We start from the raw sequence: 57671 nt of genomic DNA, 5'->3' as shown, positions 1-57671 counted from the left end.
CTTCAGCAACGATTAGGCCCGCTTCAGCGCGTTGAGCATAGTAGGTCGCCATCATATCGTTAGCGATATTACCTGGTTGAGAAGCACGAGAGCGCGTCATCGGAGGCATAACGATACGGTTTTTTAATGAGAGAGAGCCAAGTTGAATGGGTTGAAATAATGCGTCTGTCATAGGAAACCTCGTTATTTTTGAGTTTGGATGAGTTCGATTTGGTAACCATCGGGATCTTTAATGAAGGCGATGTGAGTTTCTCCGCCTTTCATTGGACCTGGCTCGCGAGTAACGTTGCCACCAAGCGCTTTAATTTTTTCGCAAGCGGCGTAAATATCTTCAGACCCCAGTGCCATGTGTCCGAATGCGTTACCCAAGTCGTAACTGTCGGTATCCCAGTTATAAGTTAGCTCGATGGTCGCGCCATCTGGTTGATCAGTGTTACCAACAAACACCAGTGAGTAACGGTATTCTTGGTTTTCAAAACGATCCAAAACACTCATTCCCAGAACTTTTGTATAAAATTCGATAGATTTGTCTAGGTCAGCTACACGGATCATCGTGTGGAGAAACTTCATAAGTCGCCTTTTCATAACGTTGCGTAATCACTATGCAAACCATATCGCCACTCTAAATAAACTGGAAATTATCGTTAATTATTAAAATGATTATTTAGTGTTATGAAAAGCGAGGTTGCTGGCCCTGCAACATGCAAACAAAGATTACTCGCCGTTTCTTTTTAATTGTTGGCATATGCTAATTAATCTTTTGAGAAACCGAGTAACTATCATGTCCACAAACAGCTACTGTCATTACACTCACGAATCTCATCATCAATGTGCGGTTTGTTCTTCAATTAATGTGAATCCGAACTCTTTGGCCGTGAACTACCAATACCTAGCCGATGGTTCTGTTGTCGGAGAGTTTCACGTTTTACCGCGTCATCAAGGTTACACAGACCTGTTGCATGGTGGTATTGCCAGTTCGCTTCTCGATGGTGCAATGACGCATTGTTTGTTATCTAGAGACATTCAAGCCCTTACGGCGCAGTTGGATGTGCGCTACCATGCACCTATTCAGTTAGATGATCGAGTCACGATTACTGCACACTGTGAAGGTGAACGACGCGGTATATATCAACTGGTGGCTCAATTGCGGGTCGAAAGCGAAGTTAGAGTGACGGCTAAAGGGAAGTTTATTCGTCCTAAAAAGGCATAAATAAAAACGTGTTCTACGGAGAGGCAATGAAGAAATTTGATGAGCTGTATGCAATTGCGACGAGAAAATCTCAATATGACCAAACCAACACTTGGTTTAAAGGCGTAGAGACTTATCTGGAGGCCATTGGCAAAGAAGTTGATGAAGTCCGCGAAGAGATTCGTGAGGATCGCCTTTGTCATTTGGAAGACGAGTTAGGCGATGTGTTGTGGAACTATCTTAACGTATTAAAAGCGCTGGAAAGAGAAAAGGGCATAGATCCTGAGAAAGTACTCGAAAGAGCCTGCAACAAATACGATCAGCGTGTATCTGCGATTGAGTCGGGACGCAGTTGGGATGAGATAAAACAGCAGCAGAAACAAGCCTTGAACGCAGAGCACGAAGCCGCGCAGTTAGAAGATGTAAAGAGCCAATAACTGCGCTTGGTATTGAAAGGGTTGGTTAATAGGGAATACCTAGTCAGCCCTTGGAACTGTTGACCAACAGTAGGTCACAAGGTGGTTGATCAAGTAACGTGTCTACAGTGCTGCCAGACCAAAATTGAGATGACATGCTTCGTTTACATGCCCCCATAATCAAAATCGCTGCTTGTGATTGCTTAACTGCTTTTGGTAACGCCGTTTCAGGGTTTCCTTCCGGTAATAGTAATGGAACTCGCGTTAACTTTTGCGCACTAATAAAATCTGTAATGCCTGCTTTTTGATTGCTTAATATCTCTGCACGATAGCGAGAGAGGTATGGTGCGACGTATCGGCAGTAAACGAGCGTCATTTTCCCGCTTAAGGTTTGTTCTAATTTTGAGCCTCGCGAGACGATGGCTTTATCTACTATCGACTTTTCATCCCCTCGATGAAGTGGGTCGATTGCACAAAGCATGTTGGCGTGAGAAGGCCATGACCGCTCACTCAGTAGCAACAAGTCGCAATCTTGTTGTGCTAGTTCTGTGAGCATCGTTTGAATCTCGTGTTTGTTAAAGTGTCCCACGAGCAGTAAGTCAGTGTGGTCAACAAGTCGTTTCGCAACTTGCTCAACCCAATGGCTCCCTTTGAAATGCTCGTAAGAGAGCGTTGGTGTTTCAAGCTCTTCTTCTTCACAAAGTTCGACAATTAATGCGTTGAACTTTAAGGTCCAAGCTTCAAACTCAGCTTGTCTTTTTTTTATATGGTCAGAGTTGAAACTGAGAAAATGAGCGAATGCGTGATCTTCACTTCGGCGATGGTCTTCCACTAAAACCACAATAGGCTGAGCCAACGCTGTCGAAAATTGAATCACTTTACGAAGCACCTTACGACTTGGTAAGGCGGCCTGCTGAGTCAGAAAAAATACAGGTGCCATTGATTACTCCATTATCAAACAAGGCGAATGAGCCTGACACACATTCAAGTCTATACCATGAACTGATGCAGAGGCGTTTTGTTTCTGCGAGCGAAATATAAATTCCGCAATTAAGTCAACTATCGCCTAGAATTTTAACATCAAGAATTCATGCCTTCGGATAGCACATATCGTCAATGCGGCGAATGTGGTAGTGAAAGCTATAGGTAAAAGTAATGATAGATTCCAACCAATTGCAAATTAACCGCAAAGTGCCACATTTGCTTGCTGAGATCATTAAAGCGATAGAATCGACCGAAGACTTGAGCTTTTTGAAAGACTATCAAGAAGCACAGATTGCGAACATTTTGGAATCGGTCAACATTGCTTACCGTAAGCGTGTCATAGAAGCAGTGCCGCCTGAGAAGTATTGGACGGTATTAAATTTGCTCCGATACGACACCGCCAAGCACATTCATCAATCACTCAATAAAGACTTACAACATGAACGCTTGGCGTACATAACGGATTCAGAACTGATCATCTTTGCGGACTTTCTACCGACCGAATTTGTAGATGAATACCTTATTGATCAAAGTGAAGAGTCTGTCGCGCATATCCAACAAGCATTGTCGTATGAAGACAACAAAGTTGGACGTTATGCCGAGCCTCACTTTCTGGTCGCAAACCCTAAAAACAGCGTAGGAGGCATCAAAACCGAGCTGCTAAAACGTGGGCAAAGTCCAGTGCGGTTGATTATTGTGCGTGATGCGAGTGGTGTGATTGGTACGATAGAGCCGCAAACCCTGTTGATGCACGAAAATCATATCAAACTTACCGACTTGACCGTAGTTACGCCAATTCTAGAAGATATTCAAACGATTCAAAGCGTCAGCAAACAAGTCTCGATTGATGGTGGAGCACATTGGTTTCCTATCATGGCTGGTGGCAAAATTATGGGCGTCTTGTCGATGGCGACCATCGCGATTACGTTGCGCGAACTCAGCCTACAAGCTGTAGTGGCAGAAAACGTACGAAGCGAAGAAGATTTGTTCACACCATTAAGCGTGGCGACAAGGTTAAGAGCACTTTGGCTAGTGATTAACTTGCTGACCGCTTTCGTAGCCTCCGCCATCATTGGGCTTTTTGATAATGTGGTCGAGCAAGTCGTTGCGCTTGCGATCTTAATGCCTGTCGTGGCGAGCATGGGCGGCATCGCGGGTAGCCAAACCTTAGCGGTGGCCATTCGAGGTATCGCACTAAACCACTTGCACCAAAGTAACTTGAAGCTATTGGTGAATAAGGAATTAAAAATCGCCACCATTAATGGCTTGATCATGGGATTAGTCATCGCGGGTGTCGTCTACATGGTGTTTGACTCTTGGCGATTGGCGCTTATTATCTGTTGTGCAATTTTCCTCAATAGTTTGGCGGCCGCGGCATCGGGGACGTTGATACCATTCACGTTGAAGAAGTTTAACATTGACCCCGCCGTGGCTGGCTCGGTAGTATTGACGACCGTTACCGATGTCGTCGGTTTCTTTGCGTTCTTAGGCTTAGGTGCCATTTTCTTGATATAGATATCCAATTGACGCGTTAACCATCAGAACCAATCGCACCACTTCCCAACCCAGTATTTTGGGCGAGCTTGCTTCGCTCAGCATTCCTCCGTTTTCCATAACCGATGAACACGTCGTTTCGGTTCTTACTTTGTAAATCTCTTCACTGCTCAGTTCTATTCCCCCAAATTTCCCACTACCGATCTCGCTTAACGCTGGCGTGCCAAATTCCAATTTCAAACGCCAGATGATGCCCATTTTCTTGGCTGTACACGCATTACTTCACTCAAACAAAAAATAAGGAAACAATTTTGAATAAACTCATCGTATTCACTGGTGGTCCCGGTGCAGGGAAAACTTCGGTAATCGAACAGCTAAAAACACAAGGCTTTATCTGCGCGCCAGAAACCGGTCGTCACGTGATACAAACGCAGGTTGCCAATCACGGTTCAGCATTACCTTGGAATGACAAACAAGCTTTTCGAGACGAAATGATGAAGGCAGAAGTGAGCAATTACCGAGCTTTCAATGTCCACCAAGGGAATGTGTTTTTTGATCGCAGTATTGTGGACGTATATGGCTACAGTAAGTTGGAACAACTGCCAATCTCGCATGAGCTCATCACGCATTGCCAGACGCTTCGTTATCATTCTCAAGTGTTCATTTTTCCACCTTGGGCATCGATATTCAGTAACGATGAAGAGCGAAAACAAGATTTTTCTGAAGCGGTCGCCACGTATCAACAGATGGTCGATGCATACCACAAGTTCGGTTATCAATTGATCGAAGTGCCCAAAATGTCAGTCGAAGACAGAGTAGCGTTTATTCTCGGCTCAGTTATCGAACAAGGCTAAAAGATGATTGATGCAAACAAATGCGTAAGGCGATTGTGAGCACGACAACAATATGCGTAAAGGGAGTTATCTATACTGGATAAAATTCAATAACTTAATTGAGTGTTATGTCTTTTAAATATCTTACCTTATTGCTCGCAACGACGAGCATGAGCAGCTTTGCTGATGTAGGCCTGCCTTCGGGAGATGATTGGTTAAACCATGTGACGAATGGCCTAGCCCCATATTGGGTGATGGAAAGCGCGCATGGGCAACCTGCGGGGAATTTTCCGACTTTTCGTTGTGATAACGGTGTCATTCTCGACCCACAAAAGCCGTGTGAAGAATTAAACAAAGGGTGGATTAGCCCGCACTTCGATCGCGAATACACCCGCATGAAATCGCGCCAAACTTACGCTTATGGCGTGCTTTTTCATCTTACGGGTGACAAGCAAGCATTAGAGCTGGCAAAGAAAGGGGCTTATTACCTGATTGATCATCTACAAGATGAGAAAAACGGCGGCTTTGTGAGCTTTACGCGTAGTGGGAAACCGGGGATGGAGTGGCAACAACGAACTTCTCAAGACCAAGCATACGCCTTAGTGGGTTTGGCGATGTACTACTACTTGACTCAAGATCCAAAGGTCGAACAAGCGCTTATCGACCAGCAAGCGTTTATATTTAAACAATACCGACGAAGCGATGATCGCGGTCTGGCGTGGGTTTTGAAAGACGGTGATGGGGAAAGTGCGAAGCAGCAAGAGCTAGTCGCTCAACTTGACCAGATCAATGGCTATCTGTTGTTAACGGCGCCACTTTTACCACCGCCAGCGCAAGCCAAGTGGAAGCAAGATCTGCAATGGCTGACGCAAGTGATGATAGATAACTACCATTCCGTCAAAGAGCAGCGCTTTTATGGCGCGATACACCACAAAGCGGTAATGATGCCAGATGCGAAACACAATGATTTTGGACACACCATCAAGGCGTATTGGATGACGTATCTGACAGGTCAGTTGTTGGAAAATTCAAAGTGGACAGAGTTTGGTTTCAAAGGAATGAAACACACGCTTAAGCAAGCGCAATACCAGCAAAACTTTGAGCAAGTCAAAGCGCTTTTCTCACCAGAATGGCAGAGTAAATGGACGCAAGAGAGCATTCCTGCTTGGCAATCAAGACCATACAAGCACTATAGCTCGTCTTGGGAATGGGCAGAGCTCGATCAAGCGGCAATGACAGTTTCTCTTGTCGATGGTTCGATGAAAGAAACGCTTCAATACACGTTACCCACTTTTATGGACGTATGGGTGGATCATCAATATGGAGGAGTCGGTCTGAGTCCTAAATCAACCAAAGCGTTCCATTGGGGAAATGGTTACCACCAGTTTGAACATGCGTTGGTCGGGTATTTGTACGCGCAACAAATGGCAAAACAGCCCGCCAAGCTTTACTACGCGCGACTAGCCGAGAGTAAAATGCCACTTAATCCGTATTACTTTAGCGCAGACGTAAAATCGTTGTCGTCACAAAGTGATGGAGTCACCATCGCGACATTCACCAATATTCGACCTTAGGTTGGTCGATGGTGATGTGTTGGTTAAAGTCCGCGTAAAAGCCAATAAAATCCTCCGACAGCAAGTGCGACTATTAGCTATCTAGGTCTGTCACTAGATAAGCTTCAAGCAGTAATGGTGTAGGTATTGCCCATGGGGCGCTTACAAAAAGCCGTCAGAACCACTGGTTTTGACGGCTTTTTATTCTATGACAGGTAGAGACTTCAATTTTCAGCGCGATAGGTCCATGAAAACTTAAGTGAGATTCCAATCACGTCGCATAATCTCACTAGTGTCATTGGAAATAAATGAATTGTTTCTAATACATAGAACGTATTAACATGGTTGCACTTGGCCCATATGAGTAAATTCATTGAACATACAATTTGAGAGAGGGTTTAGTTGTAAAAATAATAGTTAGTTGGAATCTAGGTTAAATGAAAATAAAACTATTTAAAAAGCTATAAGTTGTATTTCTTGTGGTGTCAGCATCTTTAATGGTGGGGTGTTCGTCTATAGATGCGCATGCTGGTGGCGGATACGGAAAGCCGTTTTCAGGCACCGCGTTATCAGTCGCACGACAACCTTGCTATTTAAGAGCTGATATTACTTCTATCGCGTTATACCCACTATCATTGATTGACATTCCTTTGTCGTTAGCAACGGACGTTGTGTTTCTTCCTGTTGATTTAGTCATGGTAGTTACGCCAACAACGAGTTATGGCGGTGTTGTTTCTCTAGGTTGTCCAAGCGGAAGCATGATCTAAAACGCTTATTTTATTCAAATAAATGGAAAGAAATGAAAGTGGAATTAAAAAATAACTATTCAGAATCAGAAATAAATCAGCCACCATCGGTACTTCTTGTTACGTCTCTGTTGTGTCTGGCGTCCGTTTGTTGGGCTGCATTGCTGTTGGCCATTGAATATATTGTTGGGATAGAAATGAGTGGTACAGGCTTTCTTAGCACGTTAATCCCAGCCATGAGTGTTGGTTATTACTTCGGCTACAAGACTGGAGATGTAATGCCATCAAAAACAAGATGGTATGCTGTTTTACTGTGGACTTTAGCAAGTTTGGTAGTGTTCTCTCTTATCTTAATGTCGTTAGATATTTCTCCGTTTTATTTATTATCTGAGCTCGGTGGGGTAAGTATTTTTATTGCTATCATAATGCTAATAACGATTGGCATCGCCTACTTAATTTTAAAAAGTGGTGAGAAAATGGCGATTAGAGTATTACTCAAAGCCAAGGAAAGTCAGTAGATAAAATACAACAAACGATTCAATTAGGATCATGACAAGACGCCAGCCATAATGTGCTGGCGTTTTAGTTTCCTGTTTGTAGGATTTTTTGTCTAAAAGGCAAACCCATTGATTGTGTTGTAGTTTGAGTTAATGGTTTATGCCTTGTGCGCAAGATAGCTTAGCAGGTTTATGTATCGAGAAACGTGTGTATAATTCGCCACGAATTACGATTTATAGATATGAAAGGTAAGTATGGCAGTCCTCGAAATTCTCTCCATTCCAGACCCAAGGCTTAAAGTAAAAGCAGAAAAAGTCACTGATGTATCGACAGTACAAACGCTGATAGACGATATGCTAGAAACACTTTACGCAACGGGCAATGGTATCGGTTTAGCTTCAACCCAAGTAGGCAGAAAAGAGGCGGTTGTTGTCATCGATATCTCTGACGAACGCAATGACCCTTTAATCTTGGTTAACCCAGAAGTGGTGAGCGGAGAAAACAAAGCACTTGGTCAAGAGGGATGTCTCTCTGTTCCTGAGTACTACGCAGATGTAGAGCGTTACACGTCAGTTGTTGTGTCTGCACTAGACCGTGATGGCAACCCGATTACAATCGAGAGCGATGAGTTCTTGGCGATTGTGATGCAGCACGAAATTGACCACCTATCGGGTAACTTGTTCATTGATTACCTCTCACCGCTGAAGCAAAAAATGGCGATGAAAAAAGTGAAGAAGTACGTAAAAGCGAAAGCTAAGTAATATGAGAGGAAGTAACCCTCCATGTCGAGTTACTTCCTTTTAAATCAAGAATAGGAAGGTAGGGAGAGCGGTTCATCTCTGCTTTTGGGGGACATAACGCTTTACGACCTTCATAAGCTTCTGAAATGAAGAACAGTCCATATGTGACTCATGAGGGCAGGTGGCGACATGGTTGAGGCTGTCTCGCACCGCTTTCAAACGTTTTATTTGCTCATCAATCTCAAGTGCCTTTTTCGTTAGTAAGTCACGATCGATATATGGCTTTGAAACTTCTGATTGATTCAACATTTCTGCCATTTCGTTAAGCGATATTCCAGCGATACGCCCCAAACTAATTAAATTGAGTGTATTGAGTACCTCTGGTGAATATTGGCGTCTCAATCCATTCCTTCCTATCGAGCGAATTAACCCCAGCTGTTCGTAGTACCTGAGCGTTGAAGTCGGCAATCCTGATTTTCTAACCACTTCTGCAATATCCATATTATTCCCCATTGACTTCAAGTTGGCTTTAAGTTGTAGCATGCAACTAAGACCTTAACAAATCAAAAACATGAGGAGAGAAAAATGCTGCTTTTAATGGGATTGCAAGCGGTGCTAATAGGGATTGGTGCCACTTTGATAATGGATTTATGGGCATGGTTACAAAGGAGAGTGTTTGGTATTCCTTCATTAAACTATGCGTTGGTTGCGCGCTGGGTTTTGTACATGCCCCAAGGAAAGCTTATGCATGCGCCAATTATGGCGTCAGAGGCGATGCCGGGAGAAAAGTCACTTGGCTGGTTTTTGCATTATGCCATCGGAGTTACTTTCGCTTTGGCTCACGTTACTGTTTTTGGTCATCATTGGTTTGTAGAGCCCAGTCTAATGCCCAGCTTAATTACAGGCGTGGTAACGTTGATCTTCCCATTTTTGGTCATTCAACCTTGTCTAGGATTTGGTTTTGCTGCGAGTAAAACCCCAACACCTTGGAAAGCCCGTTTTCTTAGCACATTGGCGCATTTGGGTTATGGTTTGGGTTTATTCATAGCCGGGTTTGCAATCAAAGTTACGAGCCAGTATTTTGCATAGATAAAATGAGCATCATGCAAACGAGTGGTTTTTATCTATGATGCTCAACTCTTGGTTGTTTTTTGCGCTTTGATCATAGTTGACCGATATGTCTAAAGTCTGTTGCATTTATCCAAGACGTAAAGTTGGCGGACATTTAACATTGCCTTAACGTCAGAATGGCAAGCGGTTTACCAAGAAAAACTAAAATTATCTGGTTTGACATAAAGAATATTAAGGGTTTCAGATGGCTTCAAAAGTGGCAGGGATATCAATACTGAGTTTATTGGCAGCGCCAGTTGCGATGGGAGAAACAGCCAGTGCTTATGATTTATGTTTGCTAGACAAAATAAAGCAAAGCAAAGGTGAAGAAACCATAAAGAGCATTCGCGCGCAGTGTGAGCTTGACACAGTAACCAGCACAGTGCCCGCTGATCCAGAAATTGAAGAGCCTGAAGAACTTCAGGAAAGTTTGGTCGACAAGCGTTTGGAATCAGAACGAGAAAACGCGTTCGAACCGTTTAGTCTGGTCGCGCATCGCGTTAACTATATTCTTCCGTTTACGTACAGTGATCGAGTAAATAAACGCGCGTATGCTGACACCAAATACGGCGATGAACTGCGTAAGGAAGAGGCGGAGTTCCAAATCAGTTTTAAAGTACCAATGAACTATGATGACTTGTTATTTGATGGCGATGGTCTGTTTTTTGGAATGACTCTTAAATCATTTTGGCAGGTATACACGGGTGCAGCATCTCGTCCATTCCGTGAAACCAATTATCGTCCAGAGCTTTTTTACTACACCCCAACAGACTGGAAACCACTTGATGGTTCGACTTGGTTAGGTTTTGGTATTGAACATGAGTCTAACGGTCAGAGACAGGAGCTATCGCGCAGTTGGAACCGTGTCTATGCCAACGTAACCTTTGCAAAAGACAATTTTGCGGTTTCTATCCAGCCTTGGTGGCGTATACCTGAAGATGAAAAGACATCGCCTAATGATCCCAAAGGTGATGATAACCCGGATATCGAAGACTATATGGGACACTTTGAGCTATCGAGTGCTTACAAGTGGAATGGTTACGAGTTTACCTTTTTAGGTCGCCAGAACTTTCAAACACATAAGGGTTTTGCAGAACTGGGTGTGTCATTTCCGATTTGGGGCAAAGTTCAGGGGTACGCACAATACTCAGCGGGTTATGGTAAGAGCTTGATCGACTATGATCATAATCAGCAGCGGATTGGTGTTGGTATTGCAATCAACGGTGTTTTGTAGTTTTTCGTAGATGGATAGAAATTAACACTGGCAATTGAAATTTCAATATTTAGAATGCGAGGCTGAAATTGATTTCTAACCTAGAGTGATTTTATGCTTCGTGATTACACCTTCGATTGTCTTGTAACTATGCCTCGCCATGAGCTGGAAGAGTTTAGTGCTCGTATGATCAGTAAAATGGTGCCAGAAGACGTGATGAATGAGCTGTTCACTTTTGATCAAGAAGAAGTGGATAGTGAAGACCGCATGTTGTCTGCACGTCTTGATGCAATGCTACGCATGACAGCAATCGCACTGAGTGAAATTCAACAAGCGTTTGATGACTCAGACAACGCAAAGCAAAATAGCGAGCGAATGACGCGATTGGTGCTTTGGCATTTCTACGCGATCTCATTCCGTTTGGAAGAGGCCATCACGCTAGAAACACACTGTGCTCTAGTGGAAAAACTAATCGAAAATGCACCTTCGGATGTTTTTGCGTGGGTAAAAACATTGACGGAGCTGCTGCACACTTACGCTGAAATCAACGCGAAAGAGAATCCTCAAGACTAAACACCTGTCGTTTATCGTTCAGTAAATTAGAAACAAGGCGAGCCATTTGGTTCGCCTTGTTTTTTCGCGTCAGATAAACCTTCGGGTTTGAAATAACAAACAAGCCTAGACTCAGATTTGTTCGTTCACTAGCGAACGGCGTGATTCCTTCTTACACTAAATCAAGGTGTTTGTTGCTAAACAAGCAAATGCATGACTAAGTCGTGTATTGTTTTCCACTTAAATGCGGATAATTTATGTCGAAGAACCTTCTGGTTTTTAAATTGGAACCGACTATTGAGCGTGTACGCTTTCCAGCTGAGCTTCATCTATCTAAAGGAAGTGAACGATGGATCCGTTAACGCAAGGTTTATTGGGTGCAGCTTTGCCACTGGCGGTGAGCAACAAGCGAAACCTTGCAGTTGTTGGCGTGTTGGGCGTGGTCTCTGGGATGGCTCCGGATTTAGATGTGCTAATCCGTTCTTCAACTGATCCTTTGCTGTATTTGGAATACCATCGCCAATTTACTCACTCGCTCTTGTTTATCCCGTTTGGTAGTTTCATTTGTGCTTTGTTGTTGTATCCATTGTTCGCAAAAAAGCGAGGACTAAGCTTCCGGCAGAGTTGGTTTTACTGCGCGCTTGGTTATAGTACCCATGCGTTATTAGACGCATGCACCAGTTATGGAACACAGCTTCTATGGCCGATAAGCAACACGCGTTATGCTTGGAACACTATTTCGGTAATCGACCCCGCGTTCACACTCCCTATTTTAATATTGCTTTTGTTTGTTGCACTGAAGCGAAGCCCAAACTATGCCCGCATTGCATTTTTATGGTGCCTGGCTTACCTAAGTCTTGGAACGATACAACGAGATAGAGCAGAAGTAGCTGGTTGGGAAATCGTCAAAGAGCGACAACACAACGCTATACAATTAAAAGCCAAACCAAGTTTCAGCAATCTTTTGGTTTGGAAACTAATTTATGAAACGGAAGAGAGCTACTATGTAGATGCCGTAAGGGTGGGGCGTTCAATAAAAATTTACCCTGGCGAATCAACTCCAAAGTTAAATATAAAAGAGCAATTTCCGTGGCTAAACCCGCAATCGCAACAAGCAAGAGACATCGAACGTTTCCGTTGGTTTTCAAACGGTTTTGTAGCGACGGATCCGAATAATGAAATGCGAATTGTTGATATGCGTTATTCCATCGTACCAAACCAAATTAATGCGTTATGGGGCATCAATCTATCCCCAAAAGCCAGCGCAGACGCGCACGTTGAATACACTGCTCATCGAGGAAGTACTGCAGAAGATCGCCAAATTTTTTTCAACATGCTTACGGATTTTGAGTGATGGTTTTACTTTGGATGTCGATGCGGTTTCGTAATAACTATTACGCAGACTGAAAGTCCTTTACTAGGGTCGGCTTGCTAGCGAAGAAAATCTTGCCAAACAGGGACTTGTACTTCCAGCCAAGAGACAAAAGCCGTTTAGCTAAGTTCTTGTTTTCAATGATTGCAACCTCAACACCTTGGTAGTGGTAAGGATTGCTTTTGATGTAGTCGATAAATGCAGTAAGCACGCCTTGCCCGCGAACGGAGGGTGCAAAGTTGACTGCTACAATAGAAAAGCGTTGGCTACCTGCTGGGCAACGGACTAAACAGTGCCCAAGAGGATGAGTAATAGTCTCAGAAAATTCAGGAAAAGGGCGAGACTCAAGCTCTTGAGAAAGCGCATCGTATCGCTGACATAGATAAGAAAATAGTTGTTTCGCTTCGCTGTTCATATCGGTGCCGCTTTTGTGTTGCTTGGTTTAAAGGCATTGATGTCTCAAATATTGTAACCATAGATAGCAACACAAAACGCGGTAAACTTTTTCAGTAATGATTTCCTATTTTTGAAACCTGAATTATTACAAATGAAGCTGATTGGGTTTTATATGGTAGTTGTGAACGAGTGTTTCTAGTTGAAGGGAGAATACGCTGGTTACTGGAATTCCTTTGTTAAAAGACGAGCTGCTTGGTTTAATGCCGCTCGTTTAACTGCGAGTGGCATCTTTTGTATTTCGTCACCTTGTACAGCGACGATGGGACATGATGTGGGATCTTCTACCCTAGCTCTTCATGGTCTAAATTATCTCATTAACCACTCAGCGCACTGCTATCAGATCCCTAGTCTCGCCAGGGTTCACAGGACTGATACAAAAAAACATCGTTAAGCTATTGTTATTAAATTACTTTGTTCGCCTTTACTTACTTTTGAACGCTTAACTAGGCGTTACTCCAAGTGCTTAAATTGCAATGCCACAAGTCGCTGATACAACTCACAGCTTTGCATTAATGATTGGTGGTTACCAACATCGACTAACTCGCCATTGTCAAGCACCGCAATTTTATCCGCATGTTGGATAGTCGAAAGACGATGAGCAATGATCAGCGTTGTGCGTCCTTTCATTAGAGCTTCAAGTGCTTGCTGAACGTGATGTTCACTTTCACTATCAAGGGCGCTGGTAGCTTCGTCTAGCAGTAAGATTTTTGGATCTTTTAGAATCGCGCGAGCAATCGCAATGCGCTGCTTTTGTCCGCCCGATAGCCTAACGCCGCGCTCGCCTAAAAAGCTGTGATAGCCTTCGGGAAGCTTCTCAATAAACTCATGGGCATGGGCTTTTTTCGCGGCTTCGATAACTTGTTCATCCGTCGCTTCAGGATTACCGTAGCGAATATTATGGAAAACATCATGGCTAAACAGCGCTGGTTGTTGTGGTACGAGCGCCATTTGACGTCGAAGTTCGTTTGGGTCGAACTGTCGAATATCTTCACCACCAAACAACACTTGCCCTTGCTGTGGGTCATAAAATCGTTGCAGCAGTTCGAATAGTGTTGTTTTACCTGCACCAGAAGGGCCGACTAACGCCAGTACTTTTCCTTGTTCAGCGGTTAGATTTAATTCTTTGATTGCTGGTTGATTTGGGCGAGAAGGGTAGTTGAAACTCACCGAATTAAAGTTAATCTCAGCAGGCATGTCGGAACGGACAGGCAAATGGTTGCTTGGCGCTTTAATATCACTGTCTACTTGAAGGATCTCAATCAGCCGTTCGGTAGCACCTGCGGCTCTTTGCAATTCACCCATGACTTCGGAAATGGTTGCAGTCGATGAGGCAACCATAATGGCATAAAACACAAATGCGGCTAGGTCACCCGCAGACATTTTTCCGTGAATCACATCGCTGCCGCCTACCCAAAGCATGCCTGCAATCGCGCTGAACACAATCACAATAACGCCTGATATCAGGATCGCTCGCTGCTTTACTCTCTGTCTACCTACTTCATAAGCTTTTTCCACCTCGACAGCGAAAGCCGCTCGTTCATGCGACTCTGAGCTAAAACTTTGCACGGTTTTAATATGTTCTATCGCTTCTCCAGCGTAGCTTCCGACATCGGCCATTGAGTCCTGACTTTGGCGAGAGAGCGCACGCACGCGTCGTCCATAAAACAAAATCGGAACCAGAACCAAAGGCACAGAAGCAAGCACAATCAGCGTGAGCTTAACGTTAGTGGCAAACAACATTATGATGGCCCCAAAGCACATCAAAGCGCTACGCATCGCCATCGAGAACGATGAACCAATAATGCTTTGCAGCAATGTGGTATCGGTAGTCAAGCGCGACATAATGTCGCCACTACTGTTGGTCTCAAAATAGCTCGGATGCAGCGTAATCACATGGTTAAACACCGCAAGGCGAATATCCGCACTAACGCGCTCACCTACGGAAGAGACAAGGTAAAAGCGAAAGAAAGTCCCAATGGCAATACACAATGTGACACCGACAATAAACTGAATCGCATTGGTGAGCTCTTGCAATGATTGCTGAGCAAAGCCTTGGTCGATAAGAATGCGCACTCCATAGCCAACGGATAACGTCAAACTTGCTGTCGCGACAAGGGCAACCAAGGCTGCCGCAACCCGCCATTTATAAGGTGCAATAAAGGTGCTGAGTTTAAGAAGAATGCTGAGATTTTTGTTATTTTTTCTGCTCATGAGTGACTCACAAAGCGTTTTAGGTACCTGGCATAGTAAGCCAGTTTGGTTGGTGAGACCAGCGAACTACCGCTTTCGGATCAGGAAATTAACTGGGATAACCAATATCGCATGTATATCGAAAATCACTTAAACGTCGCGAAGAGACTAGAATCAGCTTTTAGTTCGGAGGGTGTTACGCACGGCTTTTGGCGAGTAGCAGGTCGACTTTTCCTTTGGCTGTTTTACTGACCGTTTGCATCAACTTAAAACTTGGTTTTTCGACGCCTGAGTTTTCTATCCCTTCGACCATTAAGAGCCAAAGCTTGGCCGTCATTTGCGCATCGGCTAGTGCACGGTGGAAAACACCGTCGTTGTCGATATTTTTATAGCGAACAAGTTCACCTAGCTTATGTGATGGGGCATCTTGAATGAGCCGTCTTGCTACCAGTAAGGAGCAAGCAAACTCACCCTAATAACCACAGTTGATTCGTTCAAGCTCTGCATCTAAAAATCGTTTATCGAAGGACGCGTTGTGAGCGATAAGGTTCTCGCCAGCAATGAACTCACTAAATGACGCCATTACCTCTTCGCAGCTTGGTGCCGATCGCAACATATTGTTGGTAATGCCGGTGTAGTTCTCAATGAAAGAACTCACTCTGAAACCGGGATTCATGAGTTGCTGAAAACTATCGACAACCTCGCCATCGACTAACTTTACTGCACCAATTTCTATTGCGCGATCACCTAAAGTAGGAGAGAGACCTGTGGTTTCAAAGTCGAGTACGACCACAGAGTTTGCTTGAGGCATAAAATTTTCCAGCTGAGTAATATTGCGCAAGAGTATTATCGAAAGCGACAGAAAAAGAAAGGCGAACACAATGGTGAATATCTGTCTATCTTTACTCCACAAAGTCAGTTTTCGTCGTCCACTGTTTATGGACAGGTACGTTCTGGCTTACCCATCGCGGCTTGTGCGGTAGCCTTATATTTCAAATGTTTTTCGGCTTTTCGATTCATTTCAATTAAGCATTAACTTTCGATACAACATACTGATTATAAATTGATTTTATAAATCAACTTCGGCATCATTCACGGCTTGATTTTGAGGATGAATATCATCACAGCAAAAAATTAGAACAACTTATAATGCGAGGCTAGGGAACGATGGAAACAATAAAAAATCACTATTTAGATATACCTGAAGAAAGAAAATTGCGTATTTTTCGTGAAGAAGATGAAAATTTTTACAGCTTCTGGGAAAGGATGCTTGATGAAAAACAATTTTTTTATAAGCAACCTCTTAAAAGAATGAAAGGCGATGCTTGGGATTCGCTTGAGGCATTCTTCACTGCTTCAAAATATGGACAACATCAGGCCTCGCCAGCTTATATAAAAAGGGCGCTTGAGTTACTGAATAACGTGTACTTGCTGGCCAATCATTCAGACCAAGTGGTTGAATTCTCCGTTGGGCACCGACACTTTTCGGAAGTGGGTAACCGTTCTGTTGCAGAAGGAACAATGGATGGATGGTTGGATGAAATCTGTTTAGCGATGGCCGCGAGAGATTGGCGCTGCGTAGAGCTGATGACCATCATGGATGAGTCATTAGTGCGTTTAAAAGATCCTTTTGATGTTGCTCTAGTCGAGTTCGTTAGCGGTGTATTTAGTAATTCATCAGCGCTCCCTGAGTTATTGCAAACTGTAATGGAGAAATCCTCCCCGCAATATTTAGAATCAACCAGAGTGCCATATGTACATTCTTTGTTTATTCCTTTTGTGAATGTGTTTGTTGCCATTATCGATGGCGATGAGTCACATTATCAAGAAGCACTGAGAGATGCGTTAGAGGCGCATTACCAGTTCTACATGAATGAAGATGTTCGCTATTCGCCAAAAGGAAATGTTTCTCTGAAGCTGACTGGTCTTGCTGCATTGGCATACGATAAGTATGGTTGGACGATTCCAGAAGCTGCATATTTGCCGAAATGGCTTGTTTACGGTGAGCATGATCTTCGTTCTGCGTAAATCACTCTTAAGTTAAATCTATGTCCAATCGGAGGTTCAGCACGGAGGCATACGCAGAAAATACATCGCGAAAATGCAGTTTACGCCTCCGTATTAACAAGTTACATTGTTGAAGCTTTGATTCAAAGGACAGAACAATGAGTGCCCACCTAAAACAGCTTTGTCATACCCATCTCCCTGGTAATAAAGAAGACTCTCCAGCTGAACACTTTGCGAAAATGGCAAAATGGTGCGAAGAAAACAACGTGAATCACGATGTCTACGGCGAGGGAGAAACGATTCAAGCGTTTGAGCAAAAGGTTGCCGATCTGCTGGGTTACGAGGCGGGGCTTTTTGTTGTAACAGGGACGATGACGCAGCCAACAGTGCTTGAAATTGTCACAAGACAAAAGCGTAATCCTATTGTCGCCATGCACGCATCTAGCCATATTCCGGTGCATGAAAAACAAGGCTATCAGCTTCAACATCGCTTTAGTATTTTGCCAGTAGGGAACCCTTACCAAACATGGAAGCTTGAGGATCTCACTGCGTGGCCGGATGAAATCGCAGCCGTACTTTACGAACTCCCGATGCGTGAAATTGGTGGTCAGCTACCTTCATGGCAAGAACTGGAAGAAATCAAAACGTACTGTGCCGAAAATGACATTCATCTCCACATGGATGGCGCAAGACTTTGGGAAACCGCAGCTTACTATCAGAAAGAATACCGCGAGATCGCCGCTGGTTTTGATTCGACCTATGTTTCACTTTACAAAGGCATCAACGGTATGGGCGGCTCTATGCTGCTTGGCTCAAAGTCGTTCATTGAACTGGCTTCAATGTGGATCAAGCGACAAGGTGGCAACCTGTATCACAGAACACCTTATGTGGTGTCTGCGGCAATGCAGTTTGATGAAAGGTTGGCACAAATGCCGGTTCTGTTTGAGCGAACAAAGCAGATCTACAAGATCATTGAAGAGTTCCCATCTTTGGCGGTAAGACCTACTCAGGCTCAAGCAAACATGTTGCACCTTATCCTGCCATTTAGCTGCGAAGAGTTGAAAGAACTCCAACACACGTTTGCCACAGAAAAGGGCATTTGGTTTGGTAACCCGCAAGTCACGGCACATCCAAATCAATCCATTGTTGAATGGTATGTTGGCGACTCCCTGCTCAATCTTGGTGATGACGAATTAAGGTCATTTTTCAATCAGTTACTCGGTAATAAGGCATAAACTTATCAATATGCGAGCTTACTAACACGCCATACGTGACACTTCATGTATTCTTAATTGAAGCGAAGAAGAGGATTTATCAATGTCAAAAAGCTCCAAGCTTCACAATGAAGACAAACTGGTTAAGAAGGCACTAGAGATTGGTGGGAAGATGGCGAAGCTACAAGGTTTTGATCTTCCACAGTCACCACAACCTCTAAGAGTAAAAGCGATTTACCTATTCTTGGTCGATGCCAAACAGATCACGCCACTGCCGGAAAGCAAGTTAGACGGTGCAAGCATCAAACACCGACTGGCAGTATGGATACACAGTGCATTGCCAGATAACGACCCTCTAAAGTAGAAAGCCTCAATAAGTCACACAGGTCATTAATTAACAAGGCGAGCCAAATAGTTCGCCTTGTTTGATCTTGGCAAGTGCACCAAGGTCTTTTTGAGTGGCGGTATCATTGATTTACAAAACAGAATCAAAAGGACTAAAGATAAATCCTGAGAAGCGCTACAATGCATGCGTTGCGAGAGTGCAACCAAGATTACTCATTTACAGAAGCCTTGAAGTAACCATACATGTCTAAAGATTTCGAATTCACTACAGAATACACACTCGACAAGCCATTTTTTGCTGAGTGTTATGATCAAACTAGCCAGCCAGTTAAGTTCCCGCAAGCGTATTTGAAAGGGATCCTCTTTCTAATTTTTGGTGTGGTTTTATTGGAGTTTGAACTGCTACCTAACGGTTACGTCGGTTGGTTCTTTATCGTATTGAGTGTGATTGAAGCGTGCAGCGTTTACTTCAAAAGAACTTGGTGGCTGTGGCGTCAAACCATCAGCTCAAGCCGCGGCAGTAAAGTGGTGTTTGAAGTGAATGCAGATGGCGTACGCTACAAAAGCGGTAAAGTTGACCGCAGCCTCGCTTGGAATGATATCGGCCAACTCGAACAAACTGATTTGGGCTTTATCCTTCACCTTGGTAAACAACGCCAATACATCAGCAAATCTTGCTTAAACGAAGAAGTGATCGCGTTTATGGTAGAGCAGCACGCAGCATCAAAAGCGAGCTAACCAACTCACATCAAGCTGGAATGAGCGATCGAAAAAGTAGGTGATATATGATCGAACTTTGTAGCAAGTATATCGTCGATTCTGAATCAATTGGGTTTGATGTAGAAAGCTAATAAGGCTTAGAGGTTTCTCTTTCGGACATACTGCTTCGGTGTCATGCGCGCAATCTGCTTACACTCTCTAGTCATGTGTGCTTGATCGGAAAAACCTTGCTCCAGCGCCAATTCCGATAAAGTAAGATCGGGTTGCGCTCGGAGTTGCTCTAAAGTGTGCTTCACTCGTTTAATGCGTTGGTAATGTTTAGGAGTAATCCCCAACCATTTCTGAAAATTGCGCTCTCTCTGGCGCTGACTGATGGTCCCTGTAGGTTGTTCAATAATGTGGCCGACATACTGCGGTTCATATTCCTCAATCAGTGTTTGAACCCAGCGATATAACGTAGAAATCCTTGCATATGGCGAACGCGCTGTTTGCAGAGACTCAAATGTTGCTAGTGCAGAAGAAGCCAAAGGGTGGTCGTCTTGAATCTGCAATAGCTGTTCTAGACGTTTACCAAATAGTTGATAACCAACAGCAGGATGAAAGCGTACGCCAGTCATCACCGTGCCTGGCGGTAGGCAGACTTGATGTGCCAGAATGCTCACAGGTAGTAGGACAACCCCTGGCGTTTGCCACTCACCATCCATTTGTACATCATTCTGTAAAATGAATACCACACCTGTACCAGCATCACTGAGTAATTGTTTACGTACGGTTTGCGTCGTATCAGGTTTGACGGATGCTGACCAAATGGCTTGAACATAGCCAGCTAAAGCCTTTTGAGGTTTTAAAATATCAAATTCTAAGTTCAAATGAATCATCCTATTTAACCTCAACTTAAATGAGAAAGTGATACACATGTACTTTTCATCTTATTAAGCTGAGGTATAAGCAGTGGCTTACAAGTAAGAACCGTCAAATAGAATTATCGAGGTTTATAGACTCCAACCTTTGGCTTAAATGCCTTAACTATTCGGTTCCAACTGTTGATCGCGTTGATCGCAATTGTTAGGTTGACCATAGCTTCTTCTCCAAAGGTATTCAAGGTCAGCTGATAGGTATCATCATCTACTGGTAGGCCAGCAGTTAGTAATTCAGCCCAGCCAAGCGCAACGTGTTCTGCATCGCTGTAGAATGGCATATCTTTCCATGCACTAAGCCCCCATATGCGTTCCGGCTTTTCACCTAACTTAAGCGCATCTTTACTATGCATGTCGATACAAAATGCACATTGATTGATTTGCGATATGCGTAACTTAACCAGTTCCCATATGATCATGTTCATAGTTTCTGATTGGCTAAATTGTTCATGGAAGTAAGCTTCCTGAGCGTATAGGATTTCTATTGCTTTTGGCGCTACTTCAATATAGTTGAGTCGTTTTTTCATGGTCATTCTCCTCTGTTTTTTACATAGTAAAAAACGCTCTTAGCAAAAGATTGAAGATTTTCGACATGCACTCAATAAAGTTAGATAAAAGAGTGAACGACGAAAGCGAAAAAATGTACCTATTGGAAACCAAGAAAACTTATGCCAATTAACAAAGTATTGCTCTAAATAATGCGACTTAAGGTTGGCGTCTATTTTTACTCCACCACCTTCCGTAAACGAGCAAAAGGTGCTGAGTTACCTATATACACACCAGCCGCAACGATAAAGACGCCTAAAACATTTTCCCATTGAGCCTGCTCACCAGAAATGAACGAAATCAGTAGAGTGAATACCGGCATAATATTAAATAATGGAGACATTTTATCTGGACCAAGAACGATAGCACCTTTCATCCAAAAGTAATAAGCGATCAAAGTGCCAAACAGGCTCATGTACGCTATTAGTGATAGGTCTTTAAATGTTATGGCATTTAAGCTACGGCTAAAGTCGCCGTGGTACATCGCTATAGCGACCATTTGAATGGCACCAATACTTAACACCCAACGTAACTGCTGAGTTACTGGGATATGAGATGTTAAACGCTTCGCTAGAATTGTGTATAAACACCCACTAATTAAAGCAAATAACATGTATAGATCACCAATATTACTATTGCTGCTAATAGAATGAATATTTCCCCCTGTAATGACGATTACCACTCCACAAAAACTGATTAGTGCACCTAAAATAGTTTTAACCGAAATGGAAGTTTTGAGAATAAAGCCCGACAACAAGATAGTGACAAGTGGTAGATTTGCCTGAACAACCGCTGCGTTAACTGGGGTAGTAAAGCTCATTGCAGAGAAAATAGAGAAGTTTTGGATAGTTACCCCCACGGTTGCTATAACAAACAACGACAACATACTTTTTCGTGTGAGCTTAGCTCCATATGGAGAGCGTTTAGTTCCTCTTATCAGTAAGAGTATTAAAGCTGCAACGGAAAATCGTAACGTCGCTGAATCCAAAGGAGAGACATCGCTATTAATAGCTTTTATTACGTTAAAGTTACTAGACCAAAAAAAGATAGCGACAACAACACCGCACCAAATTGATAAATGCTTAGACATAGATCTTCCTGATAAAAATTAACTTGACGCGATAATGCTATATATTTCATATTTGATTTTTAATAGCCAAATTTAAGAGGGTTAATCCCAAATATGGAACGTCACTCTTTGGATGACCTTTTGTTATTCGTTTCTGTTGCTCGCTATCAAAGCCTAACACAAGCATCTGAGCGTCTTAATGTCCCGTTAGCCACGCTAAGCCGGAAGTTAAAAAGGCTGGAAATAAACTTAAATTGCAGACTATTTAACCGCAGTGCACACCACTTTGCGTTAACAACTGATGGCGAAAAATATTATCAACTCTGTGAGCCGTTACTTCTTAGCTTAAATAATGTGACATCGAGAATTGCGACTGAGCGTCAGTCTTTAAGCGGAACGATCAAAATATCAGCGCCAATTAACATGACACAGATGTGGTTAAAGCGGTGCGTTTATGAATTTGCAGAGCAACATCCGAAGATATGTATCGATTTAGATGTACAGAATGAAAAAATCAATCTTGTATCTAACCGTGTCGATGTTAGTTTTCGTCTTGGTGATCTTATTGAACAAGACTGGATTGCTCAGAAATTATGGTCGATTCCATTTGCGCTTTGTGCATCACGAAGCTATTTAGAACAACACCAACCGATTACCCATCCTGAACAACTTGTGCATCATCGCCTAATTACGGTAAACAACGACAGCCAATGGAAATTAGTTAATCAAATCACCAATGAAACATTTGATCATCCGCTAAAGTTTCAATTCACTTCAAATGATGTACTACTAGTTAGAGACGCTGTCATCCATGGTTTAGGAATTGCGTGGATTCCAACCTATTACTTTCATGAGCTAAATCTTGATCAACATAACCTGCTGCCTTTGTTGCCAGAATGGCAATGCTCGGGTAAAGAAGTATTCATTATGTATCGAGACCGCGATAAAAGGCCTGCAAGAGTTGATGCATTTATTGAACATGTCTTAAATTGGAAAAATCGCATTCAAATGTTTGCTTGAAAGAGGTTTATCACATTGTGCTGTGCCGGTAACCTCAATTGAAGCTTCATGACTCTGCTTCAATTGAGTTCATTTATTTAACCTCTAAAAGAATCATGAATACATAGGCAGTTAATGGGATTCGAGTTTACCAGTGATTCGGTCAGCTAAAACTCAAGCTAAGTAGAAAGTATTTGCAGTTGTATTTGCCTCTGAAAATCGTTTAGAGCTTTCTCATCCGCGAGGTTCTATAAGAAATTATTAAGGATATATTTGTGTGTGATTTCGTGAAAAAAATTATTGTAGGTTTACTTTTAAGTGCTTCGTCTTTTGTTTCCTTAAGTCAATATGTTCCAGCAATGAATGATAAGAACGGTTATGTAGAACCATTTCAAATGTTTGATAATGTCTATTATGTAGGAGACAAGTGGGTCTCATCATATGCCATTGCTACAGACGACGGACTCGTTATCATTGATACGCTTGACTTCCCTTACTCTGAGTGGATACCTATCAACCTAGAGAAGCTAGGGCTAAAAGATAAGCCAATAACGCACATATTGGTAACTCATGGGCATTCTGACCACGTTGGAGGCGCCCAGTTACTTCAAGAGAAGTATGGTTCCAAAGTCGTGATGACCAAAAGCGCTCATGAACTATCTATACAGCAATCAAACAAAAGCGAAGGTGAGAACAAGTTCCTTCCTCCAAATTTAGACATAGAGATAAAAAGCGATAGCTCTATGGTTATTGGTGGACATGAGTTTAAGTTCTATCTCACACCTGGCCACACGGAAGGTGATTATTCCTTAGACTTCACTGTTGAAGATAATGGCGAACAATATCGTGCTTTTATCGTTGGTGGGCATAGCGTAAGTAGCAATGATCCAGAAGTTATTGGCCAGTTCCTGACTAGCATGGAGAAAATTAGAAAAATTTCACTACAGGCACCTATTGTGAACGTTAACCTTTCGAACCATCCACATAAAAATTTCCTTTTTGAAAATAGGAAGAAGCTCGGCACAAGCGGTAACCCGTTTATCAGTGAGGCAAACTTCTTCATGTTCCTTAAGCAACAAGAAGATTTAGCTAAGGGAAAACTAGAAGAACTATAATACCGTGGTATACGAGCAGCCTTCTTTATTAGGTTAGAGATTTGCTCTTGAGTTATAGCTAAGGCTTTGATGAGTTGCTCAATCAAGATTCGACACTTGTGGTAGCTATATTGTTTGTAGGTTCTAGTGGCAAAGGCGCTGTGCGTAAACATTCGTATTGTGTGCCTTAAACATTTGCAAGGCGTTACGTGCTTTCTAGAAAAGTCTCGAAATAGCGTACAATTAGCGTTTTGACACAGCGGAAATCATCATGGCCAAAACTGTTCAGCAGCAAATCGGAAACATTGCTCTAGTCGTTGAAAATTACGACGATGCTATCGAATTCTATACTCAAAAACTTCAATTCACTCTGGTTGAAGATACCAACCTAGGTGGTGGTAAACGCTGGGTTCAAGTTTCTCCTCCAAACTCCAATGGTACAAAACTACTTTTAGCTCAAGCGAGTACACCGGAGCAAACGCATGCAGTAGGAAATCAAACAGGTGGTCGTGTTTTCCTGTTTCTGCAAACTAATGATTTTTGGCGTGACTACGAGTTGATGAAGAAAAATGGTGTTGTATTTAATGAAGAGCCTCGTGTAGAAGAATACGGGACAGTGGTGGTGTTCCAAGATCTCTATGGTAATAAATGGGACTTACTGCAACTGAACTAGAAACTACATAGCACCTGCATAGTATAGTGTTCATGAGGAGTTTCCAACAAGCCTTTAAGGCTCTGAGATATTAGTGCTAATTCAAAGGTTCTCAGAAGTTACTGTATTTCTAAATCACTTTTGTGCAAACAATAACTAGCCATCATTCCTTCTCGATGTATCAACAAGTGTTAGGGCGGCACACCAAAAACAAAAAGGCGAACCAAACGGTTCGCCTTTGTCGATTTAGAGACTACAAAAATTAATCTTCGTAGTTATCGATGCTTGGGCATGAACAGATTAGGTTACGGTCGCCGTATACGTTATCTACGCGGTTTACCGTTGGCCAGTACTTCCAAGATTTGGTCGCTTTAGACGGGAAGCAGCCAATCTCGCGAGAGTAAGGGCGGTCCCAATCTTCAGCTGAAAGATCAACTTGTGTGTGTGGCGCGTTAACAAGTGGGTTGTTATCCAGTGGCCATTCACCGTTTTTCACTTTCTCCATTTCTTCGCGGATAGCGATCATCGCATCACAGAAGCGGTCCAGCTCTTCTAGATCTTCCGATTCCGTTGGCTCAACCATTAGCGTGCCCGCTACAGGGAACGACATAGTTGGTGCGTGGAAACCGTAGTCCATTAGACGCTTCGCGATGTCTTCTTCGCTGATACCTGTTTCTTCTTTCAGCGGACGAATGTCGATAATACATTCGTGCGCTACGCGGCCATTTTTGCCACGGTAAAGAACAGGGTAGTGTTGGCGAAGTGTTTCCATCACGTAGTTTGCGTTCAGAATAGCTACTTTTGTAGCATCTGTTAGGCCAGCTTCGCCCATCATTGCGATGTAAGCCCAAGAGATAGGTAGGATAGAAGCGCTACCCATATCTGCTGCTGATACTGCGAAATCTGCGCCTTCTACACCGTCTTCAATATGCCCTGGTAGGAAAGGAGCTAGGTGAGATTTCACACCGATAGGACCCATACCCGGACCGCCACCACCGTGCGGGATGCAGAAGGTTTTGTGTAGGTTTAGGTGAGAAACGTCTGAACCGATGAAGCCTGGTGATGTTAGACCAACCTGCGCGTTCATGTTAGCGCCGTCTAGGTAAACCTGACCACCAGCGGCATGAACCATTTCACACACTTCTTTCACTTTCTCTTCGTAAACGCCGTGCGTAGAAGGGTAAGTGATCATAATGCTTGATAGGTTGTCTTTGTGTTTATCGATTTTCGCTGCTAGGTCGTCGATGTCGATGTTGCCTTCTTCATCACACTTAACCACAACCACTTTCATTGACACCATAGATGCTGTCGCAGGGTTAGTACCGTGCGCAGAGCTTGGGATCAAACATACGTTGCGGTGACCTTCGCCACGGCTTTCGTGGTAGCGTTGAATCGCGATAAGACCTGCGTACTCACCCGATGCACCAGAGTTTGGTTGTAGTGAGAATGCGTCATAGCCAGTGATTTCACATAGCTTTTCTTTAAGGTCTTTTGCGAGTGCAGCGTAACCAGCTGCTTGTTCTGCTGGTGCGAACGGGTGGATCGAACCAAACTCAGGCCAAGTTACTGGAATCATCTCTGCTGCTGCGTTCAGCTTCATCGTACAGCTGCCCAGTGGGATCATGCCGTGCGTGAGTGAGAAGTCTTTGTTCTCTAGCTGTTTTAGGTAACGCATCATCTGTGTTTCGCTGTGGTGCGTGTTAAACACAGGGTGTGTTAGATATTCTGTTGTGCGGCGCAATGCTTCTGGAATGGCTGCAAACTCGTTGCCTGCGATTTCAGTTGATAGTGCTGCGACTTCTTCTTTCACACCGAATACTGCGAATAGGGCTTCTACATCTGCCACGGTTGTGGTTTCGTCGAAGCTCACACCTAGCTGAGTACCCAACTTACGTAGGTTGATGTCTGCGGCTAGTGCTTTCGCGTATAGGTCTTCAGTTTGTGCACCTGTGTTGATAGTGATGGTGTCGAAGAAGCTGTTGTGAGCAAGCTCGAAGCCGCCTTTAGTTAGGCCAGCGGCTAGGATGGCTGTCATGTGGTGCGTACGACGAGCAATCGTGCGTAGACCTTCTGCGCCGTGGTAAACCGCGTAGAAAGACGCCATGTTCGCTAGCAGTGCTTGAGCAGTACAGATGTTTGATGTCGCTTTTTCACGACGGATGTGCTGTTCACGCGTTTGCATTGCCATACGCAGTGCTTGGTTACCATTGGTATCGATAGAAACACCGATAACACGACCAGGCATTGTACGCTTGTGCTTATCACGCGTTGCCATGAAAGCAGCGTGTGGACCGCCGTAACCCATCGGCACACCAAAACGTTGTGCTGAACCGATTGCTACGTCTGCGCCCATTTCACCTGCAGGTTTAAGTAGGGTAGAAGCAAGAAGGTCCGTTGCTACAGTCACTAGTGTTTTGTTTGCTTGCGCTTTAGCGATGATGTCCGTTAGGTCACGAACTTCACCTGTTGTACTTGGGTACTGAACTAGTGCGCCGAACACGTCTTGCTCTGGTAGTGATTCTAAAGAACCAACCAAGACTTCAAAGCCGATGAATTTCGCACGAGTTTTTACCACTTCGATGGTTTGTGGGTGAACGTCGTCAGCAACGAAGAATACGTTGCTCTTGCTTTTACCCGCACGCTTACAAAGTGTCATCGCTTCTGCTGCTGCCGTTGCTTCATCGAGCAATGACGCGTTCGCGATTTCCATACCAGTAAGATCCATCACCATTTGTTGGTAGTTTAGAAGTGCTTCTAAACGACCTTGTGAGATCTCTGGTTGGTAAGGGGTGTAAGCAGTGTACCAGCCCGGGTTTTCCATCACGTTGCGTAGAATCACGTTCGGCGTGAAGGTGTTGTAGTAACCCTGACCAATGAATGTACGTTTAACTTGGTTCTGATCGGCGAACTTACGCATTGCTGCCAGCATGTCTGCTTCGCTTTTCGCTTCTGCCAAGCTCATTGGTTGCTCTAGGCGAATTTGTGCTGGTACGGTTTCGTCGATAAGCGAATCTAGGCTAACTGCGTTGATCGCTTCCAACATTTTCTGTTGGTCAGATTTGTTTGGTCCATTGTGGCGAGCAACGAACTCGTTTTGTGTGCTGAGGCTTTGAAGTAATTCAGTCATTGTCCTTTACCTACTCCTTGGTTCGGGTAACGGATTTGCGTTACTGATAAATTAAATTATACGTCCGAACCTAGAAAAAAAGCTGTTCTCTAAACAGGCTAGGGAACAGCTTTCGTCACATCCTAATTACTCTTCTTCGATAGAGTTTAGGTATTCGTCTGCGTCTTTCAGGTTATCTAGTTCAGATACATCAGACATCTTCACTTTTACGATCCAGCCACCTTCGTACGGCTCTTCGTTAATTAGCTCTGGGCTGTCTTCTAGTTCTTCATTGATTTCTACGATTTCACCAGTGATTGGTGCGTAGATGTCTGACGCTGCTTTTACAGATTCAACGAGAGAGAAGCTTTCACCTGCTTCAACTTCGTCTTCTACGTCTGGTAGGTCAACGAATACCACGTCACCTAGCATTTCTTGTGCATGCTCAGAAATACCAATTGTTACTGTGCCGTCACCGTTGTCACGTACCCACTCGTGGCTATCTGCAAACTTCAGTGTTTTGTCCATTGCTTAATCTCCGAATAACTTGTCAGGAATTATTATGATTTCAAAAAAATCGTTTACTGGTATAGAGGAAAGCGACTGCAAAGTTCTTTTACTTCTTTGCGAACGCGTTTTTCAACTTCTGCGTCACCTTCAGGGTTGTTCACTAAACCGTCCAGTACGTCACCAATCCAATTACCGATGAGTTTGAATTCTTCAGCGCCAAAGCCGCGGCTTGTACCCGCAGGCGTTCCTAAACGGATGCCCGATGTAATCATAGGCTTCTCTGTATCGAATGGGATGCCATTTTTGTTACATGTGATCCCAGCACGCTCTAGAGCTTCTTCTGCTTTATTGCCTTTCAACCCTTTCGGACGAAGGTCAACCAGCATTAGGTGCGTGTCTGTGCCACCAGTTACGATGTCGCAACCGCGAGTTTGCAATACTTCCGCTAGGACTTTTGCGTTATTGATCACCGAATCAATATAAGTTTTAAATTCAGGGCCAAGCGCTTCACCAAATGCGACCGCTTTGGCTGCGATAACGTGCATCAGTGGGCCACCTTGTAGGCCAGGGAATACGGCTGAGTTGATTTTCTTAATGATGTCTTCGTGGTTAGTAAGAATCATACCGCCGCGAGGGCCACGCAATGTTTTGTGTGTTGTAGTCGTAACAACGTGTGCGTGTGGCAGTGGGCTAGGGTGTGCGCCTGTTGCGATAAGACCAGCGATGTGCGCCATGTCGACCATAAGAATTGCATTTACTTCGTCTGCGATTTTACGGAATTTTGCAAAGTCGATAGTACGTGGAATAGCGCTACCACCTGCGATGATCATTTTAGGTTGGTGCTCAAGTGCTAGCTCACGAACATCTTCGTAGTTAATTTCTAGTGTTTCGCGATCAACACCGTATTGAACTGCATTAAACCATTTACCAGAAAGTGCAGGGCGTGCGCCGTGCGTCAGGTGACCACCTGCGTCTAAAGACATACCAAGAATGGTGTCACCAGGTTGAAGCAGTGCCAGCTTTACTGCGCCGTTTGCTTGTGCGCCTGAGTGTGGTTGAACGTTTGCGTATTCACAATTGAAAAGTTTTTTTGCGCGTTCGATAGCAATGGCTTCCACTGTATCTACGTGCTCACAACCACCATAGTAACGGCGACCTGGGTAACCTTCAGCGTATTTGTTTGTTAGGCATGTGCCTTGAGCTTGCATTACCGCTTTAGAAACAATGTTCTCAGAAGCGATAAGTTCGATTTGTTCGTTTTGGCGAGCGGATTCCGCTTGAATTCCAGCAAAGACAGCATCATCTGTCGCAGAGAGGTTGGTAGAGAAAAAGTTTTCCAAGCTGTGGTTAGGGTAACTCTTATTCATGGTAGTTGACCTTCCAAATCTGAAAATGAACCCGCAATAGATGAGTTATGATTTGCGGTTGTGGTTCATTTGTCCTCAAAAACAGCTGAACTGCGTAGCAGAACAGAGTGAACATCCGGCCCTAAATTTGGGCAAAAACTCCGTTGGATTGCGTGTTTCCTTTACCAATCTCTTACGGAAATATGCATCTCTACATCTAACAAGTTGGTAACATAGCGCCTGTGACGGGAACAATCAACCAAAAATTTCCTATAGGAAACAAGATTTCAAAATTTGTTAACAAGAGCACGCTTTAATTCACTTGGTGGACTTCTATCCACTATGTGCTTCATGCACAATGCGAGTAAGACAAAAAATATGGATATCTATAGAGGGATTTATGGCAGAAAGTATTTACGATGAATACCCATCGATGACGTTGGCAAAAGAGCAACATGACCAAAATATCGAGCCGTTAAAACTGGGCCAGCGTATTAAGGATATCCGCTCGAAACTCGGTATCACATTAGAAGAAGCGAGTCAGCGAACCGGACTTGCTCGATCTACACTGAGCAAAATAGAAAATGAGCAGATCTCCCCGACGTTTCAAGCGATGCAAAAATTGGCACTAGGCTTACAAATTGACATGCCACAACTCTTTGAGCCACCTAGAAAAAAGGTAGCGACAGGGCGCAGGGATGTTACCAAGAAGAATGAAGGTAAACCACACCCAACACAAACCTATGAACATGAACTGCTCGCGACACAACTTTCCAATAAGAAAATGATGCCGTTTAAGAGCCAAATTCGAGCTCGTAGTTTTGATGAATATAAAGACTGGGTTCGTCATGATGGCGAAGAATTTCTGCTTATCTTATCTGGTGAGGTCATGTTCTATTCTGAGTTTTACGAACCTGTTGTTTTAAGCGAGGGAGACAGCGTTTATTACGATGCAAATATGGGACATATGTTGACCAGTGTTAGCGAAGAAGATGCGCTCATTTTGTGGGTGACAGCCAAATAGTGATAAATACTTGTAAATTTCCTATAGTGAAAGCAAACGATTGCTGTTGGTGGTCGTTATGATGAAAAAGCGCTTTTTTGATGAGAACGTACTCATTAAAGCGCTTTTTTTGTACGATTTGTTGTGATTAAAATGTTAAGAGTCACACTTTTGCAAGTCGATCTACGTCTTGTTCGTGCAAAATAGAATGAGCCATGTTTATTATTGGAAACACATCGAATGCCGATAGCATTCTCGGGTCTATCTAAATGGAGACGAAAATGACTCAAGAACTACTGAAAACACCACTACACGCACTTCACGTTGAAGTTGGTGCCAAAATGGTCCCGTTCGCGGGTTACGATATGCCTGTTCAGTATCCTCTAGGCGTAAAGAAGGAACACTTACATACTCGTGATGCGGCAGGTCTGTTTGATGTTTCTCACATGGGACAGCTTCGCCTAATTGGTGACGGTGCAGCTGCGTTCCTAGAAACATTAGTCCCAGTGGATATTGTGGATCTTGAGTCTGGTAAACAGCGTTACGCTTTTTTCACTAATGAAGAGGGCGGCATCATGGACGACTTGATGGTGGCTAACCTAGGCGATCATCTGTTTGTGGTTGTGAACGCAGCATGTAAAGCGCAAGATATCGCACACCTACAAGCGCATTTACCATCTGGTGTTGAGCTAGAAACTATCGAAGACCGAGCTCTACTTGCAATCCAAGGCCCTAAAGCGGCGGCTGTATTGGTGCGTTTTGCACCAGAAGTTTCTGAAATGCTGTTCATGGATATTCGTAAAGTCGATATTTTAGGCGCCGAGTGCATTGTTTCTCGTAGTGGTTATACAGGCGAAGACGGTTACGAAATCTCGGTTCCTGCTGACAAAGCGGAAGAGCTAGCACGTAAACTGACTGCGGAAAATGAAGTTGAATGGATTGGCCTTGGTGCTCGTGATTCACTTCGTCTTGAGTGTGGCCTTTGTCTATACGGTCATGACCTAGACACAACAACAACACCCGTTGAAGCGAGCTTGCTATGGGGTATCCAAAAAGTTCGTCGTATTGGTGGTGAACGTGAAGGTGGTTTCCCTGGCGCAGACATTATTCTTAAGCAGATTGAGACTAAAGATGTGGCGCGTAAGCGTGTGGGTCTAGTAGGTCAAACCAAAGCGCCAGTGCGTGAAGGTGTTGAACTGTTTGATGCTGACGGCGTTAAAATTGGCGTTGTAACCAGCGGTACGGCGGGCCCGAATGCAGGTAAGCCAGTCTCAATGGGGTATGTTCGTGCGGATTTGGCGGCGATTGGTACTGAAGTGTTCGCTGAAGTGCGTGGCAAAATGCTACCAATGACAGTTGAAAAAATGCCGTTCGTACCACAACGCTACTACCGTGGTTAAAACGAATTGAAACAAAAATGCCGAGCTTTGTAGCTCGGCATTTTTATGTCTTCTTTTCGCTTGTTTGCTTTTAGTTTACTGCTTCATCAATAGTACAGCACATATCAATAACGATATCTTCAAGCTTTTCCGGATGAATCATCTCCTCTTTTGGGATCCCAAATTGAGAGGCCATAATGGTATTAAACAATTCCCAATGCTTGATCAGCAGTTTTTCGCGATTATCTGCAATATCCGGCCATGTTTCTTGCATCATTGGCGCGAGACTGACAGCACCATGTGCGAAGATCAACATTTGCCACTTTGATTCCCACTGATCAAATTGTGCATTAGGGTTTTCGCTGTTGTACTGCTCGAAAATTCCGGTAAATATTGCAGCGAACTCATCTTTTGACTTTAAGAAATACTGCAGTAGAGCACCGTCATCGCCTTGTCGAATGGCATCGGCGATCATCTGTACTGGATGAGGATTGACGAGAGCAAATGCTAGCATGCGAACCATAAACAGATAAATTTTTCTATTCGAAGGTGTGTTCTCCGGCATTTCATTGATGAGTTCAGCCATATAGCACTGCATGAACTCGTCCATTGCATCGCTAACCGCTTGCCAGATTTTCTCTTTGCTGCCGAAGTGGTGACGGATCAAACTATGTGAAACACCAGCCTTTTCACTGATATTGCGCAGCGAGACACGCTCGTAACCAAGTTCACAAAACATATCTGCTGCCACTTTAAGGATCAGACACTTAGTTTGTTCTGCTGCTTCAGCACTTCTACGCCCCTGCTTTCTTTCATTCATAGTTCGAATTTTCCCGAATATTAATCACGCGCTTACTTTTACCAGAAACCGAACGCTTTGACTAATTAATTTGCTATCCACCTGGAAAATATGTTGATCAATTTCAAATTCTGCTTATACTGCACGGCTGTGTAATATATAAAACCTACGGAGAAAGCGGGTGCGAAAACAATATTTAAGGCGCACTTTAGTTGGCGCAGTGGTGACATTAAGTCTTTCTGGGATGCTAACTGGGTGTAATAAAGCCATTTCTGAGCCGTCTGAACCTTTAATCAAACCTGTAAAATTACTGGCGGTGAAAGACCTAGAACTTGAAGACTCGCACGCCTTTTTAGCGCGTATTGATGCAACACATCGCGCGCAGCTTTCTTTTCAGGTTGGTGGAGAGGTAGATGAATTACGTGTACGCATGGGTCAAAAGGTCCAAAAAGGTGAAGTGCTCGCAACGTTAGACCCTAAAGATCTTCAGCTTGCGTTAGATGCCGCTCAAGCGCAGTACGCGTTAGCGAAAACACAATGGGACCGCGCGAAAAACCTTTACGGAAAAAAACTCATTAGTACTGATGAGTACGATCAGAAAGAAACTCAATACAAAGCGGCATTGGCGAACTACGAACAAGCTAAAACCGATTTGAGCTATACCAAAATTCATGCACCGTTTGATGGCATTGTGTCATATACCTATGTCAACCCGTTTCAGGTAGTAGCAGAGAAGCAGGAGATCTTGAATCTCATTGATAACACGACGTTGGATGTGTCGTTCACCTTGCCAGTAAGTTATGCGGAATCTGTATCACTTGAGTCACTGCAAAACTCCGATATGTGGGTGACGATGGATAGCGAGCCAAGAAAACGTATTCCTGGGCAATTTAAAGAAATTTCGACGCAGCCAAACATCGATACCAATAGTTATGAGGCGATCGTGACCATCACTCGACCAGAAGATCGCAATTTGCTGACAGGTATGACAGGGCAGGTACACATTGCTAAACAACATGTATCGGACGCGATGACGTTACCTCAGTCTGCTTGGGTCAACAAAAATGGGACGCAAGGTGAAGTTTGGGTAATGGACAGAAGCACGCAGCAGGTCAATAAAGTCACTGTGTCACTTGACGCAGCAGGTGGTGTGAAAGCCGGGCTTGATAACAATGATTACGTTGTTATTGCTGGTGTTGAGAGACTGGTTGAAGGACAAGTGGTGAAAGCTTGGGTTCGTGAGGGAGGCATTTAATGAAACGTTCTCTACTTACGATCTCTGCGATTGCACTTGCAGTTTTAACAGGGTGCAAAAATGAAAACCAAGCTATCGTCGAGCAGCCACTTTTTGTGTCGACTATCTCGGTGGATGCACCAGTACAAAGGCAACATCGCGCGTTCAAAGGCATAGTAGTGCCTGCAGAGCAAACGCCAATGGCATTTCGCCGCGCTGGGGAAGTTCAGCACGTATTGGTTAAAGCGGGTGACGTTGTGAAGCAGGGGCAAATGCTCGCAAAGCTAGATGATAGCAAAGAGAAGCAAGCCGTGAATGACGCAGAAGCACAATACACACTCGCAATTCGTCAGCTTAAACGCGGTGAAGACTTGCATGCACGTCAAATGATTTCAAAAGCGGAACTTGATGAGCTAACCGCCAATAAAGAGCTAGCTGAGGCTACTTTCTATAACGCGACCAATCAATTGAATTACACCCGTTTATTCGCCCCGTTCGCCGGTAAAGTATCCGATGTTTTCAAAGAACGTTTTGAGCGTGTGGCAATTGGTGAACCCGTGTTAAACCTATACCAAAACGATTTGGTTTACGTGCGTATTGAGCTTTCCGACAATGTTTTAGCGATGGTAGACCCAAACTCAGACAGCATGAGCTACAAGCCTAGAGCAACCTTCTCCGGCATCGATGGCAGATTTGCTTTGGACTATTTAGAGCACACAAGTGAACCCAACGCTGAAACTCAAACCTACGAAATGTACTTGACGATGCCACAGCCAAAAACAGAGATATTGCCGGGAACCAGCGTAAGCGTTTTGGTCGATATGGTGAAGGCGGGCATTACCTCTATCGATGGTTACAGTGTTCCTGTCACGGCGCTTCAAGCAGGCAGTGAAGGGAATGAGTTCTTTGTGTGGAAAAAAGAAGGTGACATTGTCACACGAGTGCCTGTCATGATTTCTCAAGTGAATGGCAATGGAGCCATTGTGTCGTCAGGTGTTAGCCAGGGCGATATTCTGATTAATTCAAATCTGCGTAAATTACGCGAAGGTAAACATGTGGATGTTGTGGAGAATAACCAATAATGAACATTGCTGAGTATTCAATAAAAAACAAAGTCATCAGCTGGTTGTTCATTATTATCCTTGCTGTTGGTGGTTTAACGTCATTTTTGGAGCTGGGACGATTAGAAGACCCGGCATTTACGATCAAAGATGCCATGATCATCTCAACATACCCTGGCGCGACGCCAAAAGAAGTTGAAGAAGAGCTGACGTATCCTCTAGAAAAAGAGATTCGAAAACTCCCTTATATCGACAAAATTACCTCTACGTCTTCTAATGGTATGTCTCAAATAACGGTGAGCATGGAAATGGACTATGGTCCTGATGAACTGCCGCAAATTTGGGATGAAATGCGCCGTAAAATTAATGATTTACGACCATCATTGCCTCAAGGTGTTCAGTCTTTACAGATCATTGATGATTTCGGTGACGTTTATGGCGTGATGTTAATGCTCACTGGTGACGATTACGACTATGTAGAGCTGAAACGTTATGCGGATTACCTGACCCGTGAAATCGAGCTTGTTGATGGTGTTGGTAAGGTAGACATCACGGGCGATCAGCAAGAAATGCTATTCGTTGAGATCTCACTTGATCGCCTTGCTGCACTGAACTTAGACATGAATGTGGTTTCGAGCTTGTTGAACCAGCAAAACAATGTGGTTTCAGCAGGTGAAGTGATGGTCAATGGCGAAAGCCTTGTTATTCGCCCAAGCGGCACCTTAAACACTGTAGAAGCACTAGAAAATCTGATCATTCATGGCCGTGACACAGGAAATCTAATTCGTCTAAAAGACGTAGCAACGATTTCTCGCGGTATTCAAGAGAAGCCAGGCAACGTCGTACTCTTTAACGGTCAAAAAGCGATTAATATCGGTATCTCGTTTGCATCGGGTGTGAACGTGGTTGAGGTTGGTGAACGTTTGGATGCGGAGCTCGCGAGCCTTGAGTCTATCAAGCCTGCTGGCATCGATATGAACTACTTTTACAACCAAGCCAATGAGGTGGATGAATCTGTTAAAGCGTTTGTAATCAGTCTAGCGGAGGCAGTGGCGATCGTAATCATTGTGTTGCTGTTTACTATGGGTTTACGTAGTGGTGTCATCATTGGAGTTGTGTTGTTATTGACGGTATTTGGTACCTTCATTTTGATGAATTACAACAACATCGAACTGCATCGTATTTCTCTTGGCGCGTTAATTATTGCCTTGGGTATGCTGGTTGATAACGCGATTGTTGTCGTGGAAGGCATATTAGTTGGCCTAAAGAAAGGGCGTACCAAAGTTCAAGCGGCTGTCGATATTGTAAAGCAAACACAATGGCCTTTGCTGGGCGCAACTGTTATTGCAATTACGGCTTTTGCACCTATCGGCTTGTCGCAAGATGCGACAGGTGAGTTCATGGGCTCTCTATTCTGGGTGCTGTGTTTCTCACTATTTTTAAGCTGGATTACCGCTATTACACTGACGCCTTTCCTTGCCGATCTTTTGTTGAAAGAGGAAAACAAAGAGCAGGGTACTAGCGAAGATGATCCTTATAAAGGCTGGTTGTTTGTCGTATTTGGGGCATCGCTGAAATTTGCATTGCGATTCCGCTGGCTTACCGTTGCTGGCATGGTGGCGCTATTAGTGGGTGCTGTCGTGGCATTTGGTAATGTAAAACAGCAGTTCTTCCCACCATCGAATACGCCGATGTTCTACGTGGATATGTGGATGCCAGAGGGTACTGACATTCGTGAAACGATCAAAAAAGCTGAAGAGGTCGAAAGCTACATTCGTCAGCAAGATGATATTGACTTTGTTTCTGCTTCGATTGGGCAGGGCCTACAGCGTTTTGCTTTAACCTATCAACCAGAAAAAAGTTACGAAGCGTACGCTCAGTTCCAAGTTCGCGCGACTGATCGTGAGAAAATGTTTGGTTTGCTGCATAAGTTAGATGCGAATCTGGCGAAAACATTTGATGCGCCTACGTTCCAGTTTAAATTGATGGAATTTGGTCCATCACCAGCGTCTAAGATCGAAGCGCGTATTACTGGCCCTGATCCACAAGTTTTACGTGACTTGGCGGTGCAAGTCGAAGACATCCTTCATACCGACCCTGGTGCCCGAAACATTCGTCACGATTGGCGAGAGCGCACCAAGGAACTTGTACCCGTTTTCAATGAGTCTAAAGCTCGTCGCTTAGGTATTTCGAAAGAAGATCTTTCAAGCACACTGCAAATGGCGTTTGGTGGTAGCACCTTAGGTTACTTGCGTGATGGTACACATACGTTGCCAATTATGACACGCCTTCCTGAAGAAGAACGCGTAGATTTTGAATCACTACAAAACGTGACCATTTGGAGTCCTTCTTTGCAAACGTATATTCCGGTTGATCAAGTGATTGATGGCGTTCAACTGGATTGGAGTGAGCCGCTAATTCAGCGTCGTGACCGTAAGCGTACGTTAACCGTTCTCGCGGACCATGATGTGTTGAGTGACGACACGGCAGCAAGCTTATTTGCTCGTGTACAGCCTAAAGTGATGGCATTGCATGTTCCAGAAGGATACGAAATCACATGGGGTGGTGAGTACGAATCATCCAAAGATGCACAAGAAGGCCTATTCGGTTCATTGCCGATGGGTTACTTGTTGATGTTCATCATTACTATTTTATTGTTTAACTCAATAAAAAAGCCGTTGGTCATTTGGTTCACCGTTCCGTTAGCGATCATTGGCGTTGCTTTTGGTTTGCTTACCACGAACATGCCGTTCAGTTTTACAGCATTCCTTGGTTTGTTAAGCCTAAGTGGCATGATTTTGAAAAACGGTATTGTGTTGCTTGACCAAATTAACCTTGAGTTGGAGTCTGGTAAAGATCCTTACCTCGCGATTGTTGATAGTGCGATAAGCCGCGTTCGTCCGGTAAGTATGGCGGCACTAACAACTATCTTGGGGATGATTCCACTGGTCTTCGACGCCTTCTTTGGCTCGATGGCAATAACGATTATGGCAGGTCTTGGTTTTGCTACTGTACTGACACTGATAGTGGTGCCAGTGATGTTTGCAATTCTGTTTAGGGTAAAACCGACCACTGCATAGGGACTCCTGGCTATTTGCCAGCTTCCTGCCTAGCCCTGAAGGTTTTCTTCGGGGCTTTTTTGATCTTACTAATATATACCAAACCATTCATTTGCTTGATTTTAATGATTTTCTTACGATTACAATGCAAATCATGCGTATACTGATGTAACGACACATCAAAGATTGAGATTACATGAATAAGCGCATATTAAACGGACTCTTCTTCGTTGGTTCTTTCACCTTGGTTGGCTGCACCGCGACGGATAGCATGCCGACAGAAACCAAACAACCTGCCCCTAAAATCAACAGTGTTAGTGCTGAAGTCATTTCCAGTTGGATTGATAGTAAGGTTTTAGCCCCTGAAGGGCTGTCGCTCGAGCAAGACAATCTACGTTATCTATCGGGTAGCGCCGACCTAAACAGCGACGGAAAGACAGAACACATAGTGTTGCTTCAAGATCGCTATTTCTGTGGTAGTGGTGGCTGCTCTGCATATATGTTTGATAATGAAGGAAACGTTATTAATCGAATGTCGGTAACTCGCACGCCTATTGTACTAGCCAACAGTTACAGTAATGGTTGGCAGGACTTTATCGTTTGGAGTAATGGCTCATATCGACTCATGAGTTACAACGGTGAGTCTTATCCAAGTAACCCGTCACTAGAGCCAAAGGTGGATCGAGACGCTAACCAGCAGGCGGCAATCGCAAATGTAATGGCGACAGAGCTTTATCAGCAAGACGGCTATGACATTCTGCCCGCAGAATCAAAAACCTTGTGGACGCCAGCTAACGTTTACCACTTTACCTTCAAGCACTACGGTGACCCGCATAGCGCTTATCAAGCAACGGTGGATATGAGCAGTGGGGAAGTAGACATTGTAGCCGTTCCGGCTGTGGAATAAAAAACACCTCCCTTAACCGGAATTAAAGGGAGGTGCTAAATGCCAAATTCGAGGGTGGCATTGTTAACCGGAGTCGCTCTAATTAAGCTGCGACTTCTTGTTTCGCTTCTGCTTTGCTTTTTAAGAATGCGTAAGTAAAGCCAGTTACCGCTGTACCTGCTGCAATAGCCACTAAATACATTAATACTGGTGAAATTGCGTTAGGAATTAGCAGCACGAATAGACCGCCGTGTGGTGCCATTAATTTCGCACCGAATAGCATCGATAGGGCACCAGTAAGTGCGCCACCTGCCATACAAGATGGAATCACGCGCATTGGATCTTTCGCAGCAAATGGAATTGCGCCTTCAGAGATGAAACACAGGCCCAAGACAAATGATGCTTTACCAGCCTCACGTTCATTTTGTTCAAATTTGTTCTTCGCAATGAAGGTCGCTAAACCCATACCTAGCGCAGGAACCATACCTGCGGCCATGATTGCCGCCATTGGTGCGTAAGTTTGTGAAGCCAGAAGGCCAACACCAAATGCGTAAGCGGCTTTGTTTACCGGGCCTCCTAGGTCGAAGCACATCATTGCGCCAAGGATAATACCCAGTAGTACTGCACTGTCAGAACCCATGTTGTTTAGGAAGTCAGTCAGGCCGTTCATGATGCCTGAAACTGGGCCGCCTACGATGTAGATCATGACAAGGCCAGTGAACAATGTTGCTACAAATGGAATGATCAGAATTGGTTTAAGCGCTTCCATCGATTGTGGGAGTTTTACTTTGTCCGCAAGGAGCTTCGCTGCATAACCGGCAATGAAGCCAGCTGCGATACCACCTAGGAAACCAGCACCCGTTGAACTTGCTAGCATACCGCCAACAAGACCAGGAGCCAGACCCGGACGGTCAGCAATTGAGAACGCGATGTAACCAGCAAGTACAGGAATCATCAATGCGAATGCAGAGCCACCACCAATGTTCATCAAGGCTGCTGCTAGTGTGCCTTCTTCTTTAAATGCTTCAATACCGAACACGAAAGATAGAGCGATGATCAAACCACCTGCAACGACGACAGGAAGCATGTGCGAAACACCCGTCATTAGGTGTTTGTAAGCGCCTTTTTTCTCTTCGGTGGAAGATGAAGAGTTAGCTGAACCAGAATGTTGATACACCGTGGCTTGCTCGAATGCTTTGTCCATCTCTTCGGCTGTTTTCTTCAGAGCTGGACCTGTTTTCGTGCGGTACATCTTTTTGCCGTTAAAGCGATCAAGTGGCACTTCAATATCCGCAGCAATGATCACCAGATCGGCGTCTGCAATTTCTTGCTCAGTCAGTTGGTTTTTAGCGCCAACTGAACCACGAGTTTCCACCTTGATTTGATGGCCACGACGCTTGCCTTCTTCTTCTAAAGCTTCTGCCGCCATAAAGGTATGCGCAACGCCAGTAGGGCATGCCGTGATTGCAACAATCTTCTTTGATGCTGATGTTGTATCTGTAGTGATAGGGGCTGCAAGTGTGGTTGCTTTTTCAAGTAAAGTGGCGTTTTCAACCGCTTGCTGGAGAAACGCAGTTGCGTCTTTTGCTACTTCGCTAATTTCCGCTTGGTAAACCTTTTTTCCTACAAAACGAGAAGTGTCGACGATAGTATTTGCCGCAATGACAATGACTTCTGCTTGTTCAACGTCAGCTTCCGTCAATAGTGTTGGTTCAACCACACTTGATTGACATTCTATTTTGGCATTCCAGTTTAATTTTGCGGCGGCTTGTTCTAGTAATCCTGCCGCAAGGATGCTATTTGCTACACCGCTCGGACAGGCAGTAATAATGGCAATATTCATACGATAACCTTCTGTTCCTTAGTTTTGTTCTAAGTTTGTAATAGGGTAAAGCGCGCTAACTTCAGTTTGTCGCTTGATATTTTCCAGTTCTTCCTGACTGGTTAGCCCTACGCCAACTTGACTAACTGCCAAAGCAGAAAGTGCCGTAGCGAAGCGCAATAAATCGTTTTTAGGCATCAGTTGCATGTGGCCCCAACACAAGCCAGCGACCAGCGTATCGCCTGCGCCAACGGTGCTCACGACATGCATTCGAGGCGGTTTTGCACTAAGCCATTCGCCTTGGTTGAGCCACATAACACCGTCAGGTCCCATAGAAACCACGATGTTTTCTATGCCTTTGTCGCTCAGTGTTTGCGCTGCAGCTTGGCACTGTTCAGGTGTTGCTAGATGTTCGCCAACAAAATCACCAAGTTCTTCATCGTTAGGTTTAATTAACCATGGGTGAGCATCAATACCTGACTTCAATGCGGCTTTGCTACTGTCGAACAACACCTTTTTGCCTTGTTGATGCAGTGCTTCTATCCATGCAGCGCATTGCTCTGCAGTAACACCGCCCGGTAGGCTGCCTGCCAATACAAAGTAATCGTGTGTTTCAGCAAGGCGGAATAGGGTTTCTTCAAAGCGCGCGATTTCTTCTGCCGTAACTTGAACACCAGGGAAGTTAATGTCACTAACGTTTCCATTAGCCTCAACGAGCTTGACGTTGATACGAGTTGCACCTTGTACTTCTACAAACTCATTCTTAACGCCGATGTCATTGAAAAGCTGATGGAATAGCTCAGGGTTATCTTTACCAAGAAAGCCGGTAACCGTGACATCTGCGCCTAAATCGCTCAACACTTTTGCTACGTTGACACCTTTACCTGCAGCGTGGAGATTGCTTTGCTGTACTAAGCTCACGGAACCAACGTTTAGTTCATTTACTGAACCTGTTAAATCCAATGCTGGGTTGAGCGTAATAGTGACAACCTTATTTGTTTTTTTTGTCATATCGGATCCTTAACCTTCACCAAGGCCAGAAGCGATTGCATTTCCGATAGACTCCAAGGCTTGCGGGGCATCAGGGCCTTCTGCTGTAAATTGAAGTTGGTGACCGTGCTTAACGCCCAGCGCGATGACTTTCATTAGGCTCTTCGCGTTTACTGCTTTTCCATCTCCGTCTAAGTTGGCAACACGTATAGTGGATTCAAACTTTTTCGCTTCTGCGACTAACATTGCCCCCGGACGAGCATGTAGGCCGTGAGAGTTTTTGATTTTAAATACAGCGGTATTGCCTTCTTCTGAAGATGCGGCTGTGACTTCTTCACCTTTGAACAAAGCAAGAATCTGTTCTACTGATGCATCTAAAAGCTTGCCGTGTTCATTGTTAAACACAATATTAGAAAGCGTTTTTAGGATAGGTTGGTGAGCATTGTTACATGCTGCGAACGCGACAAGTGCACGCACTTTTTGACCTTCATATTCGCAGTCGTTTGCCGTCGAGACAAATGACACACCTGTGCGAGTGACATGTTTGTCACTGCCAATTAACCACAGGCCATTACATAAGTGAGTTGGTTGTTTGGTAACGAGATCTGCAACGAATTCGTTATCAGCACATCCCGTATTTTTCAACAGACCACCAGCAACAGCACTCATCTGTAGCATGTCGCTCGCAGGGAACATCAGTTGAATTAAAGAAGCGTCAAAGTCTGCTTCAAGCTGAACATCACCGTGCAGTAGGGCGATGATCTCGTCTTCGTTTTTTGCATTACGCAGACGCTCTTCTACGCCATCTGCGCCTAGCACTTTGGTGAGCTGTTTAAGAATGCCAAGGTGCTCGTCAGATTTAGCTGCAATACCGATAGCGACGAACACAGTATTGCCATCACCCCAGTCGACACCTTGTGGGAAGTGATGCACAGCAACACCCGTTGTTTTCACCATTGCACGAGTGTCGGTTGTACCGTGCGGGATGGCGATACCGTTCCCCAAAAACGTAGAGTTTTGGTTTTCACGGTTTAGCATGCCTTCAACGTAACCGCGTTCAACTAGGCCTTTATCAGTCAGGCTATGAGCAATACTCTTTATTGCTTCAAACTTATCTGTCGCTGATTGCGAGAGGGTAATGTCGTTCTTATTTAGCTTAAGCATGGTGCTTCTCCAGCCTTAAGGTATCAATTTAAAAATGTATTCTGTGTGAGAAGTTGAACGCCGCTTCTTCTGAGCGCTTATCACTCCTCAAACCTTTTATCTTTCAAGCTAAATCGATTCAGCTTGTTGGTAAATTTTTTAAAAGACTCAGAAAAACTGTTTTAAAAACTGACGTTAACAAATGAGTCTTTGGCGCTGTCCTATAGCCTAGCCTACAAATTGGTTTGTTGTGTATTCAGGTGATTTACGTCAATTTTTAAGTTTTGCTGAATCCTTTCAGCTTTAATACTGAATCGGTTCAGCTTATAATTCAACTTATCGAAAGATCGTTGATGTATTAATATGATCGCGCGCACAGAATAAGGTTTAGAATATGACACTGGATGAAATAGCCAAATTAGCGGGTGTTTCTAAGACAACTGCAAGCTATGTGATTAACGGAAAAGCGCAGAAATACCGCATCAGCGAGAAGACTCAGAAAAAGGTGATGGCCGTTGTAGATGAGTACAATTATAAGCCAGATCATGCGGCGTCTTCCTTGCGGGCAGGTAATTCACGCTCATTTGGGCTTATCATCCCAGACTTAGAGAACACCAGTTATGCGCGTCTTGCAAAGCTGATAGAGCAGAACTCCCGGAAAGCGGGGTACCAAATTTTGATTGGCTGCTCTGATGATGATCCTGATACAGAGCAAAAGGTGGCGGAAGCATTAGTCAGTCGTCGCATTGATGCGTTGTTTGTGGCAAGTGGTATGCCCACTGCAAACGAGTATTATCTTAAGTTGCAAAATTCTGGTACGCCAGTTATCGCGCTAGACCGTCCAATGGATGATGAGCACTTTTGTTGTGTCATCAGCGAAGATTTTGATGCCGCACTTGAACTCACTCAGTCAGTACTGTCCGAGGATATAAAGTCCATTGGCTTAATCGGCGCATTGCAAGATCTTCAAGTCTCAAAAGAGCGTGAGCTCGGTTTTCTATCTGCTACTCAACAAGGTTGTAAAACGGCAACAGTGGGTTATGGACAACACTTCTCCCGGGAAGAAGGCAAGAAAGTCTTAGAGAGATGGTTAACAGAGAACGCATTGCCAGATGCCATTGTTACAACGTCATATACACTGTTAGAAGGTGTGTTGGATGTAATGCTAGAAAAACCAGAACTGATGGGAAAGGTGCGTTTAGCAACATTTGGTGATAATCGACTGCTGGACTTCTTGCCTGTGAAAATCAACTCTTTGCCTCAACAGTTTGAGTTGATCGCGGACAGCGCAATGGAGTTAGCACTCAACGCTTCCGCCAAGCGTTACAAGCCTGGCGTAGAACTTATCCCGCGTAAAATTGTGAAACGTCACTAAGTAACTAAATAGGTTGCTCAAAGCTTTACTTCAGCAGTCAGCGCCACAAATGCGTGGTCGCTGGCGTTTTTATCTCTGTCATAAATCGGGTTGATCAGATGTTGGTTAGACACCTGATAGTCAACAACCTCGGCAACCGATATATCTGATAAGGTATCAAACTCTTGTGAGAGCAAGATATAGTCGAGTACATTCCCAGTGGAAAAATGATAGTGCGTGGCTGGGCGTTCATCCTTCAGGGTGTCACTTTGCAATAACCAACCATCTTTGAGTTGTAATTCAGTGACGCTGTCACCAGTATTGGATACCAATGCGCTGTTAACGCTGATAGGAGTGATAGGTTGATTCATATCGCCCATTAACACTGTCGGCATTGGTTCTTTTCGATACCTCTTTTGCATCGCGTCTCTTAACATCGCTGCTTCCCAGCCTCTTTGCTGGGTGGATAACCAGCGCCCAATAATCGTGCTAGACGTTTCTGGTTGTTCTGAGTCGGCCGGGCGTTGAGATTTCAGGTGTGTTACGTAAACGGCGATATGACCAAGTACAGGATGTATTACTTGGGCATAGATAGGTTTGCGACTGAACTCTGGAACAACACTTACTCCAAAAGGCTCAAGCGTTGCTAAGTCAAACTCTACCGCTTGTACTTTTTCTATTGGAAACCGAGATGCGATTGCCACAACAGGGCTTGAGTAAATGTACTCATCTTCAACATGTGGGGTGTCAACGGTCGCAAAGTAGGGGTAGCCGATGGTTGAAAAAAATGCCTGGGTCTTCTCGATACTGAACACTTCTTGTAAGCCAATCACGTCGCCTTCCAGTTTTTCAACTTGACGTTGCGTCCACGAAAGTTTGTCTCGCCATTGCTCTAACGAGTATATGTTCTCGAAATCATAGTAGGCGTTAGGCGGTGCGACAAAATTAAACAAGTTCGCAGTGACAAAGGTAATTCTACTTGGTTGAGACAAAGTATTCGCTCTTTTCAACAATAACTTAGAGAGTATATACTTTCAGGTTGCGTAATTGCATCTTCGTTTGAGCTACGCATCGGTATACAAGCTAACAAGCGACAAGTTAAATGGGTTAAGAGGTGCTCGAATGCCAAGGCGAATCGGTGATTGAACATCGCCAGAGGTTTCTATTTTTAAGCATTGCGTTTAAACTTCAGGGCATCAAATAGTAAGAGTAAGTAACATGACCCAAGATTACGACCACGAAGAGTATTTAGAAGGCGAAGAGATTGAGATCGAAGCGATTGGCATCGATGTTGATGCGCATCCAATCGAACTGTACAAGCTTTTTAAAATCGCAAACTTGGTCAGCGGTGGCGGCGAAGCAAAACATATCATCGAGGAAGGCTACGTCGCGGTGAATGGTGAACTAGAAACACGTAAGCGCCGCAAGATGTATGATGGTGACTTTTTTGAGTTTAACCAGGAATATTATGTTGTGGTTTGCGATGCGCCAGTAACCGAACCTGAAACGGCAGAGCAAAAAGCAGAAAAGAAAGCGAAAAAAGAAGCACAGTCTTCTCGTAAAGATAAGTCTCGTCAAAGTAAGTCACCTAAAGCTTCTGGGCCTAAATCAACAGGCCGTAAAGCGGCACATAAAGAGCGTAAAGCGCAGAAAGAAGCGTTGTCTCAGTCTGCTAAGAAAGGCAAAAAAGAAGACAAACCGCAAGCCACTCGTGATCCGAAGAGCGGACGTAATTCTATTGACTTTTTCTAGGGAAATGAACGCTTAACTAAATAAGTGACATCTGAGTAAAACTAAAAAGCGCCGAGCATATTATATCGGCGCTTTTTTGGTTTCACTGTGCTGTAAGTGGGCAGTGTTAATGCACTGTCGTCTCGATGTTTAGGCTATCTGTCCAGTGATGAATGGCGCAAGGCTTTCCTAAGTAAAAGCCTTGGTAATAATCCAAATTAAGTTGATACATAGCTTGTAGCTGCACGTCTTCTTCAACCCCTTCTATAATGACTTTTGCTCCCATATGATCCGCTAGATCAACGGCGCTATGTATGGAAAAGGTTTCTCCGGCGCAGTAGTCTAGCAAATAGGAACGATCGATTTTGATGATGTCAGGGCAGAGCTGCTGAACACGTGCGATATCAGAATGTTGGGCGCCAAAATCATCGATAGCAAAGATAAAACCATTTGCTTTCATTAACTGTACGGCTTTGATTAATAAATCCGTATCTCCGCATGACTCTTCGACTACTTCAAAAACTACGTCTGATGGGCTCATACCAAGTTCGGAAAGGCGTTTGTAAAGCAGGCCGTTATCTTTAAAGCCCATGTCTTTGGTTAGTGTGAGTAGCGTTTGAGGCATGACGTTAAGAAACAGTTTGATCGGCGTCCCTGCGAAATAGCGTGCGAAATTTCGAATGTGCATTGCTCTGGATAAAAACTCTACACATAAGCGAAAGTAGGGATCAAGACCATTATTGGCCAGAAACACGTCAGGACGAATTAGGGAACCATCAATGCCACGAATACGCAGTAAGGCTTCCATACCAATAATACGTTGGCGTCTATCAAAAATTGGCTGATAAACACTGTGAAAAGTGAATTGATTGAGAACTACGTAATATTCACCAAGATTATCTTGTTTTATGTATCGCTCGTAGTCGGATTGATTCTTTAACTCCATGAAAAACGCCGAAAATTTAGCATCTTGCCAATGTAACAGGGTGCAATTCTGATTTGAAGAATCAAATGTGCCTAATTACATATGCGGTTGAGTTAATTTGAAATGGCTTCCGATTTTGCTTCAATATGGCGGAAAATAAGTGACAGACCAAAACAGATTAAGAAGTAAGCAAGGCCGACAATCAACCAAATTTCAAATATATACCCTGATGAATTTGCCATCTCTGTCCCAACAAACGTCATTTCTTGTATCGAAATCAGTGAAACAATAGAGGTGTCTTTCACCAAAGAGATGGTTTGACCGGCAAGTGCAGGTGTTATTGATTTAAGCACCTGTGGCGCGATAACAAATCGGTATTTCACCCATCGAGACAAGCCCAATGAGTCAGCCGCCTCCCACTGACCTTGGTCGATACTTTGTAAACCACCGCGCACAACTTCTGCAATGTAGGCAGAAGAGAGTAAGCCGACGCATAACACGCCAGAGGCAAGGTTTTCCCAAAGGTTAGAAGGCCCAAACAGAAAGCGCTGTAGCGCATTTGGTTCGCCGTTGTAGTTTCGTAGAAGATCTTCCAAACCGAGTAACGGGATCAATTGGTTAGAAATGAAAAAGTAGAAAATAAAAACAAACACCAACGGAGGGATGTTTCTCACTAACTGGATAAACGCATTGGCAGGTGTGCGCAACCAAACGGAACGAGAGAAGCGTGCTAAGCCTAACAAAGTGCCAAACACTAATGCGAAGCTGATGCCCCAAATACTGAGCCTTAACGTCGAAATCAAACCTTGGAAGAAGTAGGGCAAACCACCATCTGCTCTAGGCGTGAAAAGTAATTCAAGCGCCTCTTTCCACTGCCACAAATAATGCACACCAACAGCGGACCGATGGTACAGCCAAACACCACCGATACCGCACATAACAAGTAGTACCCAGTCTAGTGTGTTTAATTGCGGTAAAAGGTAGCCTGTGCTGGATTTCGCGGGTGCTGTGCGAGTGGTAGTGTGTTCGCCCAAAAATTTGACTCCGATAAGTTATGGAAAAGTAAAATGGATGATTGGAGAGTATAGGCTCGCGGCGTCCACGAGCCATTTAGATTACTGGCCTTGTGCGACTTGATCTTGCCAATCTAATGTCGAGAACCAGTATTCATAACGTTGTTTTAACCATCCATCTTGGGTTCTTGCTTCAATCCATTTATTGAAAAAGGCCTTTTTATCTTCTTCCCCCAAGCGAACTGCAAAGGCTTCGTTACCTTGTGATAGTCGCTCAGAGAATGGAAGGAATAGTTTGTCGCTGTGTTTCACTGTCTCATGTTCTGGTTTTGGGCTAGAAGCAATGACCGCGTGGGCGTTACCATTCAGCACCTCTTGGAACGCTTGCGCGTCGTCATCAAATTGCAGGATCTTCGCTTTCGGGAAGGTTTCTCTGGCTACTTGAACGGTGAATGCGCCGCGACGAGCCGCAATTTTTACGCGTCGTGAGTCAAAATCCGAAAATTCGCTAAAACCAGAGGCGAGTTCTTTGTTTGCTGCTACTTGAACGCCTGAGTGCGAGTAGGGCTCAGTAAACAAGACGCTTTTGGAGCGTTCAGGCGTAACCGACATGCCACCGATGATCACGTCGAACTTTTTCGCCAGTAATGCGGGAATAATGCCATCCCATGCAGTCGGTACGAATTCCACTTTCAAACCTGAATCTTGTGCTAAGCGTTTGGCAACATCGATTTCAAAACCGATTAACTCACCTTGCTTGTTACGCATTGCCCAAGGTACAAATGTTGACATACCAACGCGCAAAGTGCCTCGTTCTTTGATTTGATCTACATTGGGTGTGGCAACACCTTCTTTCGCGAGAGTAGGCATAGCGATGGCTAGCCCTAATAATGCAGTCATGGTCGCTTTGAATAACTTCATGTTATCTCCTTATAATTTGCGCCAACTGGCTCCGAGTTTGTGTTCTAGCCATGCAGACAAGCCAGAAAGTGACAGAGTGAGAGCAAGATAAATTGCTGCCACGGTAAACCAAATTTCAAACGGCATCGCCGTCTCTGAGACGATGTTGCGTGCCTGTGTTGTTAGATCAAAAATCGCCATCACGCTTACAATGGAAGAGTTTTTGATCAAAGAAACCACTTCATTGGTTAATGGCGGTAATGTGCGCTGTAAAACCTGAGGCAAAATTACGTCTTTGTAGGTGTAAAACGGTGATAGTCCGAGAGTTTGTGCTGCTTCGAATTGCCCTTTAGGAATACTGTTTAAACCTGCACGGAATATTTCCGCGGTGTAGGCACCTTGGAAAAGGGATAATGCCAAAACGGCGGTGCTGAATCGGTCCAAACCAATCACGGGGCCAAACACGAAGTAGAGTAAATAGATTTGCACCAACAACGGCGTGTTACGTATTACTTCGACATAAGTGGTACCAATAACATTGCCGACTTTCGAATCGCTAAGCCTTAGTAACGCGGTAACCAACCCTAATACTAAGGTAAAAAATAGACTAATAGCCGAGATGTTAAGCGTGACCAATAGCCCATCAATAAGTTCTGCCGGCCACCATTCTCCATCTTCATAAAAAGCGATGTAATCAGGTACGCGCTCCCATTGCCATTGATAGCCCATAGCGTCGGCACCAGAGTCCAACACCCACACAATCGCTATGAAGAGGAGCGTCATTTGCAGTAAAGCTTGAAGGACAGGTTTGATTACGCGAACTATCATCAGTAACTTAAAATTTGGTTCAAAAATGCTTGGGTGCGTGGATGCTGTGGTGTCTCAAATAAGGCGACTGGAGAGTTCATTTCCACGATTTGGCCTTCATCCATAAATACCACGCGGTTCGCTACTTTTTTGGCAAATCCCATTTCATGCGTGACGCAAATCATCGTCATTCCGCTTTGAGCCAGCTCAACCATGACATCCAACACTTCGTTGATCATTTCCGGATCAAGCGCTGAAGTTGGCTCGTCAAACAGGAGTAAATCCGGTTCCATACACAAGGAGCGGGCAATCGCGACGCGTTGCTGCTGACCGCCAGAAAGCTGGATAGGATACTTACTCGCTTGCTCTTCAATATTGACTCGCTTTAGGTAATGTTTTGCGCGTTTTTCCGCTTCTTGTTTTGATAATTTGAGTGTGCGAATCGGCGCTAAGGTGAGGTTTTCCAGTACAGTCAAGTGAGGAAAAAGGTGAAAGTGTTGGAACACCATGCCGATTTTACCGGGCTTGAGAGATTTTGCGTGAGAAGGCTGGTCGAACACATGAAGCTGGCCTTCTTGAATCGATTCAAGATGGTTGATGCAACGAATGAGCGTTGATTTTCCGGAACCTGAAGGGCCACACACCACGACGATCTCGCCAGAATGCACGGAGAAGTTGATGTCTTTTAGAGCGTGGTAATCGCCATACCACTTATTTACGTCGCTAAACTCAACGACGGGAGTATTCTCTTTCAAAGGGGCACGCTATAACGGAAAAATATCCTTTTACAATAGCAAGTTGTGCGCGTAATTTCATTAAGAATAAGCTAATGTTTAGGCGATGATTTTAAGACTCTATTCAGATCGCTTACAAGATACATCCATGTTTCTTTAATGTTGGTGCAGTCTAGAGTATGACTAACTCAGTTCAACGAGATACGGATAACGAACAACAATCGCAACAACAGACATAACCATTAATGTCTGTGCAGAATAGTAGGTCACCATGACAACTTGTCGTGAAAATATTGACCGTCCTCCAAAGCGTTCGAAAGCCAATACGATGCCAGAGATAATAAAGATAAAGCTTCCGAGCACTGCAAAAGAGGAGGATTGTGTTTTCCCACTCAAATAATACTCGATCGAAGCCCAGCACATAGTCATCAGTACCAATATATAACTGGCAACTGGCCGTTTCTCTTTACCGAGATCCGGTCGGAACAACCAGTAGACGCATATACCGAGTCCGAACAAGGCAATTGGGAGCCAAGGTGTAAAATGCCACGCTGACATGATGGCAAAACCATAACTATAGGAGATATGGGCAGAGCAAAAGAGCACTAATCCTGTAATGAACTTGTCTCTAGGGAGCATTAATAACACGTCACCAAGCAACGAGAGCGATAAGCCAATCAAAATCCAATGCGCATATGGCATTGGGTAAGCCGGGGACTGAATTAAAATACCAAGCATACAGAGCACTGGTAATGGTTTAGAAACGTAAAAGAGCCATTTAGAGCCTTTACGGATACTGATGATATGTATGAATGCTAATACGACAACAACTAGCCACATAAAGTGTTTTCTCGAACAGACAAAATTATGTAGTACATCACTACAACAAATCAAAACTTAATTAACGAGTTAACTCGTTCTTTGATCTCAATTATTTTTATTTGTGTAAAGCTGGACAGTTGTCTCTTTACTAACCAACACGGCCGATTTTTTGTCTGGAGGGAATCGTTGTTTTTAGAAGCCTCCTCGTTTTGAACGTGATGTGGCTTACAAAATAGCATAAAAAAACGGTATTGTGACTGTTAAGTCACAATACCGTTAAACCCTAGGAAGGGCAGTGAAGAATTGTTGCAGTTATGAGACAGCTAACTCTAAGATTTCTCGGCTACGTTCAAGTGTGATCGCCTGGTTTTCACCTAAAACAGTCATGCCGTGTTTGTTTAGTTGATCAATGATGGCATCGATAGCTTGTTCACGGCTCTCACCATAGCTTTCGAGCTTAGTTGCGACATCAAGTTGATGATAAAACGCTTCGATAGCTTCGATTGTGCGCTCTGCTAAATCCTCACCTGCTTTAAGACCAAATACGTTGCGACCCATTTGTTCTAACTTAGGGCGCTTAAACTGCATTTGGTTACGAAGTAACGACGGTTGGACAATTGCAAGAGAACGCGCATGATCAACGCCCCATAGAGCCGTTAATTCATGGCCGATCATATGTGTTGCCCAGTCTTGTGGAACGCCACTACCAATTAACCCATTCAATGCTTGGTTAGCAGACCACATTAAGTTTGCGCGCCACATATCGTCGTCTCGTTCCGCAAACTGTTCTCCGAGTGTTTTTAAAGTTTTCAGCAGTGTTTCTGCGTAACCATCTTGAACCATTGCACCGGTAGGAAGCGTCAAGTATTGCTCACATACGTGCACCCATGCGTCAACAATGCCGTTGATAAGCTGGCGTTCTGGCAGTGTTTTCATTACATCTGGGTCTAACACGGCAAATTTTGGCTGCACTGCTGGAGACATGAACGGAAGTTTGTCTTGAGTTTCTTTTTTAGTGATAACTGCGCCCATGTTTGACTCTGAGCCTGTTGCTGGCAATGTCAAAATTGCAGCTAGAGGCGTCGCTTCAGTGACTTGGTGCTTACCAATCATGATATCCCAACCATCACCATCATACTTTGATGCCGCTGCTACGTATTTGGAACCATCGATGACTGAACCACCACCTACCGCTAGAATAAAATCAACACCATGCTCTTTTACCATTGCGACTGCTTTATCGAGTGTTTCTTTGGTTGGGTTTGGTTCAACACCTGAAAACTCTAGCCATTCATGTCCCTCAAGAGCTTCTGCTACTTGGTCGTACACGCCATTTTTTTTGATGGAGCCACCACCGTATACCACTAAAACTTTTTGGTCGGATGGGATAGCTTCTTTGATTGCTGCGATTTGTTTTTGACCAAAGAAAATCTTGGTTGGGTTTACATAAGAAAAGTTCATTATTAGCCCTCTTGCTTCCAGTGAAGGAGATTGAATACATGCATATTAGTCCTGATTAACGATGGTTAACAGGTCGATTTCTGCAAATAATTTGCCTATTTCTACAAAATTAATGCTCTTGAGCTAGAAAGTTAAAGTCGAGAGGAAGTATAGTGCTCGAAACGATAATAGAGACCAAACTCGTTGGTCATTGATGGAGCGCTCTAATGCACACTCTCGCAGATATCATGCAGCAATATGTTGAAAAGCAGGGGCTGCATGACCTAGAAGGTATGAAGAAAACAGCGATAGATGGCGTATGGTTTTATCGCAGTAGCAAAGGGAATCATCGCCAGCCGTTTGTCTATCAGTCCGGCATCATCGTCTTGGGTCAAGGGCATAAGAACATTCATATTGGTGATACACCAGTGCAATATGGGCCCGATGATTACCTTGTTGTCGGGGTTCCCATGCCACTAGAGTGCGAAGCGTTTGCGACAAACAATGAGCCTTTACTTGGCATTTCGATAGATATTTCGCCAACGCTTCTTCATAAACTCGTTAAAAAATTAGAGGCTGAGAAATTCAGTAATAAGTGTCTGGATGCTACCCGTTGCGGCCTTAAGTCGGTACGTATGAATGAAGGTATGTTGGATGCGTGCAAGCGGTTAATGAAAGCAATGTGTGACGAGCTTGATGTTATCATGCTTGGCGAGCTGCTTCTTGAGGAAATTGTGTATCGTACTTTGGTGAGCAAAGAGGGGTATGTTTTATTTGACCTAGCACATCAAGAAGGTTCTTACGCGAGGGTCGCTAAAGCACTAAATCGCGTGCATCAAGCGTATCACGAACAGTTGAACGTACAAGCATTGGCTGAAGAAGCCAACATGAGTGTGTCTGCTTTCCATCAAGCATTTCGCAATGTCACGCTTGAATCTCCGCTGCAATATATTAAGAAAGTTCGACTTAACAAAGCGCGCGAATTGATCCAGTTAGAGGGGCGACGTGTTAATGATGCAGCGAGAATGGTCGGGTACACGAGCCCATCACAGTTTAGTCGCGAGTACAAGCGGCATTTTAATGAAACGCCAAGGTCAACAAAGGCTTAGTGATCTTTATTTCAAAATGGCGACTTTTTTTACCTTTTTTATTAATTTGCGAGTGACATATTTATTTGAGTTATAAAATTAGTTACTGGTGCCAAATAATAGGTACGTTGTTGCAATCATTTAGTGGATTGTTGCGAGGCGGTGTGGAAAACTCGTAAATAGATAGTGTGAAATCACCAACTTGTACTTAAGTTATTTTACGTCGAAATAAAAGTATAGATGCGTTTCGTTTAGCGCATTTAGTATTGTTTTAACAATAACTTAAGGAAGAGCGATTATGCACCTTAACAACGGCAACGCAGTGAAAAACGTGTTCACACTAAGCACACTCACCGCTTCTTGTCTTATGGCCTTCAATAGCTACGCAGCAGTTGACTGTGCCCCTCTAGAAACTTGGCAATCATCAAAAGTTTATAACGGTGGCGACCAAGTTCAGCATGAAGGTAATGCTTATAAAGCGCGTTACTGGACGCAAAACAACAATCCAGCGCAATCTGGTGAGTGGGGCGAGTGGGAAACACTTGGCGCTTGTGATGGCGCTGGACCGGTTGATCCACCTCAGAATGAAGTCCCGACGGTTACTCTGACATCGCCTTCTGCGTCGGCTTCTGTGACTGCGGGTGATGTTGTTAACCTAGCTGCAGATGCGGCAGATACTGATGGGACTGTTAGCAAAGTAGAGTTCTTTGTTGATGGTATATTAGTTGGTCAGGCAACGTCTGCGCCGTATGCTGCATCGTGGACAGCAACTGAAGGACAGCACGAGTTCTCTACCAAGGCCTATGACGATGCAGGTGCCGTTAGTACGGCAAGTGTTGTGACGTTAACTGTGGCATCAGCGCAACCTGGTAACGAAGCGCCGACAGTGGATGTCGCGCTTTCTGCGACCTCTATTGACCTGGGTGGTTCCGTCACACTGACTGCAAATGCTACGGATGCGGATGGTACCGTTTCTAAAGTTGATTTTTATGTTGCAGGTGTACTTGCTGGCACTGCTACAGCAGCGCCATACACGCTGGATGTAACCCCTTCACAAGCTGGCTCATTAAGTGTTTATGCGAGAGCTACCGATGATGCTGGAGCAACAGCAGATTCTGCACTTGCGACGTTAACGGTAAACGGCGGCGCAGTGACATCTAATTGTCGTCCTGATGGTCTTTATCAAACAACGGGTGTAGATGTTCCTTACTGTTCTATTTATGATGAAGAAGGCCGTGAGAAAATGGGGGCTGATCACCCACGTCGTGTAATCGGCTACTTCACCAGTTGGCGATCAGGTGACGACCCACAAGCGACTTACCTTGTTAAAGACATTCCTTGGGAACAACTTACTCACATTAACTACGCGTTTGTGAGCATTGGTTCTGACGGCAAAGTAAACGTTGGCGACGTAAATGATCCTAACAACCCTGCTACAGGTAAAACTTGGCCAGGCGTTGAGGTAGATCCTGCTCTTGGTTTTAAAGGTCATTTTGGTGCACTAGCAACTTACAAGCAAAAACATGATGTTAAAACGCTAATCTCGATTGGTGGTTGGGCTGAAACGGGCGGTCACTTCGATACGAACGGCGATCGTGTAGCTGATGGTGGCTTCTACACCATGACGACGAATGCGGACGGCTCTATTAATCATGCTGGTATTGAGAAGTTCGCAACTTCAGCCGTTGAAATGATGCGTCAGTACAAGTTCGATGGCCTGGATATCGACTATGAATACCCGACGTCAATGGCTGGTGCTGGTAACCCTTACGACAAAGACTTCATGGAACCACGTCGTCAGTATTTATGGGCGTCTTACCAAGAGCTGATGAAAGTATTGCGTGAGAAACTTGATGCGGCATCCGCGCAAGATGGTATTCATTATATGCTGACTATCGCAGCACCATCTTCAGGTTACTTGCTACGTGGGATGGAAACCTTCGATGTAACTAAGTACCTAGACTACGTAAACATCATGTCTTACGACTTGCATGGGGCTTGGAATGATCACGTTGGTCATAACGCGGCTTTATTCGATACAGGTAAAGACTCTGAGCTAGCGCAGTGGAACGTATACGGCACTGCTGCATACGGTGGTATCGGTTACTTGAACACAGACTGGGCTTACCATTACTTCCGTGGTTCTATGCCAGCAGGTCGTATCAACATTGGTGTTCCTTACTACACCCGTGGTTGGCAAGGTGTTACTGGTGGCGAAAATGGCCTTTGGGGCCGAGCGGCACTACCAAACCAAGCAGAGTGCCAACCGGGCACAGGTGAAGGTGAGAAGAACAACTGTGGTCACGGCGCTATTGGTATCGACAACATGTGGCATGATACCGACCCTAAAGGAAACGAAATGGGCGCTGGTTCTAACCCAATGTGGCATGCTAAGAACCTAGAAAACGGTATTTGGGGCTCTTACGCAGCTGCTTACGGTCTCGATCCTGTCAACGATCCTTCAGATAAGTTTGTTGGTACTTATACCCGTCATTACGATAGCGTTGCTGTGGCACCTTGGTTGTGGAACGCAGAGAAGAGCGTATTCCTATCTACGGAAGATAAAGCTTCTATCGAGGTGAAAGCCGATTACGTTATCGATAAAGAGATCGGCGGTATTATGTTCTGGGAACTAGCAGGTGACTACAACTGTTACGTACTGGATGCAAATGGTAATCGTACGGCAGTAGATGCCACTGAACAAGCTTGTGCGGCGGGTAATGGTGAATACCACATGGGTAACACTATGACCAAAGCTATCTACGACAAGTTTAAGTCTGCGACGCCTTACGGTAACAAAGTAGCTACTGGTCCAACACCAACTGAAGCAGTAGACATTACTGTTAGTGTTGGCGGCTTCAAAGTTGGCGACCAAAACTACCCAATTAACCCGAAAATCACGTTTACGAACAACACAGGTCAAGCGATCCCTGGCGGTACTGAATTCCAATTCGATATCCCAGTATCTGCGCCGGACAACGCGAAAGACCAATCAGGTGGTGGTTTGAAAGTCATTGCTTCTGGACATACTCGTGCAAACAACATCGGTGGCTTAGATGGCGTAATGCACCGTGTGTCGTTCTCTCTACCAGCATGGAAAGACTTGCCAGCGGGCGGCACTTACGAGCTTGATATGGTTTACTACCTACCAATCTCTGGTCCGGCTAACTACTCAGTGATTTCTGGTGGTAAAGAGTTTGCGTTTAAGTTTGAACAGCCAGATCTACCAATTGGTGATCTCAATGCGGGCACGGGTGGTGGTACCACTGAACCTGGTACGTGTGATACGACAGGTTTAGTGACATACCCAGCTCTGCCACAAACGGATTGGGCAGGTAATCCAAGCCACGCTAACCAAGGCGATAAGATCATCCACAACGGTGTGGTTTACCAAGCGAACTGGTGGACAGCGGCTGAACCGGGTACAGATGGTAGCTGGTCAACGGTATGTAACATCTAATTATTATGGATTATTTGTTATAGCCTAATGTTTACAGGCACTTAAACAAAAGCGCACGATGATTATCGTGCGCTTTTTTGTTTTCAGCCCTAAACCACCTACTTCAGTAGGTGGTTATCATCCGTTTCGGCTTTGCCTGTAAAACTACTC

At 44.3% G+C, this 57671-nt stretch carries 54 protein-coding genes and 1 pseudogene (1 of these 55 running past the window's edge); 29 read left to right on the top strand and 26 right to left on the bottom strand.

From position 1 onward, the window contains the following. Both R7O03_RS16180 and gloA read right to left on the bottom strand, forming a co-directional pair. Window positions 1–172 carry the start of an alkene reductase gene (locus R7O03_RS16180; protein WP_206958814.1) on the bottom strand. It extends 929 nt beyond the left edge of the window, so the window shows 172 of its 1101 coding nt (coding positions 1–172); its start codon is at window positions 170–172; its stop codon lies off the left edge, out of view. Between the two features lie 11 nt (window positions 173–183). Beyond that, the gene (gene gloA, locus R7O03_RS16175) at window positions 184–570 is read right to left on the bottom strand and encodes a lactoylglutathione lyase (protein WP_017635331.1); all 387 of its coding nucleotides are present in this window, start codon (window positions 568–570) and stop codon (window positions 184–186) included. Window positions 571–781: 211 nt separating this feature from the next. Between gloA and R7O03_RS16170 the strand changes: the two genes are divergently transcribed. Further along, entirely contained in the window at window positions 782–1210 is a 429-nt protein-coding gene (locus R7O03_RS16170; RefSeq protein ID WP_031781242.1) for a PaaI family thioesterase, read from the top strand. 26 nt (window positions 1211–1236) lie between these two features. Further along, window positions 1237–1626 carry a MazG nucleotide pyrophosphohydrolase domain-containing protein gene (locus tag R7O03_RS16165; protein WP_005376487.1) on the top strand — a complete coding sequence of 130 codons (390 nt, stop codon included), beginning with the start codon at window positions 1237–1239 and terminating at the stop codon, window positions 1624–1626. Window positions 1627–1669: 43 nt separating this feature from the next. Here the strand turns inward: R7O03_RS16165 and R7O03_RS16160 are convergent, their stop codons facing one another. After that, entirely contained in the window at window positions 1670–2545 is an 876-nt protein-coding gene (locus tag R7O03_RS16160; RefSeq protein ID WP_053349149.1) for a universal stress protein, read from the bottom strand. A 215-nt stretch (window positions 2546–2760) separates the two neighbouring features. Here R7O03_RS16160 and R7O03_RS16155 point away from each other — a divergent pair, with 215 nt between their 5' ends. Next, on the top strand, window positions 2761–4104 hold the full coding sequence (locus R7O03_RS16155) for a magnesium transporter (RefSeq protein ID WP_318131859.1): 1344 nt from the start codon (window positions 2761–2763) through the stop codon (window positions 4102–4104). Here the strand turns inward: R7O03_RS16155 and R7O03_RS16150 are convergent. After that, window positions 4081–4341 (bottom strand): hypothetical protein, encoded by a 261-nt coding sequence (locus tag R7O03_RS16150; protein ID WP_005376483.1) that lies wholly within the window; start codon window positions 4339–4341, stop codon window positions 4081–4083. The two genes, R7O03_RS16155 and R7O03_RS16150, sit on opposite strands and share 24 nt — an antisense overlap. Window positions 4342–4394: 53 nt before the next feature. On the opposite strand from R7O03_RS16150, the gene R7O03_RS16145 reads away from it, so the two are divergent. From R7O03_RS16145 to def, 5 genes are all read left to right on the top strand, one after another. Continuing rightward, window positions 4395–4937, top strand: coding sequence for an AAA family ATPase (locus tag R7O03_RS16145; RefSeq protein WP_318131858.1), 543 nt, complete (start codon window positions 4395–4397; stop codon window positions 4935–4937). Window positions 4938–5044: 107 nt separating this feature from the next. Then, entirely contained in the window at window positions 5045–6490 is a 1446-nt protein-coding gene (locus R7O03_RS16140) for an AGE family epimerase/isomerase (RefSeq protein WP_262606758.1), read from the top strand. A gap of 461 nt (window positions 6491–6951) precedes the next feature. Beyond that, on the top strand, window positions 6952–7236 hold the full coding sequence (locus R7O03_RS16135; RefSeq protein ID WP_318131857.1) for a YceK/YidQ family lipoprotein: 285 nt from the start codon (window positions 6952–6954) through the stop codon (window positions 7234–7236). 32 nt (window positions 7237–7268) lie between these two features. Beyond that, complete coding sequence (locus tag R7O03_RS16130) at window positions 7269–7733, top strand: ABZJ_00895 family protein (protein ID WP_017635325.1); 465 nt, start codon at window positions 7269–7271, stop codon at window positions 7731–7733. Window positions 7734–7967: 234 nt separating this feature from the next. Continuing rightward, a complete protein-coding gene (gene def, locus R7O03_RS16125) occupies window positions 7968–8474 on the top strand; it encodes a peptide deformylase (protein ID WP_017635324.1) in 507 nt (168 codons plus the stop codon). A gap of 72 nt (window positions 8475–8546) precedes the next feature. Here the strand turns inward: def and R7O03_RS16120 are convergent, their stop codons facing one another. Continuing rightward, the gene (locus tag R7O03_RS16120; protein WP_031778925.1) at window positions 8547–8954 is read right to left on the bottom strand and encodes a helix-turn-helix domain-containing protein; all 408 of its coding nucleotides are present in this window, start codon (window positions 8952–8954) and stop codon (window positions 8547–8549) included. 84 nt (window positions 8955–9038) lie between these two features. Here R7O03_RS16120 and R7O03_RS16115 point away from each other — a divergent pair, with 84 nt between their 5' ends. From R7O03_RS16115 to R7O03_RS16100, 4 genes are all read left to right on the top strand, one after another. Further along, the gene (locus R7O03_RS16115) at window positions 9039–9542 is read left to right on the top strand and encodes a DUF2938 domain-containing protein (RefSeq protein ID WP_318131856.1); all 504 of its coding nucleotides are present in this window, start codon (window positions 9039–9041) and stop codon (window positions 9540–9542) included. Window positions 9543–9768: 226 nt separating this feature from the next. Then, complete coding sequence (locus R7O03_RS16110) at window positions 9769–10797, top strand: phospholipase A (RefSeq protein ID WP_005376466.1); 1029 nt, start codon at window positions 9769–9771, stop codon at window positions 10795–10797. 93 nt (window positions 10798–10890) lie between these two features. Further along, the gene (locus tag R7O03_RS16105) at window positions 10891–11349 is read left to right on the top strand and encodes a hypothetical protein (protein WP_005388759.1); all 459 of its coding nucleotides are present in this window, start codon (window positions 10891–10893) and stop codon (window positions 11347–11349) included. Between the two features lie 328 nt (window positions 11350–11677). Next, on the top strand, window positions 11678–12682 hold the full coding sequence (locus tag R7O03_RS16100; RefSeq protein WP_318131855.1) for a metal-dependent hydrolase: 1005 nt from the start codon (window positions 11678–11680) through the stop codon (window positions 12680–12682). Between the two features lie 40 nt (window positions 12683–12722). Here the strand turns inward: R7O03_RS16100 and R7O03_RS16095 are convergent, their stop codons facing one another. The 3 genes and pseudogenes from R7O03_RS16095 to R7O03_RS16085 all read right to left on the bottom strand — a co-directional run bounded on the left by R7O03_RS16095 (window position 12723) and on the right by R7O03_RS16085 (window position 16157). Next, a complete protein-coding gene (locus tag R7O03_RS16095) occupies window positions 12723–13115 on the bottom strand; it encodes a hypothetical protein (protein WP_005376463.1) in 393 nt (130 codons plus the stop codon). A gap of 491 nt (window positions 13116–13606) precedes the next feature. Beyond that, window positions 13607–15367: an ABC transporter ATP-binding protein/permease gene (locus tag R7O03_RS16090; protein WP_318131854.1), complete on the bottom strand. Its 1761-nt coding sequence runs from the start codon at window positions 15365–15367 to the stop codon at window positions 13607–13609. Between the two features lie 175 nt (window positions 15368–15542). Beyond that, a pseudogene (locus R7O03_RS16085) lies at window positions 15543–16157 on the bottom strand (PolC-type DNA polymerase III). Window positions 16158–16513: 356 nt separating this feature from the next. On the opposite strand from R7O03_RS16085, the gene R7O03_RS16080 reads away from it, so the two are divergent. The 4 genes from R7O03_RS16080 (at window position 16514) to R7O03_RS16065 (ending at window position 19650) form a co-directional block, all read left to right on the top strand. Then, on the top strand, window positions 16514–17374 hold the full coding sequence (locus R7O03_RS16080; RefSeq protein WP_318131853.1) for an immunity 49 family protein: 861 nt from the start codon (window positions 16514–16516) through the stop codon (window positions 17372–17374). Window positions 17375–17511: 137 nt separating this feature from the next. Beyond that, window positions 17512–18588, top strand: coding sequence for a threonine aldolase family protein (locus R7O03_RS16075; protein ID WP_318131852.1), 1077 nt, complete (start codon window positions 17512–17514; stop codon window positions 18586–18588). Window positions 18589–18670: 82 nt separating this feature from the next. Next, window positions 18671–18931 (top strand): DUF5062 family protein, encoded by a 261-nt coding sequence (locus tag R7O03_RS16070; protein ID WP_005376453.1) that lies wholly within the window; start codon window positions 18671–18673, stop codon window positions 18929–18931. 224 nt (window positions 18932–19155) lie between these two features. Next, a complete protein-coding gene (locus tag R7O03_RS16065) occupies window positions 19156–19650 on the top strand; it encodes a YcxB family protein (protein ID WP_318131851.1) in 495 nt (164 codons plus the stop codon). Between the two features lie 119 nt (window positions 19651–19769). Here R7O03_RS16065 and R7O03_RS16060 read toward each other — a convergent pair whose 3' ends face one another. From R7O03_RS16060 to R7O03_RS16050, 3 genes are all read right to left on the bottom strand, one after another. Then, window positions 19770–20510: a helix-turn-helix domain-containing protein gene (locus tag R7O03_RS16060; RefSeq protein ID WP_318131850.1), complete on the bottom strand. Its 741-nt coding sequence runs from the start codon at window positions 20508–20510 to the stop codon at window positions 19770–19772. Between the two features lie 104 nt (window positions 20511–20614). Next, complete coding sequence (locus R7O03_RS16055; protein WP_005376442.1) at window positions 20615–21076, bottom strand: carboxymuconolactone decarboxylase family protein; 462 nt, start codon at window positions 21074–21076, stop codon at window positions 20615–20617. Window positions 21077–21273: 197 nt separating this feature from the next. Then, window positions 21274–22185 (bottom strand): DMT family transporter, encoded by a 912-nt coding sequence (locus R7O03_RS16050; RefSeq protein WP_047104114.1) that lies wholly within the window; start codon window positions 22183–22185, stop codon window positions 21274–21276. Window positions 22186–22278: 93 nt separating this feature from the next. On the opposite strand from R7O03_RS16050, the gene R7O03_RS16045 reads away from it, so the two are divergent. From R7O03_RS16045 to R7O03_RS16035, 3 genes are all read left to right on the top strand, one after another. Beyond that, a complete protein-coding gene (locus R7O03_RS16045; RefSeq protein ID WP_053307654.1) occupies window positions 22279–23184 on the top strand; it encodes a LysR family transcriptional regulator in 906 nt (301 codons plus the stop codon). A 266-nt stretch (window positions 23185–23450) separates the two neighbouring features. Further along, the gene (locus R7O03_RS16040; RefSeq protein ID WP_170890114.1) at window positions 23451–24278 is read left to right on the top strand and encodes an MBL fold metallo-hydrolase; all 828 of its coding nucleotides are present in this window, start codon (window positions 23451–23453) and stop codon (window positions 24276–24278) included. 250 nt (window positions 24279–24528) lie between these two features. After that, complete coding sequence (locus R7O03_RS16035) at window positions 24529–24930, top strand: VOC family protein (RefSeq protein ID WP_318131849.1); 402 nt, start codon at window positions 24529–24531, stop codon at window positions 24928–24930. 241 nt (window positions 24931–25171) lie between these two features. On the opposite strand, the gene gcvP is transcribed toward R7O03_RS16035, so the two are convergent. From gcvP to R7O03_RS16020, 3 genes are all read right to left on the bottom strand, one after another. Then, a complete protein-coding gene (gene gcvP, locus R7O03_RS16030) occupies window positions 25172–28036 on the bottom strand; it encodes an aminomethyl-transferring glycine dehydrogenase (protein ID WP_005386044.1) in 2865 nt (954 codons plus the stop codon). Between the two features lie 126 nt (window positions 28037–28162). Continuing rightward, window positions 28163–28543 carry a glycine cleavage system protein GcvH gene (gene gcvH, locus R7O03_RS16025; protein ID WP_005376432.1) on the bottom strand — a complete coding sequence of 127 codons (381 nt, stop codon included), beginning with the start codon at window positions 28541–28543 and terminating at the stop codon, window positions 28163–28165. A gap of 53 nt (window positions 28544–28596) precedes the next feature. Next, entirely contained in the window at window positions 28597–29892 is a 1296-nt protein-coding gene (locus R7O03_RS16020) for a serine hydroxymethyltransferase (protein WP_005386046.1), read from the bottom strand. Between the two features lie 379 nt (window positions 29893–30271). Between R7O03_RS16020 and R7O03_RS16015 the strand changes: the two genes are divergently transcribed. Together R7O03_RS16015 and gcvT are read left to right on the top strand one after the other, a co-directional pair. Beyond that, a complete protein-coding gene (locus R7O03_RS16015; protein ID WP_005376429.1) occupies window positions 30272–30895 on the top strand; it encodes a helix-turn-helix domain-containing protein in 624 nt (207 codons plus the stop codon). Between the two features lie 260 nt (window positions 30896–31155). Continuing rightward, window positions 31156–32274 carry a glycine cleavage system aminomethyltransferase GcvT gene (gene gcvT / locus R7O03_RS16010; RefSeq protein ID WP_318131848.1) on the top strand — a complete coding sequence of 373 codons (1119 nt, stop codon included), beginning with the start codon at window positions 31156–31158 and terminating at the stop codon, window positions 32272–32274. 70 nt (window positions 32275–32344) lie between these two features. Here gcvT and vdeR read toward each other — a convergent pair whose 3' ends face one another. Then, complete coding sequence (vdeR, locus tag R7O03_RS16005; RefSeq protein WP_005376423.1) at window positions 32345–33073, bottom strand: efflux transporter transcriptional repressor VdeR; 729 nt, start codon at window positions 33071–33073, stop codon at window positions 32345–32347. Between the two features lie 160 nt (window positions 33074–33233). On the opposite strand from vdeR, the gene R7O03_RS16000 reads away from it, so the two are divergent. From R7O03_RS16000 to R7O03_RS15985, 4 genes are all read left to right on the top strand, one after another. Then, a complete protein-coding gene (locus R7O03_RS16000) occupies window positions 33234–34307 on the top strand; it encodes an efflux RND transporter periplasmic adaptor subunit (protein ID WP_053349134.1) in 1074 nt (357 codons plus the stop codon). Beyond that, window positions 34307–35368, top strand: a complete 1062-nt coding sequence (locus R7O03_RS15995; protein ID WP_262680759.1) for an efflux RND transporter periplasmic adaptor subunit — start codon at window positions 34307–34309, stop codon at window positions 35366–35368. The genes R7O03_RS16000 and R7O03_RS15995 overlap by 1 nt, the downstream gene beginning before the upstream one ends. Next, the gene (locus R7O03_RS15990; protein WP_318131847.1) at window positions 35368–38427 is read left to right on the top strand and encodes an efflux RND transporter permease subunit; all 3060 of its coding nucleotides are present in this window, start codon (window positions 35368–35370) and stop codon (window positions 38425–38427) included. The genes R7O03_RS15995 and R7O03_RS15990 overlap by 1 nt, the downstream gene beginning before the upstream one ends. A gap of 175 nt (window positions 38428–38602) precedes the next feature. Next, window positions 38603–39313 carry a hypothetical protein gene (locus R7O03_RS15985; RefSeq protein WP_062730997.1) on the top strand — a complete coding sequence of 237 codons (711 nt, stop codon included), beginning with the start codon at window positions 38603–38605 and terminating at the stop codon, window positions 39311–39313. Window positions 39314–39395: 82 nt separating this feature from the next. On the opposite strand, the gene fruA is transcribed toward R7O03_RS15985, so the two are convergent. The 3 genes from fruA to fruB are packed head-to-tail and all read right to left on the bottom strand — an operon-like array spanning window position 39396 to window position 43268. After that, window positions 39396–41135 carry a PTS fructose transporter subunit IIBC gene (gene fruA / locus R7O03_RS15980; RefSeq protein ID WP_318131846.1) on the bottom strand — a complete coding sequence of 580 codons (1740 nt, stop codon included), beginning with the start codon at window positions 41133–41135 and terminating at the stop codon, window positions 39396–39398. An 18-nt stretch (window positions 41136–41153) separates the two neighbouring features. Beyond that, window positions 41154–42125, bottom strand: a complete 972-nt coding sequence (pfkB, locus tag R7O03_RS15975; RefSeq protein ID WP_025767802.1) for a 1-phosphofructokinase — start codon at window positions 42123–42125, stop codon at window positions 41154–41156. A 9-nt stretch (window positions 42126–42134) separates the two neighbouring features. Beyond that, the gene (gene fruB / locus R7O03_RS15970; protein ID WP_318131845.1) at window positions 42135–43268 is read right to left on the bottom strand and encodes a fused PTS fructose transporter subunit IIA/HPr protein; all 1134 of its coding nucleotides are present in this window, start codon (window positions 43266–43268) and stop codon (window positions 42135–42137) included. Between the two features lie 373 nt (window positions 43269–43641). On the opposite strand from fruB, the gene cra reads away from it, so the two are divergent. Continuing rightward, entirely contained in the window at window positions 43642–44622 is a 981-nt protein-coding gene (gene cra, locus R7O03_RS15965; protein ID WP_318131844.1) for a catabolite repressor/activator, read from the top strand. A 17-nt stretch (window positions 44623–44639) separates the two neighbouring features. On the opposite strand, the gene R7O03_RS15960 is transcribed toward cra, so the two are convergent. After that, complete coding sequence (locus tag R7O03_RS15960; RefSeq protein ID WP_053349128.1) at window positions 44640–45593, bottom strand: endonuclease/exonuclease/phosphatase family protein; 954 nt, start codon at window positions 45591–45593, stop codon at window positions 44640–44642. Window positions 45594–45819: 226 nt separating this feature from the next. On the opposite strand from R7O03_RS15960, the gene R7O03_RS15955 reads away from it, so the two are divergent. After that, window positions 45820–46353, top strand: a complete 534-nt coding sequence (locus R7O03_RS15955; protein ID WP_005376400.1) for an RNA-binding S4 domain-containing protein — start codon at window positions 45820–45822, stop codon at window positions 46351–46353. A 106-nt stretch (window positions 46354–46459) separates the two neighbouring features. Here the strand turns inward: R7O03_RS15955 and R7O03_RS15950 are convergent, their stop codons facing one another. The 7 genes from R7O03_RS15950 to R7O03_RS15920 all read right to left on the bottom strand — a co-directional run bounded on the left by R7O03_RS15950 (window position 46460) and on the right by R7O03_RS15920 (window position 52994). Then, window positions 46460–47278, bottom strand: coding sequence for an EAL domain-containing protein (locus R7O03_RS15950; RefSeq protein ID WP_017820958.1), 819 nt, complete (start codon window positions 47276–47278; stop codon window positions 46460–46462). 92 nt (window positions 47279–47370) lie between these two features. After that, window positions 47371–48291: an amino acid ABC transporter permease gene (locus tag R7O03_RS15945; protein ID WP_017820957.1), complete on the bottom strand. Its 921-nt coding sequence runs from the start codon at window positions 48289–48291 to the stop codon at window positions 47371–47373. 81 nt (window positions 48292–48372) lie between these two features. Beyond that, window positions 48373–49191 (bottom strand): transporter substrate-binding domain-containing protein, encoded by an 819-nt coding sequence (locus R7O03_RS15940; protein ID WP_213972745.1) that lies wholly within the window; start codon window positions 49189–49191, stop codon window positions 48373–48375. Between the two features lie 9 nt (window positions 49192–49200). Next, window positions 49201–49998 carry an amino acid ABC transporter permease gene (locus R7O03_RS15935; RefSeq protein WP_005376396.1) on the bottom strand — a complete coding sequence of 266 codons (798 nt, stop codon included), beginning with the start codon at window positions 49996–49998 and terminating at the stop codon, window positions 49201–49203. Further along, the gene (locus tag R7O03_RS15930) at window positions 49998–50732 is read right to left on the bottom strand and encodes an amino acid ABC transporter ATP-binding protein (protein WP_053307675.1); all 735 of its coding nucleotides are present in this window, start codon (window positions 50730–50732) and stop codon (window positions 49998–50000) included. Before R7O03_RS15930 ends, R7O03_RS15935 begins: the two co-directional genes overlap by 1 nt. A gap of 162 nt (window positions 50733–50894) precedes the next feature. Beyond that, a complete protein-coding gene (locus R7O03_RS15925; RefSeq protein WP_213969402.1) occupies window positions 50895–51551 on the bottom strand; it encodes a lysoplasmalogenase in 657 nt (218 codons plus the stop codon). A 294-nt stretch (window positions 51552–51845) separates the two neighbouring features. Continuing rightward, on the bottom strand, window positions 51846–52994 hold the full coding sequence (locus tag R7O03_RS15920; protein ID WP_213969401.1) for an iron-containing alcohol dehydrogenase: 1149 nt from the start codon (window positions 52992–52994) through the stop codon (window positions 51846–51848). A 206-nt stretch (window positions 52995–53200) separates the two neighbouring features. Between R7O03_RS15920 and R7O03_RS15915 the strand changes: the two genes are divergently transcribed. Both R7O03_RS15915 and R7O03_RS15910 read left to right on the top strand, forming a co-directional pair. Beyond that, window positions 53201–54082, top strand: a complete 882-nt coding sequence (locus tag R7O03_RS15915) for an AraC family transcriptional regulator (protein ID WP_033906538.1) — start codon at window positions 53201–53203, stop codon at window positions 54080–54082. Window positions 54083–54359: 277 nt separating this feature from the next. Beyond that, window positions 54360–57521 (top strand): chitinase C-terminal domain-containing protein, encoded by a 3162-nt coding sequence (locus R7O03_RS15910; protein WP_318131843.1) that lies wholly within the window; start codon window positions 54360–54362, stop codon window positions 57519–57521. The last annotated feature ends 150 nt before the right edge of the window (window positions 57522–57671 follow it).

Source organism: Vibrio sp. Vb2960, from assembly GCF_033337665.1.
In the GTDB taxonomy this organism is placed as follows: domain Bacteria; phylum Pseudomonadota; class Gammaproteobacteria; order Enterobacterales; family Vibrionaceae; genus Vibrio; species Vibrio alginolyticus.
This window is presented reverse-complemented; position numbering and strand designations above follow the sequence as displayed.

Coding starts and splice junctions, on each gene's coding strand:
- gloA (WP_017635331.1), bottom strand. CDS start 570: ATGAAGTTTCTCCACACGATGATCCGTGTAGCTGACCTAGACAAATCT.
- R7O03_RS16170 (WP_031781242.1), top strand. CDS start 782: ATGTCCACAAACAGCTACTGTCATTACACTCACGAATCTCATCATCAA.
- R7O03_RS16165 (WP_005376487.1), top strand. CDS start 1,237: ATGAAGAAATTTGATGAGCTGTATGCAATTGCGACGAGAAAATCTCAA.
- R7O03_RS16160 (WP_053349149.1), bottom strand. CDS start 2,545: ATGGCACCTGTATTTTTTCTGACTCAGCAGGCCGCCTTACCAAGTCGT.
- R7O03_RS16155 (WP_318131859.1), top strand. CDS start 2,761: ATGATAGATTCCAACCAATTGCAAATTAACCGCAAAGTGCCACATTTG.
- R7O03_RS16150 (WP_005376483.1), bottom strand. CDS start 4,341: ATGGGCATCATCTGGCGTTTGAAATTGGAATTTGGCACGCCAGCGTTA.
- R7O03_RS16140 (WP_262606758.1), top strand. CDS start 5,045: ATGTCTTTTAAATATCTTACCTTATTGCTCGCAACGACGAGCATGAGC.
- R7O03_RS16130 (WP_017635325.1), top strand. CDS start 7,269: ATGAAAGTGGAATTAAAAAATAACTATTCAGAATCAGAAATAAATCAG.
- def (WP_017635324.1), top strand. CDS start 7,968: ATGGCAGTCCTCGAAATTCTCTCCATTCCAGACCCAAGGCTTAAAGTA.
- R7O03_RS16120 (WP_031778925.1), bottom strand. CDS start 8,954: ATGGATATTGCAGAAGTGGTTAGAAAATCAGGATTGCCGACTTCAACG.
- R7O03_RS16115 (WP_318131856.1), top strand. CDS start 9,039: ATGCTGCTTTTAATGGGATTGCAAGCGGTGCTAATAGGGATTGGTGCC.
- R7O03_RS16110 (WP_005376466.1), top strand. CDS start 9,769: ATGGCTTCAAAAGTGGCAGGGATATCAATACTGAGTTTATTGGCAGCG.
- R7O03_RS16105 (WP_005388759.1), top strand. CDS start 10,891: ATGCTTCGTGATTACACCTTCGATTGTCTTGTAACTATGCCTCGCCAT.
- R7O03_RS16100 (WP_318131855.1), top strand. CDS start 11,678: ATGGATCCGTTAACGCAAGGTTTATTGGGTGCAGCTTTGCCACTGGCG.
- R7O03_RS16095 (WP_005376463.1), bottom strand. CDS start 13,115: ATGAACAGCGAAGCGAAACAACTATTTTCTTATCTATGTCAGCGATAC.
- R7O03_RS16090 (WP_318131854.1), bottom strand. CDS start 15,367: ATGAGCAGAAAAAATAACAAAAATCTCAGCATTCTTCTTAAACTCAGC.
- R7O03_RS16080 (WP_318131853.1), top strand. CDS start 16,514: ATGGAAACAATAAAAAATCACTATTTAGATATACCTGAAGAAAGAAAA.
- R7O03_RS16075 (WP_318131852.1), top strand. CDS start 17,512: ATGAGTGCCCACCTAAAACAGCTTTGTCATACCCATCTCCCTGGTAAT.
- R7O03_RS16070 (WP_005376453.1), top strand. CDS start 18,671: ATGTCAAAAAGCTCCAAGCTTCACAATGAAGACAAACTGGTTAAGAAG.
- R7O03_RS16065 (WP_318131851.1), top strand. CDS start 19,156: ATGTCTAAAGATTTCGAATTCACTACAGAATACACACTCGACAAGCCA.
- R7O03_RS16060 (WP_318131850.1), bottom strand. CDS start 20,510: ATGATTCATTTGAACTTAGAATTTGATATTTTAAAACCTCAAAAGGCT.
- R7O03_RS16055 (WP_005376442.1), bottom strand. CDS start 21,076: ATGAAAAAACGACTCAACTATATTGAAGTAGCGCCAAAAGCAATAGAA.
- R7O03_RS16050 (WP_047104114.1), bottom strand. CDS start 22,185: ATGTCTAAGCATTTATCAATTTGGTGCGGTGTTGTTGTCGCTATCTTT.
- R7O03_RS16045 (WP_053307654.1), top strand. CDS start 22,279: ATGGAACGTCACTCTTTGGATGACCTTTTGTTATTCGTTTCTGTTGCT.
- R7O03_RS16035 (WP_318131849.1), top strand. CDS start 24,529: ATGGCCAAAACTGTTCAGCAGCAAATCGGAAACATTGCTCTAGTCGTT.
- gcvP (WP_005386044.1), bottom strand. CDS start 28,036: ATGACTGAATTACTTCAAAGCCTCAGCACACAAAACGAGTTCGTTGCT.
- gcvH (WP_005376432.1), bottom strand. CDS start 28,543: ATGGACAAAACACTGAAGTTTGCAGATAGCCACGAGTGGGTACGTGAC.
- R7O03_RS16020 (WP_005386046.1), bottom strand. CDS start 29,892: ATGAATAAGAGTTACCCTAACCACAGCTTGGAAAACTTTTTCTCTACC.
- R7O03_RS16015 (WP_005376429.1), top strand. CDS start 30,272: ATGGCAGAAAGTATTTACGATGAATACCCATCGATGACGTTGGCAAAA.
- gcvT (WP_318131848.1), top strand. CDS start 31,156: ATGACTCAAGAACTACTGAAAACACCACTACACGCACTTCACGTTGAA.
- vdeR (WP_005376423.1), bottom strand. CDS start 33,073: ATGAATGAAAGAAAGCAGGGGCGTAGAAGTGCTGAAGCAGCAGAACAA.
- R7O03_RS15995 (WP_262680759.1), top strand. CDS start 34,307: ATGAAACGTTCTCTACTTACGATCTCTGCGATTGCACTTGCAGTTTTA.
- R7O03_RS15990 (WP_318131847.1), top strand. CDS start 35,368: ATGAACATTGCTGAGTATTCAATAAAAAACAAAGTCATCAGCTGGTTG.
- R7O03_RS15985 (WP_062730997.1), top strand. CDS start 38,603: ATGAATAAGCGCATATTAAACGGACTCTTCTTCGTTGGTTCTTTCACC.
- fruA (WP_318131846.1), bottom strand. CDS start 41,135: ATGAATATTGCCATTATTACTGCCTGTCCGAGCGGTGTAGCAAATAGC.
- pfkB (WP_025767802.1), bottom strand. CDS start 42,125: ATGACAAAAAAAACAAATAAGGTTGTCACTATTACGCTCAACCCAGCA.
- fruB (WP_318131845.1), bottom strand. CDS start 43,268: ATGCTTAAGCTAAATAAGAACGACATTACCCTCTCGCAATCAGCGACA.
- cra (WP_318131844.1), top strand. CDS start 43,642: ATGACACTGGATGAAATAGCCAAATTAGCGGGTGTTTCTAAGACAACT.
- R7O03_RS15955 (WP_005376400.1), top strand. CDS start 45,820: ATGACCCAAGATTACGACCACGAAGAGTATTTAGAAGGCGAAGAGATT.
- R7O03_RS15950 (WP_017820958.1), bottom strand. CDS start 47,278: ATGGAGTTAAAGAATCAATCCGACTACGAGCGATACATAAAACAAGAT.
- R7O03_RS15940 (WP_213972745.1), bottom strand. CDS start 49,191: ATGAAGTTATTCAAAGCGACCATGACTGCATTATTAGGGCTAGCCATC.
- R7O03_RS15935 (WP_005376396.1), bottom strand. CDS start 49,998: ATGATAGTTCGCGTAATCAAACCTGTCCTTCAAGCTTTACTGCAAATG.
- R7O03_RS15925 (WP_213969402.1), bottom strand. CDS start 51,551: ATGTGGCTAGTTGTTGTCGTATTAGCATTCATACATATCATCAGTATC.
- R7O03_RS15920 (WP_213969401.1), bottom strand. CDS start 52,994: ATGAACTTTTCTTATGTAAACCCAACCAAGATTTTCTTTGGTCAAAAA.
- R7O03_RS15915 (WP_033906538.1), top strand. CDS start 53,201: ATGCACACTCTCGCAGATATCATGCAGCAATATGTTGAAAAGCAGGGG.
- R7O03_RS15910 (WP_318131843.1), top strand. CDS start 54,360: ATGCACCTTAACAACGGCAACGCAGTGAAAAACGTGTTCACACTAAGC.